Source organism: Bacillus nakamurai, assembly GCF_001584325.1.
GTDB classification, from domain to species: Bacteria; Bacillota; Bacilli; order Bacillales; family Bacillaceae; genus Bacillus; species Bacillus nakamurai.
On sequence record NZ_LSAZ01000003.1, the window covers coordinates 56,195 to 113,467 of the forward strand.

A 57,273-nucleotide genomic window follows, 5' to 3' on the forward strand; every position below is an offset into this window, starting at 1 on the left:
TTGAAAAAATGTTTGGAAAGATGATGCCTCGTGGTGCTGATAAGATGGGTTTATCTAAAATGAACTTTGCAGGTATGGGCCCTAAAATGATTAAAAATGTAATAAAAAAGCATAATGCACTTACATTGCCTCAGTTAATTGAGATGGCTCAAGATCAGGGTGTAAAGCTCGTAGCTTGTACGATGACAATGGATCTTCTTGGTTTACAGGAAAAAGAACTATTAGATGATATCGACTATGCTGGTGTAGCTGCTTATTTAGCAGATGCTGAAGAAGGCAATGTCAACTTATTTATCTAATATATCCATTGCAAATTGAATAAATGAAGGGAGGTTATTCAACAATTTGGATAGTGGCGTAATGATCAATACCTTACTCATTTTATTTATACTTTGGATTGTATTTCGAAGTTTTTTACCAATGCAAGGTGTTAAACAAATAACAACTGCTGATTTAAAGTCAGAGCTGAAAAATAAAGACAAACAGTTTATAGATGTACGAACACCTTATGAGTTTCGTTCAAGGCGTATTAAAGGGTTCAAAAATATTCCCTTGTCAAACTTGCCTCATCAAACTAATCAGCTTTCGAAAGACAAAGAAGTTTTTGTTATCTGTCAAAGTGGAATGAGAAGTTTAAAGGCAAGTAAAGTATTGAATAAAGGTGGCATGAATACATGGCATTAACACCTAGGGAGTAGCTTTTTGTATATTTATATACCCCCACCCCTATTTGGAAAAGGAGGAAAAAATGGTGAAAGCAAATATTGTATTAAACGCTAAAGGCCTGGCATGTCCAATGCCTATTGTAAAAACAAAGAAGAAAATGAAGGATTTAAAAGCTGGTGAGGTATTAGAAATTCAAGCAACAGATAAAGGTTCAACAGCGGATCTGCAAGCATGGGCAAAAAGCACAGGCCATGAATATCTAGGTACTGAAGCAGAGGGAGAAATACTTCATCATTTTCTTCGTAAAGGAGAAGAAAATTTCTCAGATAGCGTACCTGCAATTCTTGAGATTTCATTAGAAGCTTTCAAACAGAAAGTAGAAAGCGACGAGCCTCTTAACATTTTAGATGTCCGAGAGGTAGAGGAGTATGAAGAAGCTCATATTCCGGGTGTGGTCCACATCCCTCTTGGTGAAGTAGAAAAGCGCTCTAATGAGTTAAACAAAGATGATGAAATTTATATTATTTGCCATTCGGGAAGAAGAAGTGAAATGGCAGCCCAAACCATGAAAAAACAAGGTTTTAAAAGGTTAATTAATGTTGTCCCTGGTATGCGTGATTGGACAGGCAAAATAGAATAAATAAGGAAAGGATGATGAACAAATGAGTACAAGAGTAGCAATTATTGCGGCAAATGGTGGACTATTTGATGCCTATAAAGTTTTTAATATTGCAACTGCCGCAGCAGCAAGTGATCAAGAAGTATCTATCTTTTTTACATTCGAGGGATTAAATCTGATCCATAAGCAAGCACATCAACATTTAGAAATGCCGAAAGGAAAAGAACACTTTGCGGAAGGATTTAAGAAAGCAAATGTGCCCTCTATTCCTGAGTTAATTGAAATGGCACAAGAAATGGGCGTTAAATTTATTGGGTGTCAAATGACGATGGACGTTATGGGTTTAACAAAAGATGATTTTGTAGAAGGAATTGAAGTAGGCGGGGCTGTTACCTTTTTAGATTTTGCTAAAGATGCTGATGTATCCTTAACATTTTAGTCCTGCTTAAAAAGATTTTGATATAGGAGGCATTTAAACATGACCGTACAGGCACTTACCGCAAAAGAAGTGACACAAAAAATCTTTAACAAAGAACCTTTATTTATTCTGGATGTACGTAATGAAAATGATTTTAGCGATTGGAAGATTGAAGGGCATTATTTTGGCCATTTAAATGTTCCTTATTTCGATCTTTTAGATGGCGTAGAAGATATCTTGGGGGAAATTCCGTCTGATAAAGAGGTTCTAGTCGTATGCGCAAAAGAAGGTTCATCCGTAATGGTATCCGAGATGCTTTCAGAAGCAGGTCTTTCTGTATCCTATCTTAAAGGTGGGATGAAAGCATGGAGTGAACATTTAGAGCCGGTAAAAGTCGGGGATTTAAAAGATGGTGGTGAGATGTATCAGTTTGTTCGAATCGGGAAAGGTTGCCTATCATACATGATATTATCCAATGGGGAAGCAGCAATAATAGATGCTACACGTATGGCGGATGTCTTTATAGATTTTTCTAAGAAGAAGGGTGCAACGATTACTCACGTATTTGATACACATCTTCACGCAGACCATATTTCAGGCGGCAGAGTAATTGCCGAAAAAACAAACGCAACCTACTGGTTACCGCCGAAAGATGCTGAAGAAGTGGTATTCGATTATCAGCCGTTGGAAGAAGGAAATGATATTATCATTGGAAATACAACGATTAGAATTCAACCGCTTTATTCTCCTGGACATACCATTGGCTCTACTTCTTTCATTATCGATGATCAGTATCTCCTTTCAGGTGATATCTTATTTATCGACTCAATCGGCAGACCGGATTTAGCCGGTATGGCAGAAGATTGGGTAGGAGATTTACGAGAAACCCTTTATGACCGTTACAAAGCACTATCAAAGGATTTAATTGTATTACCGGCACACTTCATGATCATTGATGAGTTAAATGAGGATGGAAGTGTTGGTAAAAAACTAAATACATTATTTTCTGAGAATCATGGTTTGAACATTGAAGATGAAACAGAATTTAGACACCTAGTGACAGATAATTTACCGCCGCAACCCAATGCATATCAAGAGATTCGCGAAACAAATATGGGGAAAATCAACCTAGATGACGAAAAACAGCGTGAAATGGAGATTGGGCCAAACCGTTGTGCAATTCGGTAACACAAGATGATATTACCAAACAGAGGAGAGATGAAAATGAAGTCAGATAAAGTATTAGACGCAAAAGGACTAGCATGCCCAATGCCAATCATCAGAACAAAGAAAGCTATGAATGAACTAGAATCAGGTCAAATATTAGAAGTGCATGCAACAGATAAGGGAGCTAAAAATGATCTGGCTGCTTGGTCTCAATCAGGCGGGCATGACCTTTTAGAGCAAATTGAAGAAGGTGATGTACTGAAATTCTGGATTAAAAAAGGCTAATTAATGTGAAAGGGTATCGAATAAAAAGATACCCTTTTCCTTTGAAAAGGAGGAAACCCAAATGGATATTGCCTTTATTATAACTCTTTTCATCATAGGATTTATTGGTTCCTTTATTTCCGGAATGATTGGTATTGGTGGATCTGTTATTAATTACCCAATGTTATTGTACGTTCCTTCATTACTGGGAGTGATGTCTTTAACTGCCCATGAAGTTTCAGGGATAGGAGCTATTCAAGTTTTCTTTGCGACACTTGGCGGTGTTTGGGCTTATCGTAAGAGTGGTTTTTTAAATAAAGCATTAATCATTTACATGGGAAGCAGTATCCTTATAGGGAGTATATTGGGGAGTTACTTTTCTTATCTCATATCTGAAAAAGGAATTAACTTTATATACGGAATTCTGGCCATTATAGCTGTTATTTTAATGTTTATACCTAAAAAAGGACAAGAACATAGGGAAGGCGAAGAAGTGATATTTAATAAATGGTTAGCTTCGTCCTTAGCCTTTATCATTGGTGGAGTATCAGGTATTTTAGGAGCCGGCGGAGCCTTTATCCTAGTTCCCATTATGTTATCGATTTTAAATATTCCTGTAAGAATCACCGTCGCTTCATCTCTTGCGATTACATTTCTTTCATCTATTGGGGCAACAGTTGGAAAAGTAATCACAGGTCAAGTGCTTTTTGTACCAGCTCTGGTTCTTATTATCGCTAGTTTAATTGCTTCTCCTATTGGCGCAAAAGTTGGACAAAAGGTAAATACAAAATTCCTGCAATGGATATTAGCTCTATTAATATCAGCTACAGCTATTAAAATCTGGTTAGGATTCCTTTAAAATAATTTAGACATGGTTAAACAGAAAGACCGACAGGTTCCATCAACCGTTGGTTTTCTTTTTTATATTATGATACTTGATTTCTTTCAATAAACGTTTCAAGTGCTGGATGAAATTCTTTTTGATAATGATGATTAGGGCAAGCTTTGATTATAGTACCACGAAAAGCATTTGATTTAGTGGTGTCCAATGTTTTTTTTGCATTTAGGACAGCGTTCAGAAAATAAAAAGTTCCATAACTTCATTATTGATCACCTCTTTTTAAAACCTATTGGTTTAATAGGGATTATAGGTGATTAAAATTTGTGTGTCAATAAAAATTAGTTAGTTGGTTTTTAGATAAACAGTGCCCATTTTGTGCCCAAAATGAATATAAAATGGTGTAAATGAGTGTAATGAATAGCTTCAAATGCTTGAATGACGGGCTTTTGTATGAGGGCCTAGTGGGTGAATAACCCGTGGAGGTTCAAGTCCTCTCGGCCGCATCAATGATACCAAGGGTTGTAGACCCTTGGTATTTTTTTATGTCCTCTTTTCTGTTTGAAGCTTACTCCTTTTTACTCACTCGTTAAAATAATTCACCCAACTTATCAGCGTCTCTTTTCGAACTTTTAAAAAGGGGGGAATCCTTTTTTAAAATACCAAGATAATAATGAGAAAACTTAAAAGAGCCCGCAGGTCCCCTGAAAACATTAGTAAAATAATTCACTTAATAAAATCTGCGTCTTCTTCCATCGAATTCAAACCGTCTTCTTCTTTCGAATGCAAAAGGGAAAAATTCTCTTCTTCTAAAGCCGTCACGAAAAAATCGGTCTCTTCCACGGAATCCAAAAAAAGGCATTTGGTTTTCCTCCTTTCAAGGTTATAAGTTATTAGACGCGATTTGCTCCACAGGCGTTCAAAAACCTACAATGATTAGTAGAACAAATATTACAATGACTAAGGCAAACCTGAGTCCTTATCCATCATTCATATCATCATTTGTGAAAAGTTAATTAGATCTTGTTAACACTCTATTCATCATAACTCTTCAGATCACCGCACCAATAATAAATAGAATGAACAAGACAACGATTAATGCAAAGCTACTGCGACCACCATACTCATCGAATCCGTAGAGTCACCTCCTGTTTGGAGTAATTAATCACAGAATATTTTATGTGTAGATAAACAAAATAGATTGGGCGAACTCTTTAGTTATTATAAAATTCCACGTTATAGCAATATGGCTGAACGTGACACCAGTCACATGTGCATAGCTACACAATTATTACGAGGATTATTTATAAGCCCCAAACAGTGCCCATTTTGTGTCCAAAATAAATCAAAAATAATGAAAAAGAGTGTAAATGAAGAGTTATATGCTGTAAACATAGGGTTTTATAACAGATAATAAGCTTTCACTTTATTGAGGGCCTAGTGGGTGAATAACCCGTGGAGGTTCAAGTCTCTCGGCCGCATCAAGGATACCAAGGGTTGCAGACCCTTGGTATTTTTTTATGTGCTCAGATAACCGGAACAAAGAAATGTTAAATGGCAAACCAAAATGAAATCGAGGTATTTATGCAGTAGTTGAAATAACGGGAAAACCTATCTAATCAACTAATAGAGATAATAATTATTATGAAGAAATTGACCATTTCAACTACCAAGAACCAGTTAGATACAAAATTGTCTAATTGTGATGAATTTGATATTCTGTTAGATAAAGGTTACCATACCATAATTGGTGAAAAAGGAGGAAGTTGATTTCACTATCTAAAGCACTTGTGGTATATGGATTTAAAAATGTAAAAAAGGTATGTGTAATCTCAATGAAGAATGCCCTACATTATATTTAAGCTGAAAATCCACTATTTTTCGGTATTTAATGTGGTTATTTACTAATCTGTATATGTTATGTCTTAACGCACAAATTGGCGATAAATATTACTTATAACTATGATTTTCCTGCATATTCTTTCACTGATTAACATAAAATGGGTACAAAAATTGAAAAAAGGAAGGATACCCGTTTTTAGATACATTTATAAAAAAGGAGTCATAAACTTGTTGAAAAGATTCTTTCTGGTTTTACTTACACTGATTATGTCTATAGTTGTTATACTAGCGGCTGCTAAAGATTCCCCTGGAGATAATGTCATTTCATTTGATGAGCCTCGTATCTTAATGATATCAATTGGGATAGTTGTATTTTTATTCATCCCTCCATTAGCCATGTGCTTTTTTGGTAACTCAGTTGTAAGAATAATATCTGGAGTATACCAATGTTTTATAGTTTTAACTTTTCTGGGGCTAATTCCAATTGGATTTCTTATTCCCAATGGATTTTTGACAATTCTTGTTTCTATTGCAGGAACTTTAGTCAGTATAACTAGTGTTGTAGTAACCTTATTAATTGATAGGAATAAAGAAGTTAAATAATAACTTTTATTGAACTACCCCTGTCCAGTTGACAGAGAATTGATAAAACAAGGTTAGAAGGTTTTATCCCTATTTCGAGGAAAGAGGCCTTCCATTGATCAGTGACACCAACATGATCGCTGACAAAATGCTTTGCTGTTGTTTGTTCCTTTGCCAGAGTACTCACTGTCATCCAGATCAGCAACAGCCTTAAATTCTCGGCCGCATCAAGGATACCAAGGGTTCTTTAGAACCCTGGTATTTTTTCATTGGCACATATTGAAAAAGAAATAACCTTAAGGTTCCGTTTTAGAGGATTGGCAGGCAGCGTAATAATAAGGAATACACAGCAAAAAGAAGCACTTTTCTGGTTGAATACCGTTTAATTAACGTTGAGAATTTTTCTTCCAAAATAGGGGGGATATTTTCTTGATCGAGGGAATTTCAAATGATTATACCGTATGAGTCATTGTATCCCCAAAACCTCATGTAAAAGAAAATTTAGCTTCCGTTATCCACTCTCGTTAATCCCTTTACTTAATATGGTGTAACTTAAAGTTCATGCTCCGTTCATATTTTATTTCTATACTTTTAGACAGCGGTATTAATGGCTTTAACTAAGAGATACGGAAGAGACCGTTACTAACATTCGTAACTGGTCTCTTTTTTTGAAAAAATGGCGCTCCTTAATTTACCATTCATACATTTCAAAGCTTTGTTTTACTCATTGTCCTTTGGAGTATATGATGAAGTTATTATCGAAAACAAGTGCCGCGAAAGCTTTTCAGTTATAACTTTTTATTATATAAATAATTAGTGGAAAATTTCTCGCAAGATAGGAGTCTTCAAATGATTAATATTCTCATTGCGGATGATGATAAACATATCCTCGAATTACTCAGACATTACCTTCAAGTCGAAGGCTATGGCGTTTTTGGAGCTTTCGACGGTGAAGAAGCTTCTTCTATTCTTACAAAAAAGCAAGTTCATTTAGCTGTGGTCGACGTAATGATGCCTAATAAGGATGGACTTCAACTATGTGAAGAAATAAGAAAATATTACGATGTTCCTGTTATTCTGCTGACTGCAAAAGACCAGCTTATAGATAAGGAAAAAGGGTTTTCTGCCGGGACGGATGATTATTTGACTAAACCTTTTGAGCCGAAAGAATTAATGTTTCGCATAAAAGCATTATTGCGCCGATATCAAATGGTGAGTTCCGAAGTAATCCGTCTGAATGAGACTGTAATAGACCGGAAAAGTTATGAAGTGCATTGTAACAATAAATTGTTGATGCTGCCGATGAAAGAATTTGAACTATTGTCCCAGCTTGCAAGCTACCCAGACAGAATTTTTACACGGGAAGAATTAATTCAGTTGATTTGGGGAGCGGACTTTGATGGGGATGATCGAACAGTAGATGTTCATATTAAACGGCTGCGCAGCCGTTTTTCCATTACTGATGATTTTAATATTAGAACAATCCGTGGTATTGGCTACAAATTGGAGGTGGCAAAGAAGTGAGGACTCTCTATTTAAAAATCGTTATCACCACCATCATTGTAATAATTTCAAGTAGTGTAGTTGCTTTTTTAATATCAAATGCATATTATCAATACAATCTTAAATCTTACAATGACAAAAAATTAACCCGTATGACTGAAAATGTTAAGACATTTTATGAAAGTAACCAAAATGTTAACCTAAATTCTTATTTGAGGAATATCGGTGATTTAGGTTATCAGATCTATTTAGTTGATGATCAAGGACATGGCTCTTTTTTTGGCGGACCATTTAGAAAAAGAGATTTAGATTCTAAAGTGATTCAATCCGTTTTAGATGGCAATGTTTATCATGGTGTTTCGCAATTTTCTTCAAAAGCCTTTATTACAGGATTTTTTGATAACGTACTTGTCAATACCATTGGCGTTCCAATAAAAGATCACGGACATCATTACGCACTTTTTCTTCGGCCCAATACGGAGCTTCAATTTGGGGAATTACGGGTCTTTTTTGCGTTAATTCTTCTTCTCAGCATATTTATAACCATTCTTTTCGTTTTGGTCAGCACTCGTTACATTGTTAAACCGATTATTAAATTAACTGAAGCTACAAAACAAATAGCCAAAGGAAAATATAATATCCAATTAAATTTAAAACGTCGTGATGAAATCGGTAAATTGGCTAATCATTTTTCGCAAATGGCAAAAAGTTTAGAGCAGCTGGAAGCTATGCGCCAAGAATTTGTTTCAAATGTTTCACACGAAATTCAATCACCGCTTGCTTCCATAAAAGGTTTTTCACAAACATTGCAATCTGAGAGTTTATCTGAAGACCAACGCCAACATTATTTGTCCATTATCAAAGATGAAAGTCAGCGCGTTTCACAATTAAGTAAGCAATTACTAACCCTTGCTTCCTTAGACAAAGAGGAAGAAATATTAAATAAAAGCACCTTTGATGTTGGTGCTCAAATTAAACAAGTGTTATTTATGGTCGAATGGAGTTGGCGTAAGAAAGACCTAGCCATTGATATGGAGCTTCCTTCTGTTTTCATTTATGCAGATGAGCAATTACTCCATCAAGTTTGGACTAATCTTCTCACTAATAGTATTAAATTTACTGAAAATGGAGGTTCAATCTCCATAAAGCTTAAGAAAAAAGATAATGAATGTCATATCGAGATCAAGGATACAGGTATAGGTATTTCAAAAAATGATCTGCCTTATATATTTAATCGGTTTTATAAAGCAGATAAGGCAAGAATTCGCAGAGAAGCCAGCAGTGGTTTGGGACTTGCTATTGTTAAAAAAATTATTGAACTGCATAATGGGCGAATTCAGGTAGAAAGCCAATTAGGCAATGGAACAACTTTTTATATCCATTTACCTAAAATGTAATGTAATTTCCCGTTCACATTCCGTTCATATTCCCAATCTATATTTCAATTAAGGCAAAAATAAAAGCCGTTAAGTGTTAAATTTATAGAATGGGGGAATAAATGGTGTTTCTCGCTTTAAGAGAACTTAAACATGCTAAGTTGCGATATTTTCTAGTTGGGTTAATTATGGTGCTTATAGCTTGGCTTGTCCTTTTTGTTTCGGGACTTGCAAAAGGATTATCTTCTGATAATGCTTCTTCAATTCAGAAAATGAATGTAGACTACCTTGTAATTCAGAAAGAAGCAGATAATCGGTTGAACCGTTCAATATTGTCTCTGAATAAACTGAAGGACGTTCAAAAAAATACCAACAAACAATCGACTGCACCTTTAGGAATCCAGATGACCACAATTACTAAAAAAGGGTCTTCTAACAAGATTGATGCAACATTTTTCGCCTTGAATATGAAAGGATTTTTAGCTCCTGACGTTGTTGAAGGCCGTCCGATTGATAATACGGCAACAAATGAGGCTGTTGCAGATCGTTCGTTAAAAGAGGATGGATTAAAATTGGGGGATAATGTAAAAGATCAATTCTCTGGTGAAACATTCAAAATTACAGGTTTTACAAAAGGAGAATCCTTCAGCCATGCCCCTGTTATTCATATCAATTTTAAAGAGTGGGAACACATTCATAAACTGTCTTCGGATAAACAAATGGTTTTTAATACGATTGCTTTGAAAACAAGCCAAGAAAAAGCAGAGCAGATTGAAAAGAGTATAAAAGGGGTTAATGTAATTGATAAAAGCCAGGCTCTTAAAGGTATTCCTGGTTACTCGGAGGAGCAAGGTTCGCTTATCATGATGATTGTTTTTCTCTTTATAATTGCAGCTTTTGTGTTAGCTGTATTCTTTTATGTGATTACCATACAGAAAATAAATCAATTTGGTGTATTAAAGGCCATCGGGGCTTCGACTGGTTATTTAGCTCGCAATATTGTTTTTCAAGTATTATTGTTAACGTTTATAAGTCTCCTGATCAGTATTGCACTAACATATGGTATAGCATTTATTTTACCAAACAGCATGCCATTTGATCTTACACCGCAATTGGTTCTAGGATCTTCAGGTCTGTTCCTAGTTGTTTCAGTGATTGGATCATTACTATCTCTATACAGAGTTGCAAAAATTGATGCTATTGAAGCTATTGGGAGTGCTGCATAATGACTAATAAACTGATTCTTAATAATGTTGATAAAGTATTCGGCGATGGCGATTCATCTGTAAAAGTTCTTAATAAAGTGTCCTTAGAAGTGAAAGCCGGAGAATTTGTTGCTGTTGTTGGGCCATCTGGATCTGGTAAAAGTACGTTCCTCTCGATTGCGGGGGCATTGCTCTCTCCAACAAACGGTCGTATTATTATCGATGGAAAAGATATTAGTAAGTTATCTGAAAAAAAGATGAATCGTATCAGATTAGAAAAAATCGGGTTCGTATTTCAATCATCTAATTTAATACCTTATTTAACTGTTCATGACCAATTACTTCTCATTCCAAAATTAGCCAGAAATTTTAATAAAAAAGCAAAACAAAGAGCCGTTGATCTTCTTGAACGACTTGACTTGGGACATCGTAGTAATAGTTATCCGCAAAGTTTATCAGGAGGAGAACGTCAACGTGTTGCGATCGCCCGAGCCTGGATGAATGACCCAGAGATTATTCTTGCGGATGAACCAACAGCGAGTCTTGATTCAGAACGTGGTCGTTCAGTTGTAAAAATGTTAGCTGATGAAGTGAAATTGAGAGAAAAGTCGGCTATAATGGTTACCCATGATAAACGAATGTTGGATTTATGCGACCGTACTGTGTTTATCGAAGATGGCAAGCTTTCAGAACTAACATAAGACTATAGTAAAGATAACCAAATCTTTTTATCTTAAAAGGGTTTGGTTTTATTTTTAGGCCCCTTGGTATTATTTGTTTTTCATATTATGATTTGAACTGTCCGTTTACCTAAAGGAAAGTCAGCTATCTTCGCCGGTATCCCTTTTTTAGCCAAAAAGAATCCCCTTCAAGTGACAGTCTAAACACCACGAGCAACGTGGGCTTTTTAAACTGTCCGCTTAAAGGGGAAAATACTAAGTTTCGATGGAGTAAAAGCCACTGCAATGTTCTGCATGAATATTAAAGTTTTCTGAATTTCTTTAATGCCCGTGTGTTTAGTAGGTATAAAAGAAGTGCATACACGATTAACCCGAAAAGGTAAGGCCAGATTTGAAGGAAACCATCACCGTAAACCATGACACCCTTAATGGCAGCTACTCCATAATAAACCGGCATAATGTAACACAGGTTGCCAAGATGATATGGAATCAGGTCTAATGGAATCAATCCCGAAAAGAACACTTGCGGAATAAGGGTAAACGGTATCATCTGTACGACTTGCAGCTCTGAACTGGCAAATACAGAAATCATAGCACCAAATGAAACGGCTGTAACGGCTAATAAAACCATTGCGGCCAAAATCCAGCCCATATTTCCAACTGAACTTAATTTCAGCACATAAAAGGAATAGAGAACAATGAGAATGGCTTGAATAATCGCAAACACACCGTATCCTATCGTATAACCAAGAATGACCTCTCCACGTTTAATCGGTGTCATCAATAACCTTTCCAATGTGCCGCCGCTGCGTTCTCTTACAAGTGCCATCCCGGAAATGATAAACACGAGAAAGAATGAGAATAGACCAAGGAACACATATCCGAGGGAATCGAATGTTGACTCATCTTGCGTGCCATAAACATAGGACATTTTCATTTTGGCTGTAGGATTTAAAGAAGCCATCGCCTTTTGGATCTCAGATACAGCCTTTGAACCTTTAGACGAAGGCTCATACATTGTAATATTCATACCCGAGCTTTTTGAAATGGTAAAAATCGCATCCACATCTTGATGGTCCTTCAAATATTGTTTCGCATGCTGTGCGTCATTGCTTGAGATGTCTGCAATATCCAAATTTTGTGCTTTCAAAGCTGTTACAAGAGGTGCCGGGATTGTATTTTTATTCATTCCAACAGTCGGCACATAATTTGAATCACCGAGCAAGAAATAAACCAAGGTCAAAACCAATAACGGTGCCACTAAAATCATCATGACGCTTCGTTTGTCATTTATCGTTTGGCGGATGACGCGATTGGCTAAAGTCATCATCGTACAGCACCGCCTTCTAATTCTTTTGAAGCAATGAAGAATAGTTCTTCGACCCGGCCGCTTTCAGTTTTGTTAAGCAAATTTTTCACGGTATCATATTGAATCAAGGAACCGTTATAAATGAGTGCCGCTTTATCGCACTCCGTCACTTCATCCATAACATGTGTGGAAACAATAATTGTCGTCCCGGATTTTTTAATCGCCTGAAATTGCTCCCAAATTGTCCGACGTAACACAGGATCGATCCCTACTGTCGGTTCATCTAAGAATAATACTTCGGGATGATGTAAAATGGCAGCCGCAAGCGAAAGGCGCTTTTTCATCCCGCCTGAAAAGTTCTTCACCAATTTCTTTCGATGCTCTTTTAAATCAACTAAAGCAAGCACTTCATCAATACGTTTTCCGATTTACTTTTTTCTAAATGATAAAGTCCTGCAAAAAAACGCAAATTGGCTTCTGCAGATAGATCGTCATACAAAGCATCGTTTTGCGGCATAAATCCTATTTTTTTTAACATATTTAAATTGGGCATTTTCACGTCAGCAAAATGAATGGTTCCATTATCCGCAGCAATTGCTCCAATCATCAAACGAATCAACGTGGTTTTCCCCGAACCTGAAGGCCCAAGCAAACAACATATTTCACCAGACGGAATCGTGAACGTAATATCTTTAATGACTTGCTTCTTTTCAAAACTTTTACTGACATTTGAGACTTGAACATCCATGTTTATTTTCCCTCCGCTACATGATTATAATCATCACAAGTTTATTAGAACCCGTTTCCTTAGTGGGAAAACGGTTTTATTAGCTGTTCTTTATCAGGCTTGTGTTTTTTGTTACTTCCCGTTAAGCCTCTAATCTTTGGTTCTGTGTTTTCTCTTTTACTGAATGCAGTTTAAGAGCAGAACCAAGTATGATTATCATGCTTACAACTCCGATCCAAACAAGGACGGATACAGGGGTATTCCAGTTCAATCCTTTACCAAAGAAGAATAATTCCCGTAAACCTTCTACCATAAACCGCATCGGCAGCCATGGATAAACCCAATCGCGATAAAATGAAGACATCATTTCAGGTGCCATTGCAAGTAATGGAGCCCCGAAGAATAATAATAAGGCAAAAACAGCTATTCCTCTGATACCCAGCAAGGAAAGTACAGCTGATATCATTAGAAAGAAGCTAAATGAAGTAATGGTTAAAAATAAGGCTGTATCCATAAAATCCGGAATATTCAGTCCTACCATTCCCTCTGCTATCCAAGTAAAGCCAAATCCAATTACCAGTGCGACGATAGCACCCATGAAAATTTGTCCGATCTTTGTCAAAAGGTTTTCTTTTCGAGTGATGGTCTGGATTTTGCTGACGGCAATAAAGATGATTGCTGTACTCGCCAAAACTGCCATCCATAATGGTTGGAACAAGGAAATAGGGGCGTTGCCGTTTGCACTATTAGCACCAATTTCATTAACATTAGTGACTTTTTTAGTTATAGGAGCTGTCAGACTTGCAGCTTGTTTTGCTGTTAAAGTGGCTCCTTGCTTTTCAAACCCATCCAGCAGCTGGGTGCGAACGGTATGATTCAAGCTGTCAACTAATCCATTCAATATTTGCCCTGCTATGGTTGATGCCGGGGTATTCATTCCCTGATTGATAAATATTTGTAGTTCAGGCGAAACAGGTGTTGGGGTTCGTAAAGAGGCCTGCTTCGCACTAAAATCTTTCGGAATGACCAATGCTGCATAATATTTTTGATTATCTAATCCTTTTTGTACTTCATCTGCTGTTTTTACTTTAACCCATTTCACAGCAGGGTCTTTATCTGCTGTGGTTTTTGACTTTTTTTGTATCATTTCAACAATTGTATGCCCCATATTCATCTTTGGCTGATTAGGAATTTGCACTCCTTGGTCTTCGTTAATAATCGCAATGGGCAAATTTTTCGGTTGCGATTGTACGGATGGAAAAAGTGTTAGTGAAAAAATAAAAATGACTGCCAATGCAATTAGGGGAGATAACACCGCCAGTTTGTTTTTAAAAAGTTTCACTTCATTTCCTCCTTATGTTTAGTAGCAATATTCAACAACGTGTTGTTTTAATTGCGCTTTAAATTATAATTATAAATAACGGTCTTATCAATAATCAGAAACAATGAATGTGTCGTATATCCGACATAATTTCTGAATGTGTTGAAAAAAATTGGGAGGAAAATGGAATGCGGGATATAAACATGGATTTACGGGTCATTCGTACAAAAGAATCTATCCGGGATGCATTGATAGAATTGATAGAAGAAAAAGGTTTTGAGGCAATTACCGTGAAAGACATAACAACCAGGGCAAAAATCAATCGGGGAACCTTTTATACCCACTATCAGGATAAGTATGATTTAATGACCAAATGTGAGGAAGAAATTATGCAAGATATGGCTGACATGATCATAAAGAACGTTCCTAACATTATCGCAGACCTAGGAGCAGATCCTCCTGCTGCCACACCCTTTACCATTCTTGTTTCACTTTTTGAATATTTGGATCGAAATAGAGGGTTTATGAAAGCTGTTTTGGGTCCAAAGGGAGATTTATCGTTCCAAACAAAATTGAAAAAATTCGTATGGAAAACACTATTTGAAAGTAACAAAAATCCGCTTGTGAAGCAGGAAAATTTCCTAGTCCCAGCTGAATACTTAGTTTCCTATATTGCTTCGGCACACATAGGAGTTATTCAGCAATGGCTGAATAGTGATAGAGAGGAATCTCCAGAAGAGATGTCTCGTATTTTATCCACAATCACTATAAATGGCCCTTTCTTTGCGGCTGGCTTGAAAAAGTAAATGGAGAAAAGGGACGGTACTCAGCTAGGAGGTGCTGTCCCGTTTTTACATCCTTTCTTTTATAGGGAGGAGTGGTAAAACAGTGTCCATTTTTGCCCAAAATCATTATAAAATGATGCAGATGAGTGTAAGGTGAACTTTAGTGATTCACTAGATGGGGATGGACAACATATGCTTTTTTGCCCCAGCTGGCTGAATTTGCAAAAGAGGGTTATACTGTCGCAAGCGTCCAATATAGGGGAAGTAAAGAAGCGGTTTTCCCTGCACAGCTGCATGACGTAAAAACAGCAGTTAGATTTTTGAAAGCCAATGCCCCGGCATACAATATTGACCCAGAAAAAATCGGGGTATGGGGAGATTCTTCCGGCGGTCATTTGGCTCTCATGCTTGGGCTGACTGAAGGTCTTAAAGAATACGAACCAAGCGGGGAACATCTGCATGAAACCAGCCGCGTACATGCAATTGTAGACTGGTTCGGCCCAACTGATTTACTTGCAATGAGCCAATATCCATCTGTTATAGACCATGATGCTCCTGACTCACCCGAATCAATGCTTATTGGAGGAGCCATTCAGGAGAATAAGGAAAAAGCATTGAAAGCTAGTCCACTTCAATACGTTCACCGCGAAGCGCCCCCGATTCTTATTATGCATGGTGATCAAGATGGTATAGTTCCATAGGAACAAAGCGCTGCATTTTTCAAAGCACTTAAAACAGCAGGTCATAATGCTGAAATGTACAAAGTAAAAGGTGTAGGGCATATCAGTTTCACCCAAAAACATATTCTTAACATCGTCAAAACACTTTTCAACTCCCGCTTAAAAATCTAAAGTCAGATAGCTTGATTTAGAGCCGATTCAGCTGCGAAAAGGTTAAGATATCCAATTAAATGATACCAAAGGTTCTAAGCCCCTTGGTGTTTTTTATTTTCTTTGTCAAGAAGCGAAATCCGGCGTAAACAACAGGGTTCCTGCAGCCGGGTAATCATTTGATATGTCTTCGGGTATGCATTTTTCATACACATCAGCAAGGTATTTATATTTTTCCTGACTCATGTCTCTTTTCTCAATGTTTTTACAATCCGTCCCTGGAATAGGCCAAAGTCTATCAACATATGCTGAATGATACTTGTGATCAGTTTAGAAAGGGGAAATCAGCTTTGACAACATATCGGATCATGTCCTTTGACGGAGGCGGTACCTTAGGTGCTTTAAGTTTACAACTTATAAACAGATTGTCTCGACAAATACCAGAATTAATGAGACAAACCGATGTTTTCTCGGGGAGTTCAATTGGTTCATTTATTGCCCTTGCGTTAGCAAGCGGAAGATCGCCGAAGGAGACCCTCCAGTATTTTAAGGATAAAATCCTGCCGGCATACAGCATTTCCCGGCCAGGAGGACCTGTATTTAATCAACAATTGCCATATTCCGGTTTTATCGAAGCGGTACAATCATTTTTTCCATCAGGTCTTCGTCTTAAAAACTTTAGAAAACGAATTGTTGTCCCTGCATTTCATTTATACTCATCGGAGCTGAATCGCTGGACTCCTGTGTTATTCCACAATTATCCCGGCTCTCCCTATTTAAATGAGAAAGCGAGTGATGTCATACTGCGCAGCAGTGGTGCTCCCGCGACGCAGCGGGCCTATCAAAACTACGTGGATGGGTACGTAGTGGCAACTAACCCTAGTACAGCCAGTATCGCGTTTGCTGTGGGTAAAGCCAACCAGCCGCTGGATCAAATCGCGGTATTATCCATTGGAACGGGTGAAACCCCGACTCAGTTAAGAAGAGATACGAAGGGATGGGGAATGGTGAGTTCAGATAACATACGCCCCGAAAATCTGAAGGACCTTCCCCCGAATTGGGGAGTCCTTTTCGACCGATCGCCTAATGAACCGTTACTGCCATTTCTTTCGATTGTCGCTGGCGGAAATGGTTACTATGAATCCATGGTCAGTTCTCAACTTCTAGGAGATCGTTTTTTTCGTTTAGATCCACGGATCCCTAACTTCTCGAAAACGGACCCTTCTGTGGTTCCCGCTGTCATAGCAATTGCTGACAAAACCGATTTACAACCTGCAATTCAATTTATAGAGAAAAACTGGAGCTGATAAAATGATCCATAAATATTGGTTATGTTTCATTTGCAATATTTCAACAAACGGTTTTTCTGTATTTAAAAAAGAAGAGGGCAGGAGTAGATATTCCTTTCCTCTTCTTCATTTGCCAGCTTAAAAGAGGGGGTCAAATATTCCCTCTATTTTTATTAAGCGGTGTTTGCAGATTGTACGGGAGCTTTCTAAATCGAATGATGAGTTCTGCGATCACAAGGTTAAGAACAATGGCTCCATAAACACCAATCGTGTAACTAATATCATGGACCAATCCGAATCCCTTCGTGCAGGCTGAAGTAATCAAATGAATAAACAGATTCGTAAAGCAGAATAAATAACTTCTGATGATCCATTCTTGATGCTTGCTGTATTGCTTTCGTCTGGCTTTGGCTATTGCAATAACCGTCATCGCAGGCCAAATGATATTCACGATATTAAAGGCTATGCTTACGATTCTCCCTCCGGTTGAGTAGGGAGCCATATATCCTGATGTAAGTGTCACGATAAGTACTGAAATGAAATAGAAATATCCATTCAATTTGTGTACCTTGGGTATACCTGTCAGCATTCTTTTTGAGAAATTAACAGCACCGGTTAGCATAGCCAAACACGCAAACATGACATGCACATACATGATATTTAACCAAAGCGGCAGGTCAAACGATTCACGCAGCACCGTTTTATGACTTAGAAAAGACGTTGATTTTGGATCTTTTATCAAGTTCATATATAGAGTGTAAAAAATATATACTAAGATAAAAATGAGGATGGCTGCGTACAAGTACTTCGTTTTAGAAGCAAGAAACTTACTCTGTTTCAGGTTACTTTCCTCCTTGCGTGCTGTCCCATGTGTCATTGCTGCAAATGCAATCACGGTTTGAACAGATAACATTCGAGACCGAACCACATCCGGTCTCTTTTTTAATTATACATTAGATTGTCATCGTTTATTGTTTAATCAACATCCATTATAATCAGATAGAAAAAAGATTTTATGATTTCCGTAAAAATTAATGTTGAAAATTAACGAATCTTTATTTAGGAGGAAAGGATGGATAATAAAGATAAAGCCTTAATTTTAGTAGATATTCAAAAAGCATTCGATGATAAAAAATGGGGAGAGCGAAATAACCTTAACGCTGAGGAAAACACGTCTAAGATCCTTCAATTGTGGAGGAAGAAAGGATTTACGGTCATCATAATAAAGCACAAGTCAGATAACCCCGTTCGGTATTCCATTCGGACAATGAGGGGAATGCTATAAAAGATATAGTAAAGCCTATTGATGGAGAAGTAATGATAACAAAGTAAGTGAATAGCAGCTTTATTGGTACTAATCTGGAAGACTATTTAAAAGAGAATAAAATCGAAACCGTTATAATAACAGGCTTGACTACACCTCATTGTGTATCAACAACTGCAAGAATGAGTGCGAATTTAGGTTTCAACACATATCTGGTTTCAGATGCTACGGCAGCTTTTGGGATGAAGGACCAAAACGGTCAGTTTTATGACGCAGAAACGATACACAATAATCTTTAGCAACATTACACGAGGAATTTGCAACTATCCTTACAACAGAGCAGCTAATGAATGATTTTCATTAAAAACTGAACCAAGTTCGTTTATTAAGTCTGTACAAGAATTACAATTGACTCAGTTTCAGAAAATGAGAATAGAAGGCTTTTTTGTATAAACTCATTCTTAATGGAGGGGTTAAATGAATATTGAGCTGCAAGAAATAGATATTTTACATTCTGATTCCGGTCCTTATGGAATAGCTGTCTCACAAGAAGGAAAGGTATGGTTTACTCAACATAAAGCAAACAAAATCAGCTGTCTTACTCAAGATGGAACAATCAAAGAATATATTGTCCCGACTCCTGATGCAAGAGGATGTGCTTGATCATATCTTCAATAGGTGATATTTGGTTTACTGAAAATGAATCTAATAAAATTGGAAAGCTTACAACAGCGGGTATCTTTACAGAGTACTCTTTACCGCACCCGAATTCAGCACCATATGGAATTGCTGAAGGTCTAAACGGTGATATTTGGTTTACAGAAATGAACGGAAACCGGATAGGGAGACTGACAGCAGAAGGAGAGATTCATGAATATGAACTGCCGAATAAAGCATCATATCCTTCGTTTATTACGCTGGGCTCCGATAACGCACTTTGGTTCACTGAAAACCAAAACAATACCATCGGTAAGATAACTGAATCGGGAGAAATAACGGAATATCCGATTCCAACTCCGGGAGCAGGACCAGTGGGTCTTACAAGAGGAAATGATGATTCACTGTGGTTTGTAGAAATAATGGGGAACAAAATAGGCAAGATTACAATTTCAGGCGAAATAACTGAATATGATATTCCTACACCAAATGCACGACCTCATGCTATTACTGCGGGAGCAGAAACCGATTTATGGTTCACCGAATGGGGAGCAAATAAAATAGGAAGATTGACAAGAGAGCAATCTTTTGAAGAATATCCGATTAAAACATCAAATGGTGAACCTCACGGAATTGGATGCGACAAAGATGGCAACGTATGGTTCGCATTAGAATGTAATAAAATCGGAAAATTAAGCTTGCTGAAATGAGAGAGGAATTTATTTATTGCAGTAAAAATTCAAAGGGGCCCAGCCATGAATCTTCAGCTTTAATAGGTACGATCATTTCGTGGCTTCATAACGACGTACCGTACACTCCGTCATTTTTAGCCGAGCAGTTTTCTTTACTTCATCACAGGAAGCATATGGGGAAAGTTGAATTTTAAAAAACTAAGATTGTTATTACGAGCTGATCATTAATACTATCGATAGGATGGCACAAAATATACGAGGGTAATAGTTGATATGACTTGATTAAAATTTCATATCCATTCAAATGGAATTACTATGTGGGCGGCCTGGCGGGTGAATAACTCGTGGAGATTCAAGTCCTCTGCCGCATCCAATGATACCAAGGATCAGAGACCTTTGGTATTTTTTTATGCGTTCATTTCTTGAGCTTTTTTTATGACATTAGCTCATGACAGCACATCTGAATGGTTTGTCCGGAACAATCATTTTACACGCGGCTGTCATGGGCTGTCTTTGTTTAGGTGTTGTACTTTGACAATTCACAGCTAATCAGAAATAGCTGTACGGTTATTTTTAGATTTCAAGCACTTTCATAATTTGCGTTACTGCGAGATCAATTTTTGAATGACTTACCCGATCTTTAGCTTGTGTTGAAATCCCATACATAAATGCTTCATACATGGCACACAGCGCTGCTGCATCTGCTGAGTCAGAAATGTTTCCTTCTTCTTGTCCCCGTCGAATACACGCCTCCAATCTACTTCGGATTAAAGAACGTTCATAAGAAAGTAAATCTCTTACGTGATTATTTTTATCTGAACAGACACTTGCTGATAAGACCAGCAAACATCCGGAAGGGTGATCAGAATCTGTCTGCATTTTTGCAGATTGCCTTAATGCTTTCTCAATCGCTTCTTTTGCAGTTATCGAGGTATCGGTCAAACAATCCGTTACTTGTCCATATGACCTTTTGTAGCGATCGATGACTTCCTTAAAAAGCGCCTCTTTGGAGCCGAATGCGGCGTAAAAGCTTGCTGATGAAATACCCATTACTTCTTTCAGCTGAGCGAGGGACGTCGATTCAAATCCTTGTTCCCAGTACAGCACCATGGCTTTAGAAATCGCTTCTTCCTTGTCAAATGCACGCGGACGGCCAGTACGGGCCATAAGGCCACCTCCCTTGAATTATTAATTATATACTAATCGATCCAAAAATAATTGACAAGATTTTACGTATGGCATAACATATGGAATGATCGATCCAAAATTAATTGAAGGGAGAGCAGAAGTCAGCGTACTTAAACAAAATGAAGGAGTTGTAAAGATGTCTATGTCAGCCAGTACTCAAGAACAAGCAGCAAAAAAAATTCCTTGGCTTGAATTATTAGCCCTTTCAATGGCCGGCTTTATTTGTATTATGACCGAGACTGTTCCTGCGGGTCTGCTTCCGCAAATTGGTGATGGACTGCATGTATCAACCGCATTTGCCGGGCAGCTGGTTACGTTGTATGCGCTTGGTTCGTTAGCTGCGGCTATTCCCGTCACGTTTGCAACACAGAGCTGGAGGCGCAAACCTTTGCTCCTATTCGCGATCGTTTTGTTTTTCGTTTTTAACAGCGTCACGGCTTTTTCTTCTGTGTATACGGTCACTTTAATTGCCCGCTTCTTCGCAGGGGTTGGTGCGGGAATTGTCTGGAGTATGTTAACGGGTTATGCAAGACGGATGGTTTCTCAAGAGCTTAAAGGCCGGGCCACAGCCATCGCTATGGCCGGCACCCCGATTGCGCTTAGTCTGGGCGTGCCTATCGGAACTTTTTTAGGGGGACTGATGGGGTGGCGTGCTGTTTTTATGATCATGTCTTTGCTGTCTCTCGTTCTAATCATATGGATTGTCCTTAAGGTTCCCGATTTCTCCGGAAATTCAAAAACTCTGCGTGTGAATGTATTTAACGTATTAACGATTCCCGGGGTCCGGCCTATTCTAACGGTGGTCATTCTTTGGATGGTTTCTCATAATATTTTGTATACCTATATTGCCGCATTTCTTACCCCGGCAGGCCTAAGCTCACAAACGGGCACAGCGTTATTAGTGTTTGGGGTCTTGTCTCTCATTGGAATTTGGGTTACCGGATTATTCATTGATAAGCGGCTTCGTCTGCTTGTTCTGCTGAGCCTGCTCGGTTTCTCCATCACAGCATTGCTATTTCAATTTTCGGGATACAATTCAATTGTTATCTTTGTCGGTATTGCACTCTGGGGGGTGACCTTTGGAGGGGCAGCTACCTTATTACAAACAGCGTTAGCTCAAGCCGTTGGGGAAGCTAACGTTGACGCCGCTATGTCTATGAATACAACCGTCTGGAATATGGCTATTGCCGGCGGCGGGATTTTTGGGGGAATTCTTCTTGACCATGCTGGCAGCCAATCCTTTCCTATGACAATGTTTTTATTAATCCTTGCCGCTTTAATTATTTCATTTCTCAATAAGAAACATGCATTTCCATCATCTGAAACATTGTGAACAAGGGGCTGTCTCAAATGCCGCTTATCGGTTTTCACTGAAGAAACATACCAAATAATGTTGGTATGTTTTTTTTATCTTATTATTTTCTCTTCCATCGCTGTTTGCAAATAGATAGCAGCTCAGTTACAACGCTCAATAAACAGAGAAAAAAGTTTCTTCATATCATCATGTTTCTTTGTAAGCATTTCCGGATGCCATTGTACACCGACGACAAATAAATCACCTTGTCGTTCTATTCCCTCGATGACACCGTCTTTTGCATAAGCTGTTGCTTTAAATGACGGAGCGACATCTTTTATGATTTGATGATGGAACGAATTAACCATTGCTGAATCTCCAAACAAAGAGTGAAGGTGAGAACCTGCTTCAAAAGAGACGTGATGGGTTTTTAAAGACGGCTCTTTCTCCTGGTCATGCTTAATATATGAAAAAGAAGCATAAGTCAAATCCTGATATAAACTGCCGCCGAATGTGACATTTAATATTTGCACTCCGCGGCAAATAGCTAAGATTGGCTTATTTAAGGCAATAGCGGTTTTTATCAATAGCTGTTCGTACGCATCCCGATCCGGAAACGTTTCGCCTAATGCCTGTAAAGGTTCTTCCCCATATAATTGCGGAATCACATCTTGGCCGCCGGACAAGATCACACCATCAAGCCGTGAAATCTGCTGCTCCAGCAGGTCCGGCTGCTTAATAACCGGTAATATAAACGGCACACCGCCGGCTTCTGCCACAGACTGGACATAGTCATTATTTACATAAGCCCGATCATAACCCGGAAAAGGACCGGATTGATCAATCTTGATACTTCCTGTTATTCCAATGAATTGGGGCATCCTTCGTGCACCTGAGCCTTTCTTTGGTGTGTATTTTTTTCATACTATTTGAAATTCATGCAGTTCTCATGAATATAGATTTTACATATGTCTTTCAAATTATTCTTGATTCATCCTGCCGCATCACTCCTGCATGAAACTGCTTCGCAGACTTAGGGTCCAGCACAATACGATCTCCATCATCCCCTTTAAAAAGTCCTCAATCCTATTTGGAATCTGGGAGACGAAAAGCGTATGGATAGAACTCAAGATGAAATCGGATAAACGTTTCCGCGGGCCATCATACGTTTGAAAATAGTGAATGCCGCTGTCACTTAATTCTGAACGGAAAGACATAAATTTCACTCCTGCTCATTTCAATCAAAATCTAATATTTGGAAATGGAGTTGCCATTATAACAAAATTACAAAAGAACAGATTATGAACATCCGTAATTGTATACGTTTGTATACAATTGAATGCAAGATGATGCGTGAAGGGAGCTTTATGATGAGAAATAAGGAATTTAAAAAAGAGGGACATCATCGCGGTGAGCGTTCCAAAGGAAAAGGCAGTTCACAACAGCATGGACCAAAAACCTTTCGCCGCGGAAGGGCAATTGCTTTTTTAGAGATGCTGCATCTTAAGCGATCAACCATTAAGCAGCAGTTAGATCAGCCGGAGTTTCAAACGATTCATCAAATGCTGGTCGGTGAATTAAAAGCCATTGATATGGTCATCAACGAATTTAGTCAAGTATTCGAAATACATGAAAGTGAAGCAATCGAAATATCCGATCAGAAAAATGAAGAAACGGGAACATCTTTAGAAAATGGTGAGAAAGGAATGAGCTGAATGAAACAAATGAACAGTTATATTGATTCTGTGTTTTTGAATCATGATCCTCTTTTGGAGGAAGTCATTTTATCAATAAAAGAAAACGACATGCCTTCCATATCGGTTTCTCCTTCCGCCGGTAAACTTCTCACTATGCTTGTTTCCATTTCCGGCGCCAAAAATGTTCTGGAAATTGGGGCTCTTGGAGGCTATAGCGGAATTTGTCTTGCAAGGGGATTTGGCAAAGAAGGAAACTTAACTTCTCTTGAATTAAAGGAAGAGTACGCAAAGTGTGCACAAAGCAATCTAACCAAAGCCGGCTTTGGCGATCAAGTAACATATATGACCGGAGCAGCTTTGCAAAGCCTTGAAAAGCTGGCAGACGAAGATAAGCGGTTTGATTTTTTCTTTATCGATGCTGACAAAGATAATTATGAAAATTATTTGCGGTATTGCATCAGGCTTGCAGAGCCGGGTGCTTTAATTGTGGCGGATAATGTGCTTGCAGGCGGGAGTGTAGCGGATCAGGATGCTGAACCTAGACGTTATACTGAAATCATGAAGAAATTCAATGCAACGGCAGCTGATCATCCCCAATTGGAATCCCTGCTTATTCCAATCTGTGACGGGATGACCGTTTCAAAAGTAAAGAAACCATGAAACAAAAGGTAGAGGGGTCTCAGTGCCGCTCTTATTTTTTTATTTCCGCCTCGTAATCGTCAAAGCTGACCCAAATTATAGGCTTTGTAAGGTGAATCTGTTATATAGGATAGAGAATCAACCAAGGAAAGGCCATATAAATGTTTGCGAGAAATTGAGGAGACGTTGCCCAAACTGTTTTTGGGCAGATTTTTTTATCTTTAAATGGAAAGGTCATTTTCAGCCGTCAGAAAAATACCAGCCTTTGATCAGCAGTCTAAACTTCGCATATGGCGCAAAGCCACACAGCACAGCCCGAACCAATTGCTGCAATCTGCAGTTAAATCATCACGCATTTTGCCGTCCATGACTGAACAATATTCATTGGCCCTTTATGCCTTGTAGAACCTGTACATAAGTGCTACACTCATCGGAAATGGCGAAACTCATCCATAAGAATCAGTTTATTCTTTAGGGGGTATGAAAAAGGGATTCACATCTTTTTTGCAGCTAGGCTCGTATCTGCTTATGTTTGATGAAAAATGAGGGCTTCAGCGCAAAAAGGTTTGATACAGATCATGACAGGGAAGTGACGATATGATTGAATTTAACGATGTATCAAAACAGTACAAAGATGGCACGTATGCTGTAAAATCATTCAATGCCGTGATAAATAAAGGCGAATTCTTTGTCATTATCGGGCCCAGCGGCAGCGGTAAAACGACAACGCTGAAAATGATAAATCGCTTAATTGAATTATCCGGCGGTACGATATCTATAAATGGTCAGAAAATAAGTGAATATGATATTCATGAGCTGCGCTGGAATATAGGATATGTTCTTCAGCAAATCGCTCTGTTTCCAAATATGAATATTGAAGAAAACATAGCTGTCGTGCCCGAATTGAAAAAATGGAATCGGGAAACAATCAAACAGCGTGTCAATGAGCTTTTAGAAATGGTTGGTTTAGATCCTGAAATATACCGTGAGAGAAAACCTCATGAGCTTTCAGGAGGACAGCAGCAGAGAATCGGCGTCGTACGCGCCTTAGCCGCAGATCCTGAAATGATCTTAATGGATGAACCGTTCAGTGCTCTTGATCCGATGACAAAGGTGAAATTACAGGATGATATGCTGGATTTACAGCGAAGAATACAAAAAACGATTGTCTTTGTCACCCATGATATACAGGAAGCATTAAAGCTTGGAGACCGGATATGCATCATGAATAACGGTGAAATTGTTCAAATCGGCACTCCTGATGACATTCTGTATCACCCTGCTAATGATTTTGTAAGAGACTTTGTCGGAGTGCAAGAAGGTATTACAAATGAAAAAATGAATCTTGAAGACATCGTACAGCAAACAGAGGTTGCGCCATCGAATCCTTTTGAAACAGTTTCTGTAACAACTTCTTTACAGGAGATTCTGGATAAATTAACCCACCATGATCAAGTATTTGCTGAGCGTAATGGTGAGATGATAGGTGTCATCAACAGACAGGCGTTTATACAGTATCTGGCTGAACATGTTCAAAAGAGAGGTCACATGAATGAATAATTTTTTACATGAAGTATCAGACAGGAAAGGACAGCTGATAAACGCGCTGCTGGAGCACATTCAAATTTCTCTGATCGCTCTCTTTTTTGCAGTTCTCATATCTATCCCCCTCGGTATTTATCTGACGAGAAAACAAAAGCTGGCAGAAGTCATCATAGGTATAACGGCCGTATTGCAAACCATTCCATCTCTGGCTCTGCTCGGTCTCCTCATTCCTATAGCCGGAATAGGGAAAATACCTGCAGTTATCGCACTTATTGTTTATGCGCTGCTGCCTATTTTAAGAAATACATATACAGGGATTAAGGAGATTGATCCTTCCTTAATCGAAGCTGCAAGGGCTATGGGAATGAACAGCAGAAAGAGGTTAGTAAAGGTAGAGCTTCCTTTGGCGATGCCGGTTATAATGGCGGGAATACGAACTGCCATGGTTTTAATTGTGGGTACTGCAACATTAGCAGCGCTTATTGGAGCCGGAGGTTTAGGTGATTTAATTCTTCTTGGAATTGATAGAAATAACACTGAACTCATCCTTATTGGAGCTATACCGGCTGCCATTCTGGCTATATTGTTTGATTTTCTGCTTCGGAAGCTTGAAAACATTTCTTTTAAGAAATCACTGGCTGGTATTGGAATACTGGCAGCCGCAGTCTTAATCGTTCTGACCATATCAGCCTCTTTTGGACAGGGGAACAAAAATATTGTTATCGCGGGAAAACTGGGTTCTGAACCTGAAATTTTAATTAATATGTATAAGCTTCTTATTGAGCAAGAGACCGATTTACACGTGCAATTAAAACCTGGCTTCGGCAAGACTTCATTTGTATTCAATGCATTAAAATCAGGGGACATTGACATTTACCCGGAATTTACCGGCACGGCCATTTCTGAGTTTTTAAAGGAAACACCCGTCAGCACAGATGAAAAACAGGTGTATGAACAAGCGAAAAAAGGAATGCTTAAAACATTTGATATGGAACTGCTTAAGCCGATGAAGTATAACAATACTTATGCATTAGCGGTACCGAGGCAATTAGCTGATGCATACAATCTTAAAACAATATCAGACTTAAAAAGTCATCAGAAAAACTTGAAGGCCGGTTTTACTTTAGAATTTGCCGATCGGGAAGACGGATATCGCGGCATTCAGAAAACGTATGGAATGACATTTTCAAATCTGGTGACGATGGAGCCGAAGCTTCGTTACAATGCAATCAAAACAGGTGATATTCATGTAGTAGATGCTTACTCAACGGACAGTGAATTAGAACAATATAAATTGTCTGTACTGAAAGATGACAAGCATGTATTTCCGCCATACCAAGGTGCTCCGTTGGTAAGAAAAGACACATTGAAAAAATACCCTCAGTTAGAGGGCGCATTAAATAAACTTGACGGAAAAATAACGGATCAACAGATGCGGGAAATGAATTATGACGTGAACGTAAAAGGGAAAAGTGCAGAAGAAACCGCTGAAAAATTTTTAAAAGAAGAAGGGCTTCTGAAATAGGGTTAATAGCACCCCTAGTGAAAGGCCCCGCGGGTGAATCACCCGCGGAGGCCGGTTTCTCTCGGGCCGCCTCAATGATGCCAAGGGTTTGCGGGCCTTTGGTATTTTTTGTTTGCTGTTTTGATCAGAAAACATTCAAAACGGTCCGCTTCACAACTGCTTTAGTTCTTTTATTTGTTCTGTCAGCTCTTTAAATTTCTTGTCGAGTTCTGTGTACGCTTTATCATTCGGGGTCATGAAACTAAGCTTTCCCAGCACTTCCTGTCTTTCTGTTTCCAGCTTTAAACGCAATTCATCCTGATGATCTCTTTTTGAAGAGGTTTCTTTCCATTGCTTTTGAACGCTGCTGTTCGAAATGACGAGCTGATTGTCCGTCGTTTTTTCGAGAAAATATCGGTCGTGCGAAACGATGAGCAGCGTTCCGTTGTACTGTGCCAACGTGTCTTCGAGCTGCTCGCGTGAAGGCAGGTCAAGGTGGTTTGTCGGTTCATCTAATATAAGCACATCTTTTTCCTCAAGGATATATGCCATCAGCTTGCACTTTACACGCTCGCCCATGCTCATCTTTCCGATGGGTTCTGTCCACTGGGATGCCGTGAATCCCAGATGCTTCATGATCGTTTGAACTTTTCCTCTCGCCTCGAATGTTTCTTTATAAAATAGCTGCTCCGGCGTCTGTTCGAGCGGTAAGTCGAATACTTCCTGCGTTAAATAGCCGATGTTGGCAGAGGGTGACATCCAGATATCGCCCTCTGCTGTTTCCTGACCGAGGATGACTTTCAATAATGTCGTCTTACCGCTGCCATTCGGACCTGTGATGGAAATCTTCTCACCGTGCTGGATGGTGAAATTGACATTTTTAAATAGCGTTCGTCCGCCAAACGATTTTGTTAGATTTTTCACTTCTAAAAACCGTTTTCCCGCCTTATGATTCGCCTCAATGGAAAAACGCACATTATATTCCGCCTCAACCGGTTCAGCTTTTGCTTTTTCAAGCTCTTTTTCAAGGCGTTTCTGTTTTGACTTGATTTGGGCATCCGTACGTTTTGCTTTTACGCGATGGTATTCTTTAAAGCCTTCCTGTTTCGTCGATTGTGCGTGGGCTTTTTGCGACCAGGCAGTGAGCTCACCCATTTGGGCTTCGATCCGTTTGATCATGTTCTGCTGATTTTCATATTCCCGCTGCTGAGTCAGCCTTTTCTGTTTGCGAACCTCCATATAACCGGAGTAATTGCCTTTATGTTCAATCAGCTTTTTTCCTTCAATCGACCATATTTTCGTCGTCACGGCATCTAAAAAAGCGCGGTCATGCGAAACGAAAATAATGGTGCCTTTATAATTCTGCATTTGGTTTTTCAGGATGTCTAAACTTTGTTTATCAAGATGGTTTGTCGGCTCATCTAATAACAAAAGGTCAGCAGCTGTTGAGAAACCTTTTGCAAGCCGTGCTTTCAGCTTTTCTCCGCCGCTTAATTGTGTAAAGTCATGAGCCGGCACATTCCATTTTTCTAATAGTTTCACTTCTGAAGGCTGCATATCGCCGGAAGAGTGCGACTCCGTTTCTTGTTCCACCATAAAAACGTTCAAGTCTTGCTGCATCCATTGAATATGTCCTTTTGTCGGAACTGCATCCTGGCTGATCAATTGCAGCAATGTAGATTTACCGGCACCGTTTTTGCCGATGACACCGATGATGTCCCCTTGCTGAACACTGGCATTGATATCTTCAAACATGCAAAAGTCTGCTTCATAACTGATGCCCGTTAGTTTTAATAATTCTTTCATAAGATCATTCCCTCGCTTTAAGGGAGAATTAAAAAAATCCTCCCAATTGATTTGGAAGGATTAGCCGTACCTGTACATCATCAAATAAGCTATTTTTCAATAGCTATGTCATTTATAGAAAATGGGCAGACTAATCCTATTTTTTCTGATTTGAAATATCCGATTTCAAACGTTAAAAATAAGATTAGTTAATCATCGTCCACCCATCATCCCTTCTCATATTAATAAAATCAGTGTAGCACACACATAGCTGTAAAAGCAAAAGGCATAAGCCTTTTTATTCCAAATCGGGCGTTTTCCACTCTTCTTCTAAAACGGCATAATAATATTCATCCCACCAATCATGATCATGGGGGATGCATTTTTTGAAAAAGCCCTCCCGTCTCATTCCGATCTTCTCCATCACCCGATGGGAAGCAATGTTTTCCGGCTGGCATGTCGCAATGATCCGGTGTAATTTCATCTTAGTAAAACCGAATGCGAGCACGGCGCGTGCAGCCTCTGAAGCATATCCTTTTCCCTGATATTCCGGGTGAAACACCCAGCCGATTTCATATGTATGGTCACCAAAATATTTGAAAAAAGGAATGTGGCCAATAACCGTTTTTTCATCCTTCAATATAACAGGAAACTTCTCGGCATGTTCACCGCTGTTTTCAGCAACGAATTTCTTGGCATCTTCTTGGGTAAAGACACCCTCTGGTATGTACTTCATGACATTCCGATTTGACGTGTACGCATAGACATCTTGCCAATCTTCCGGTTCAAATGTCCGGATCACGAGCCTGTCGGTTTTGATATTCATGTTCTGTTCTCCCATCAAAAAAGTTTTCATCTATCATTTACTTCGATTGAAAAGGAGTAAAAACCTTTAAGCGGGGCGGGGCCGAATATAAAAAAGCTTGCAGAAACACTCTGCAAGCTGTTATTTTTCATTCGCAGCCGACGGCAGCTTCGTAAAGCCGAACTTTCCTCCGACTGCTTCTTTTACCTCATGAATGACGATAAATGATTTAGGATCTATCTTTTGGATATGATTTTTGATTTTTAACAGTTCATTCTTTTTAATGACAACATAGATAATGCGCTTGTCTTTACTGTCATAATATCCGTAGCCATAAAAAATGGTGGCGGCGTTTCCGTATTCACTGGTGATAGCCTTGGCAATTTCCTCGTATTTATCGGACATGATGGTCAGGGCTTTTTTATTGTGGAAGCCCTCAATAACGATATCAACGATTTTTGCGCACAGATAAACGAATATAAACGTATACAGCGTGTTATTGATGCCAATGGCGAAAACCGAAGCGAATATAATGACACAGTCCATATAAAACATGCTTTTTGAGATGTTATAGCCTTTCGTATAATTTAATAAATACGCTAAAAGAGTGGTCCCGCCGGTAGAACCGTCAGCAATGAAAATCAAAGCCAGTCCCGTCCCCATTAATAAAGCCCCAAACACAATACCGAGCACCATGTCGTGAACGCCAAACGGAATGAAGCTTACGAGGCTGAGAAAAACAGAAGTCATGCCTGTGCCGAGTATCGTGTATAAAATTGTTTTTTTCGCTAAAAATTTATAAGCCAATCCGATAAAAACAAGATTAACGACCAGAGTGGTGATGCTTGCAGGAATATGAAATAAATAATATAAAACGAGAGCGATCCCCACGGTGCTGCCGTCCCCTAATTGATTTGGGATTACAAAACATTCAACAGATGCAGCAATAAGAAAGGCTCCGATCATAATCAGCAGGATATCTTTACAAATTGTCTTCATGTGCAAACCTCCTCTGCAGTCAGAATGTATATAGCAAAATAAAAACGCCTCAAAAATTATCTAGTGAAAACTAAATAATTTCTAAGACGAACGCATGTTAAAGCTTGTCAGTTTACTCTGTAAAGAATGTTCAATATCGAAGATTATATAGACACCTGCACTTCTTGTCAATGCTGAAAAAATCGTTTTTCTGCTTAAGTGAAATGCAGATGTGATGCAATATTTTTTTATTTTAATAAAATAATTTAAGTTTTTTAAGCGGATTCTTTGTGTGTCAATGAAAAGGTGTGTTATATGATGACCAAGGGCCGTTACGGCCCTTGGCTTTTTAATGTGAAACTGCAATGACCCGATTTTACTCCGAAAACAAGTTCCTCGTCTGCCATTTATATTTTTGCTGGTAAACCAGCTTGAAAACATTAAAATAATAAAGAAAAAATTATGATACAATATACAAATGTTTTGCTGCTTTATGAGATTGTAAAGGAAAGGTGGGAACGATATGCTGCACAATCCGACTGGTAAAGAGCGGCTGGCGCTGGCTTTTCTTCTCGGCATGCTGGCTATACTGGGGCCGCTTAATATAGATATGTACTTGCCGAGTTTCCCTGAGATTGCCGAGGATTTAAGCGCCCGCGCTTCGCTTGTCCAGCTCAGTTTAACAGCCTGTCTGATCGGACTTACGATCGGCCAGATTATTGTCGGGCCTGTCAGTGACGCGCAGGGGAGAAGAAAGCCATTATTAATATGTATTTTTGCATTTGCCCTGTTTTCACTGTTTTGTGCTCTTGCTCCGAACATTACGACATTAGTCATTGCGCGTTTTCTTCAGGGGTTCACTGCGTCGGCAGGGCTTGTCCTGTCCCGTGCCATCGTCAGGGATGTATTTACGGGGAGAGAGCTTTCCAAATTCTTCTCGCTGTTAATGGTCATCACTGCCGTTGCGCCGATGGTGGCGCCGATGACGGGCGGCGCCATTTTACTGCTGCCGTTTGCATCATGGCATACGATTTTTCTCTTTTTAACCTTCATCGGATTTTTGCTTGTTCTGATCATTGCGCTCAAGCTGAAGGAAACATTGCCGCCGGAAAAGCGGATTCCAAGCTCAATCGGGAATTCCGTACGCACAATGGGCGGCTTGCTGAAGGACCGGTCATTTATCGGCTATGCGCTGACGGTCGGCTTTATTCACGGGGGCAGCTTTGCTTATGTATCCGGAACGCCTTTTGTATATCAGGATATTTACGGCGTCTCGCCTCAGGTGTTTAGTATTTTATTCGGCATAAACGGTTTGGCCATTATTACCGGCAGCTTCATTATAGGACGTTTCGGAGGGATCATTCACGAGAAAAGCCTGCTTCGGATCGGGGTCATCACAGCTATGCTTGCAACGGCCGTCCTGCTTGTCATGACGATGATTCACGGCCCGCTGGCAGCGCTGGTGATTTCAATTTTTATTTACATGATTACGATTGGTATGACGCTGACAAGCACGTTTACGCTGGCAATGGAAAAGCAGGGGCACCGCGCGGGAAGCGCGAGCGCCTTGTTGGGCATGCTGCCGCTGCTTCTCGGTTCCATCGTTTCGCCGCTTGTCGGCATGAATGAATCGACAGCGGTCCCGATGGGGGCTATCATGTTTTCGACGGCCGTTCTCGGTTCTATCGCCTTTTTTACATTAACAAAACAAACGGAAAAAGCGAAAAAGGAGTGAAATCATTTCACTCCTTTTTCATATGCAGTTATTCATATTTCTTTAATAATATGGCTGAATTATGCCCTCCAAAGCCGAATGAGTTGGAGAGGCCGATCGTTAATGCTTTATTCCGCGGGCCGTCCGTTACATAATCCAAATCACATACTGAGTCAGGATTCTCCACATTAATCGTCGGAGGGATGACCCCGTGTCTCAGACTTTCAGCCAGAGCAATGGCTTCAACCCCGCCGGCTGCACCCAGCATGTGGCCGAGCATTGATTTATTAGCTGTGACCGGGATGTCATAGGCAAGCTCTCCGAATAATTTTTTGATCGCCAGTGTTTCAGAAAGATCTCCGGCTTTTGTGCTTGTTGCATGGGCGCTGATGACATCAACTTCATCCGCTGACACATTTGCTTTCTTCAAAGCGTTTCTCATTGCTGCATATGCACCCGTTCCTTCCGGATGGGACGCCACCATATGATAAGCGTCCGAGCTTGCTCCGTAGCCGAGTACCTCACACAAAATAGGAGCATTCCTGCCGATTGCGCTCTCCAGTGATTCTAGTACTAAGATGCCGGCGCCCTCACTCATGACAAAGCCATCACGATCCGCATCAAACGGGCGGCTTGCTGAAGCGGGATCTTCATTTCTCGCTGATAACGCTTGGGCATTGCCGAAGCTTGCTAATGATAAATTCGTGATTGCCGCTTCCGCACCGCCGGCAAACATAATATCTGCGTCGTCGTTTCGAATCACGTTGAATGCTTCTCCGATAGATGTGTTTCCGATAGAGCATGCAGTGACGGGAGAGAGTGAAGGGCCGAGCGCGCCTAATCTGATGCTGATCTGGGCGGCGGCCGCATTCGAGATCATCATGGGCACCAGGCTGGGGCTGACTTTTCGGGGACCCCGTTCATTTAATACATGAACATTATCAATCAGTGTGGTGATTCCTCCGATTCCGGAGCCGACATAGACTCCGAGGCGTTCACGGTCAATCTTATCGAGCTGAATGTGTGAGCTTTCCAAAGCCTGTTCGGCCGCTGCTAAGGCAAACTGACTGAAACGGTCCAGCCGTCTAGCTTCTTTTTTACCCCATCTTTCTTCTGCGTCAAAATCACGGACAACTCCTGCTATTTTTGTTTTGGAGCTGGTCACGTCAAACGAATCTATTAAAGATATTCCGGATTTCCCTTGTATAAGATGATTCCAAAGTGTATTTACATCATTCCCCAGAGGTGAAATAACGCCCATTCCGGTTATGACAACTCTTTTCATGGTCATTCCTCCTTCAGTATGTTTCTATTTTAACCTGTCAGTATCCTATTACAAGTTGTTGTTTATCATAGTATAATCAATACTATGGTAAGAAAGGAGAGGTAACATGATACCTGAAGCGAGGCTTCAAGCCCTTTCAGAGTTTTTGAAAACGCAGCGGTCTAAAATTTCTCCTCAGATGGCCGGATTGCCGATGGGCACCCGGAGAAGAACACCTGGGCTTCGGAGAGAAGAAGTCGCCCAGTTAGCCGGAGTGAGCACGACATGGTATACGTGGCTGGAGCAGGGAAGAGACATTAAAGTGTCTGCAGCAGTGTTAGATGCGGTCTCAGATGCGTTACAGTTAAATAAAGATGAAAGAAATTATTTATACGCGCTTGCTTTAGATGAAGGCGTAAAACAGACTTTCTCCGCTGAAGAAGAAACCATTATCAGCCCGTCACTTTCGAAAATGGTGCAGGAACTCCGTTATTGTCCGACCATCATTTCGGACAGACGATGTCACATTGTGGGGTGGAATCAGGCAGCGGCCCATGTATTTTTAGATTTTGAACAAATCCCGCCTGAAAAACGGAATCTTATTGAGCTGCTGTTTTCCAGAAAAGAACTGCGAAGTTTAGCCGTGAACTGGGAGCACTTTGTGAAAGGATTCATTGCCATTTTCAGAACCTATTACGGTCAATATGTAGCGGACAAATGGTATTCTCAGTTTATTGAAAAAATGGAGCAAAACTATTCGGAATTTCATACATTGTGGAATGAGAGCGAGGTCAGCTCAGCCCCGGAAGTCTTAATTGAGTTTCGCCACGCAAAAGCCGGAAAAATGGTATTTAACCTGACTTCATTACAGGTGCAGGGCAACAGCGATTTACGATGCAGTGTTTATACGCCGGTAGAAAATACCGAAACAGAATCAAAGCTTAAACGGCTGATTGAAAACAAATAAAAATACGAGGGGCGCCGGCCCCCCCGTATTTAAAATAAAAGCATCAGCCCGGCGATGGCCGGAGTCAGAAAGATGGCTGACTTCAATATGAATTTCGGCACCAGGTTGGTGAATTTTGCACCGACATATGCGCCGCACATCGTCCCGATCAAAACTTTTACCAGCAACAGATAATCTACAAATCCTTCAGAAATATAACCAAGCCCTCCGCCGATTGCGAGAGGAATAATGACAAGCATGGTGGTCCCGACCGATTGGCGGATGGATAAATTCAAAAGAATCATCAAACCGATTTGAATGAAAGGAGCAGAACCGATACCGAACGTTCCCGACAGGATACCTGCGATGATTCCCAGTATTACGGCTTTCACCCACATGTGCAGATTGCTTTGCCGCTCGGAATTCACGGCTTTTTCTTTTAATACAAATAACCGGACTAAAATGAGCAAAGCTGATAAAAACAGCATTCCCGCAGTCATGTAATGCAGTAAATCGGCGGGAATAAGGGAAGTCAGTTTCGCCCCGAAAAATGAACCGAACGCCGCGAAGAAGCCGACGATGATGCCGATTTTCATCTGAATATTGCCTTCCCGATAGTGGCTGAATGCTCCCGATAAACTCGTAAATGCCATGCCGGCAAGGGAAGTCCCCAAAGCCGTATGAATCGGAATATGAAAAAGCATTGTTAAGAGGGCAATAACAAAACCTGCTCCCCCGGCTCCGATAAAACCGAGGATAATCCCAAGAAGAAACATAACGAGTATAATAAGCACAATTTTCTCCTCCATTTAGCTGTCTGAAAGATCTGTTCCATAAGAAAACACCGATTATAGGATTCGACCGTCGACCGTCGTTCAATATGTTTATGGTATCTCAAATTTGAGGTATTGACAAGAACAGTTTATCCCTTTCATAGAGAAACAGTCGGCCTACAGCTCTTTTACCATCACCTTTTCCCCGTTGCAATCCAGTTCTCCATTGTATTCAAAACCGAATTTTTGATAAAGGCGCAAAGCATGCTGATTATCCTCAAAAAGGCTTAAATAAATCCGTTTGCTCTTATATGACTCAGCAAGGTGCCGGATGAGGGCTTTGAGCATGATGCTGCCCAGCCCTTGTCCTTGATACCGTTCATCGATGAAATAACGGTCAAGCCACACTCTGCCATATTCATTCTCTTCATCATACTCAGGAAACCAGCCGTACATGGCAAAACCGACCAAATCTCCATCACGATAAAGGCCGGCTGGATGATAGTATCGGCATTCCTTTGCCTCCTTTAAACATTGCTCAGTTGTCTCTATATATGATGTTTGGCTCTCGCTCACATGCAGAGCCAGTATATCGGCACGATTCTCTTCCGTGACCGCTTTTATCTCAATATTCATACCGGATTCTCCTCTTTCGCTTTTTCTGTGACGGGTGAAAAACCCTTCCATTTGTAACGCCCGAACATAATAAACAGAGCCGTCAAGCCTTCAGATAACGGAAAGGCCAGCCAGATGGACATGCTTCCGAATAACATGGGCAGCGTAAAGAGCAAGGGGATAAACAGAATAAGGCTTCTGGCTAAAATAATGATAGATGAAAGCTTGATTTTTTTTATCGCCTGATAATACTCAGCATAAACCATATTCATCCCCAAAAATACATAGCCGATGAAGTAAAGGGCCATCCCTTTTCGCGTGTAGTCTGAGACGTCACGGGGCATATCGCCGAAGAAACGAATCAGAGCATCACCGAAAAAGAGGCTCATGATCCAAAAAAACACGCCGAATACAAGACCTGTCCCAATCCCTAAACGCAAAAACCGCCGTAAGCGGCCGTTCATATGCAATCCATAGTGGAAGCTGACGATCGGCTGAAGCGCAGAACCGATTGCAATGAATATGACAAGAATCACGGTATGCAGATTGTTAATGATGGCAAATGCCGTAATGCCGGAAGCGCCTGCAAAATGCAAAAATGATAAATTACAGCAGAGTGTCATAATCGCGGTCGAGCCTTCGATGATAAAGCTCGGCAGGCCTGTTTTCAGAATGCCGTACATCGTTTTCCGATCCGGTTTGAACCGGATGATCCGTAAGACGCTGTTTTTCCGCAAAAAATGTGTCAGCAGGACGAGTAAACCGATGATTGTGGCAAAAGCAGTGGCGTAGGCCGCCCCCTTGATGCCCATATCCATTTTAAAAATGAAAATATAGTTTAATATCATATTAAAAACGGATGTGATCACAAGCCCGGCCATCGCTAAATTGGGATTGCCGTCATTGCGGATAAATATGCTCAGTATATTTTCAATGACATAAAACAGCGCGAATCCCAAGAGGATCGTCAAATAATCCGCAGCAAGCGGTAAAATTCCGCCTGATGCGCCAAGCGCCTTTGCAATCCATTCAGCATGGAAAAAAGAAACCGAAGCAAGCGTGCCGATAATTACAAGAGCCAGCACAAGAGAGTGTGTGAAGATATGCCGGGCTTTTTGCGTTTTTCCTTCTCCAAGGGCGATAGAATAAAGAGCTGCTCCGCCAATGCCGATTCCGAGTGAAATGGAAAATATCACGGAATAGGCGGGAACGCTGATGTTAACAGCCGCTAAAGCCTCAGGGCCCACCCCGTGGCTGACAAACAGCCCATCCGCTAAAATATTGACCGCCATGAGAAACATCCCGATACAAGAGGGAATTAAATAAGAAAGAAATAATCGGAATGGCTGAGTATTTGTCATCTTAACAGATGCTGTATTCATGTTTTCACCTATCCTTTTCATGTAAGGTTATTTGTGAATCAACCTTCTCTCAGATACAATGAACATCATAAAGTATATGGTTGCCGTATAGTCAAGGAGGTATTATGAGCGAAGACATCAGAAAATATTTCACAACGGGTGAATTTGCGAAACTGTGCCATGTGAAAAAACAGACATTGTTTCACTATGATGAGATCGGCCTGCTGTCTCCTGAAATAAAAAAAGACAATGGGTACAGATATTATTCCTATAATCAATTTGAACTTTTTCAAGTGATCGGCTTGTTTAAGGAGGTCGGTGTCCCGTTAAAGAACATAAAACCGCTCTTAAAAGGCAAAACCCCGGGTGAAATCGTATCGCTTTTAAAAGAGAAGTCTTTAGAAATCGAGAACAAAATCAAGAAGCTCGAGCACTTGCAAACGATGATTCAGACAAAAGTGAAGCTGACGGAACAAGCCTTGGAAACAGATTTTTCCTCTGTCTCTTTTCAGCATTTAGATGAAGAAAAAGTCATGATCGGCCGCCCTGTATTAAACTTGCCGGAACGAAAATACATTGCTGCCATTTCGGAGCTTATCCGCTATGTACAATTACATGAATTGGACGAGGGATACCCGGTCGGCGGAATAATTGCGCGGGAGCAGATTCTCAAAAAAGAATTCTACAATTACACCCATTTTTATATGAAAATCAGAGAAGGAATAGAGAATATAAACTACCATGTAAGGCCAAAAGGGCTGTATGCCGTCGGATATCAGAAAGGAGACGAAGCAGAAGCGGCCTACGCCAGAATGATTCAATTCATTGAAGAAAATGGATTGCAAATGGGTGACTATGCATATGAGGAATATATGCTGGATGAAGTGGTGGTGGATGGAATTGAAAATCAAATCACAAGAATCCAGCTTCAGGTCAAAAGCAGGCAGGATTGACGGGGGCGGTAATTTACGGCAGGTAACAAACCATGTATGATAAAAAATCAGCTTGAAATTGAGGTGAGACAAAATGTTTTTAGCACCCTTATTTGAACATGATTGATTAAACGGGTTCCTGACCGTTACTTACCGCTTGTCATTACAACGTATTCCATTTAGTTGCAACTGTCATCCTGACCCCGTTTGTCACGGGACCGATGCAGGAAATCCGCATATCTCAGCTCGCCCGCCCTGAAATTTGGGGAGGACTTTTATATTTGGGGGTTATCTCAACCGCCTGCGCATTTATTCTCTGGTGAATCGGGGATTACAATTGTTAAATGCAGCAAGCGGAGGTGTGTTTTTCTTCTTTCAGCCGTTAGCGGGAACCTTGCTCGGCTGGCTTCTGCTGGAAGAAAAGGTCGGCGGAACATTCTGGATCGGAGCATTCCTTATTCTCGCCGGGGTACTGCTGGTGATGAAAGAAAAAAACTGAATTGTATTGAAATAAGCCATTCATTGATGAATGGCTTTTTCTGATTCACATTTTGATAGAGGAATTGCTCAAGGTATACAGAAGGAATAAGTTAGAAAACTATTTCCTAAGGATTGTTTCCATTCTCACGGATTCGGCTTTTCCGTTTTCTATCAAGACAAACCCGTGAGTGAGTGTACTTCTATCTTTACAGGAGGTAAGCGCGCGGAAATGGATATCGCGACTCAAGCGGGTTTCAGGGGGGAGGGGGTTGGCCCAAATGACCGCTAAGACATTTATCAATCATTGTCTCACATGTGAGGCCCCAGGTGGGATTGTGATGTCAACAACATGGCCCCAGTCTCATTGGCGGAAAAACTGGGATTTAATGAACCGGCAGCATATTCTGTATTCGTGAAAATATAAAGATCGGCGGGTGATGTAAATGGAGCCTAAATGGCTTGAATGGGCGAAGCAGCTTCAATCCATGGCGCAAGCGGGACTGGCCTATTCAAAGGATATTTATGATATAGAAAGATTTGAAGAAATAAGAAAGATAAGCATTGATATCATGGCACATCATACCGAAATCGATAAAACGATAATCAAAGATGTATTTGCCGGTGATACGGGCTATGCCACTCCGAAGGTTGATATAAGAGCCGCGATTTTTAAAGATCAAACCATATTAATGGTCAAAGAAAAAAGCGACGGCAGGTGGGCATTGCCGGGCGGATGGGCCGATATCGGATTATCTCCGGGCGAGGTTGCTGCCAAGGAAGTAAAAGAAGAATCAGGGCTTGATGTGAAGCCGGTCAGATTGTTAGCTGTGATGGATAAGAAATGCCATGCCCATCCGCCGTCTGCCGCCCACGTTTATAAAATGTTTATCCAATGCGAGATCATCGGCGGACGGCTTCAGCAGGGAACTGAGACAAGTGCGGCCGCCTTTTTTGCGGAAACGGAACTGCCGCCATTATCGGCGCCCCGAAATACGAAAGATCAGATTGAAAGGATGTTTACATATCTCAAACATCCTCAAGAACCCGTTTATTTTGATTAGTGTGAAGAAAGATATCAAGGGGGCCGGTTCAAAACCATTTCATTTGTGAATGATCCGGCCTGTGATGAGAAAACGGAATGATGAGAGAAGAATAAATCAATCAGGCCGGATTTAAGAGTCTGCCTGTTTCGGTGCGGTGCGCCCCTTAAAAAACCGTTTTTGAAAAATCTAAAATCCTGCGGGCAGTCTCTTCCGGTTTTTCCTCGGGGACATAATGGCCGCAGCCTTTTACCTCATATCCGCTGACCTCACGAATCGATTCTCTCCATGTGTCAAACACAGGAAGGCCGGCTAAGTTCCCTTTCTCTCCCCACAGCAAAAGTGTTGGGACATCAAGTTTTTTCTGCAATTTCTTTTCCGAACGATATCTCGGCAAATCAATTTGATAAGTCGCTCTGTAGTCATTGAGTGCCGCTTGGACAGCGCCGGGCTGCTTCCAGGCGGCTAAGTACTGATCCCAGGCGCCGTCTGATGTCAGCAGATCAAAAAGCCCGTCGCCTCTGCTTAATAAAAATCTCAAATATTCCTCTTCTTTCCCTTGAATTAATTCTTCCGGCAGATGAGGAACGACCTGAAACGTCCAGTGCCAGTATTTTTGTGCCGCTTCAGCTGCCGTTAGAGAATCATAGACATATTCAGTCGGCATAATGTCAATGAGCACAAGGCCGGCCGCCAGTTCTGGGGAATCTAAACAGAGCCGTCTCGCCACCCTTGCGCCTCTGTCATGCCCGGCAATTAATGCTTTTTGAATATGCAGTCGGCGCATCAGGCCTTGTATATCGCTTGCCATCGTTTTGTTATCATAGCCGTTTATGCCGCTTGGCTTTTCAGAATCGCCGTAGCCCCTCAGATCAACGGCGATGACTCTATGAGAAGCGGCAAGCGCCGGAATTACATAACGCCACGTCACCCAGCTCTGCGGAAAGCCATGCAGGAGAATGACAGGGGGAGCATCCTCTTCTCCCGCAAAGACGTAATGAAGGCGGATGCCATTTACCTCAATTGAATCATGGGCCACATGTTTCTCAAAATGCTCACGAAAAGAATCCATTTTCTCTCTCCTCATAAAATTATTTTTTTATTTGAGAAATAATAGCGGAAGTGACGTCCTCTGTTGAATGATGTCCTCCGACATCAGGGGTTAAGAAACCATTGTTTGTGACTGTTTCAATCGATTGTAAAAGATGGCTGCCCAGTTCTTCTTCCCCGAAAGAGTCGAGCATCAATTTCGCAGTCCATATTTGGCCTATCGGGTTAGCGATGCCTTTACCGACAATATCCGGAGCCGACCCGTGAACAGGCTCAAACATTGACGGGTATTTACCGTTGACATTTATGTTCGCTGCCGGAGCGATACCGACACTCCCCATAATCGCTGCTCCGATATCAGTTAACACATCTCCGAACAAATTCGATGCCACAATGACATCAAAGCGTTCCGGGTGAGTGACAAAAAAGGCGGCTAACGCATCAATATGCTGTGAATCGGTCTGAATATCGGAGTAATCTCGGCTGACTTCTTTAAAAATGTCATCCCAGAAAGGCATAGAGTGAAATATTCCGTTCGATTTGGTCGCGCTAGTGACATGTTTTCTTCGATTTGATGCCAAATCAAATGCATACCGCATCGCTCTTTCCGTTCCTTTTCGTGAAAAGATTGCGTTTTGAATGGCAATTTCGTCTTCGCCCTGAAACATTCTGCCGCCGACAGAGCTGTACTCGCCTTCACTGTTTTCACGAACGACTAATAGATCAAAATCCTTCGGGTTTACGAGGGGTGATGTGATTCCCGGCAGCAATTTTGCCGGACGCACATTAATCACCTGCTCAAATTCCCGGCGGATCTTAATGAGCAATCCCCATAGCGAAATATGGTCAGGGACGAGTTTTTGATTTCCCACCGCTCCTAAAAACAATGCATCAAAATGTTTTAATGTTTCTAATCCATTTTCAGGCATCATTGTTCCATGTTCTAAATAATACTCGCAGCTCCAAGGGAAAGAAGTGAAATCGAATTCAATGCCTCCATGTATTGCGGCGATGGCGTTCAATACACGCTCCGCTTGCGGCACAACTTCTTTGCCGACACCGTCTCCGGGGATGCTGGCAATGCTGTATTTTTTCATGATCAACTCACCTCTGGAATCATTTGTTTCCGGTTTACTGTAGTCCGTCGACCGTCGTTTGGTACAAATCCATCTTACTTCACATCCGATATGTTGACAAGCTCCGGAATGTTGCTTCCGCAGATAAACTGTTATATGATTTTGATAATAAAAAGGCCCAATTTGTTGAAGAGGTATGAAACATGGATAATTTTAAATTAGATAAGCCAACTCCGTATTATCTGCAATTTTATTCCCAATTGAAAAAAATGATTTTCAACGGGACGTTCAAACCGGGAGAGCGGCTGAATGAAACACAGCTGGCGAAAGATTTCGGAGTGAGCCGGTCACCGATCAGAGAAGCCATGCGGCTGCTTGAGAAGGACGGCTTGCTGACGGCAGACGATAGAAACGGCTTTGTGATATATTCTTTGTCCGTTAAAGATGTTGAGGAGATTTATAAAATCAGGATGTCGCTTGAATCCCTGGCGGTTGAACTCGTCATCGATGAAGCGGCAGACAGCGAACTCCAATTGATTGAAAAACAGCTTCAGGACACAGAAGAAGCAATCAATACCGGCGTAAAAGAGGCTGAGATCATCGCCTTAAACGAAACATTTCATCATCTGCTTGTAGATTTCAGCCACAACAGCCATCTGGCCAAGCTGCTTGAGCATGTCAATGTGCTGATTCATTTTTGCAGAGTCCTTAATTTTAAAGGGGATAACCGTGCGGCCGTTATTTTGAATGAGCACCGGAAAGTCTTCGAAGAAATGAAAAAAGGCAATAAAACAAAAGCCGTGCAATATATGACCGACCATCTGCAGCATGATTTGGAGCATCTAAAAGGCGTGCTGAAAGAGAAAGAAGCAGATAGATGATGACAAAAGACAAGGAGCGAAGAAGCCTTGTCTTTTTGTGACGCAAAAAAAGCAGTGTGTCACTGAATCGCCATAAAGTACAGGCGCCCAGGCCTTCTTGCAAAGGATGTTCCTTGCATGAACTTTTCCGCTTATTTTATGATGGCTGTGGAAGCAGCGTAAAAAGGGCAAAGGAGCTTGAGAAATGGCAAAACATATTTTAATGATAAATTTTCCGGCAGAAGGCCATGTGAATCCTACGTTAGGTGTGACAAAGGCTTTTGCCGAACAAGGCGATCACGTTCATTATATTTCCACAGAAAAATTTAAAAGCAGACTGGAAGGCGTAGGCGCGACCGTCCATCTTCACCGTGATCTGCTCAGAACGGCGCATATTGAACCGGGCACCCCAGCAGGCATTCTTTCTTTTTTAAAGATCCATATGAAAACATCACTGGACATTTTAGGCATCGTACAGCGATTATCAAAAGACATTCAATTCGACGCCGTGTATTATGATAAATTCGGTGCGGGAGAGCTGGTCAGAGATTATCTCAAAATTCCCGGAATTTCTTCTTCGGCATCGTTCTTATTTAGCGAAGACCGCCTGAAAATATTGCCTCTTCACCCGGAATCCGGCGTGCCGTTCAAATTGGACCGGGAATGTGAAGAGCTGTTGGCGGAGATGAAAGAAAAATACGGGGCAGCGCCTGACAATATGGTTCAATTTATGAATAATACAGGCGAGTTAAACATCGTCTATACAAGCCGATACTTCCAGCCTGAGAGCGAGAGGTTCGGTGAAGACTATTATTTTATCGGTCCCAGCTTTCCGAAGAGAAAAGGAAACATCGACTTCCCGATCGAAGCATTAAAAGATGAGAAAGTGATTTATATATCAATGGGGACGGTGTTAGGGAATACGGAAGAGTTTTTCAGCCTGTGTATAGACGCTTTTGCTGATTTCGAAGGCAAGGTCGTCATTGCGGCCGGAGAAAAAGCCGATCTGTCCAAAATAAAACAAGCGCCAGCGAACTTTATCATCGCTCCGTATGTCCCGCAGCTCGAGGTATTAGAACAAGCGGATGTGTTCATTACTCACGGGGGAATGAACAGTGTAAATGAAGGCATTCATTTTAATGTGCCGTTAGTGGTGATCCCGCACGATAAAGATCAGCCGATGGTCGCGCACCGGCTGACCGAGCTGCAGGCAGGCTATACAGTCCCGAAAGATAAAGTAAGCGCAAAGGCGTTAAAACAAGCGGCGGAAGAAGTACTGCACAATGAGAAATACAAAAATGGAATTCAAGCGATCAATGAAAGCTTTGAAGATTGCTTAGCTATGAAGGACGTCATGGCGCGGATTGGTGAGTTTATAGAGAAAAAAACTAAATAATCTCCGCCCAAATCAGCCTGTTTCCGCGGTTAAAGGGGAAACAGGCTTTTAAAAAGGATTTTCTGGCGGTAAGCTCCGCATCACAAGAGCCAGAATAGACTCCGATCTGCCGGCTGCCATCGGCGGTAAACACTGACTGACGCCTGAGACGCAGTGTGCCAGTTTTTTCGGCGGATAAAGAGCACCAAAGGCCGATACAAGAGCCTGAGACGGCATTTCATCTTTTGTTCATATTTTATTAAAAGTTTATCCACTCCTGTCCTTTACAGTGATAAGTAACAATGACGCGCTTGAAAGGGGATAAGATGATGAATATTAATATGATGAACAGAGAACAGTTTGAGAGCGGTTTAGAGGAGGTCGGCTGCCGGCATCAAGCGGAAGATATCATCGAAAAAATGAAAGACCGTGACGGAATACGCAACTTCGTCCGAACGCTTCCTTATTGAAATCCAAACCAAGATGAATCAATACAAAGCGGTTGTCTATGCGATGGAAATGGCCGGTGCACAGGAAGGCGAGAAGCATGTTGAGTTTGAGGCTTGCACCTTACTGTGTGAATAAAAGGACCCTTTAGCAGGGTCCTTTTATATAATGTAAACAACGTGTGAAAATGTGTCTGGGCTTCCCGCCGCTTTACATCTATCGTGATCGTACGGCCTTGAAGCTCGGTTTCGGGCAGCCGGGATAAAAAAGACAAAGACCTTCACGAACCGCCCGAATAATCCTCCATAGGTATTTCTTCTTGCAAGATAAGAATGTCCTTCTTGTCCTGGCTGATATGATCTTTTTTGCCTTTGCAATAATGCTGTACGGCCATCCTCTTCTTTTATAATCTCCTCTTCCCATTGCCCTGTCATTTCGGAAATTCTAAACGGCAGTGATGAATCAATAGAGCGGCTAAGGAAAAGAAATAATAGTGAGAAAGTGAACATAAGCGGGTAGCGATATTCTTTTTTCATTTGAACTCTCCAGTTACAGCTATTTTTATATCGGACCTTAAAATGAATTATTAAAGGTAAAATATTGAAACTTATCATAACAGCCTTCCGTATAACAAAAGAGACTAAGGGCAGAAACAGTGTCTTGCAGAGGGGGATGAGTGTGAACAATAAGAAAAAACAAGCTTTTGAAGACCTTTTTAGCGCTTTAGGAGAGAAACATGAAATAAACGGGGCGGTGTTGGCAGCGGAAAACGGCCGAATCTTATATCAGGGTTCGTTCGGCGATGCAGAGCTGAAAACAAACAGGCCGCTAAATGACCAATCGATTTTTGAATTGGCATCAGTATCGAAGCCATTCACGGCTCTGGGGATGATCATTTTAGAGCAGCAAGGGAAGTTAAGGTATGATGATATGATAGAGCGCTGGCTTCCCGATTTTCCGTATCCGGGTATTACCATTCGCCATTTGCTGCAGCATACATCAGGTTTGCCGGATTATATAGAGTTGTTCCTTGAACATTGGGACCGGGACAACATTGCCGTTAATCAGGATGTTATAAATATGCTCTAAAACATAGGCCGGCTGCTTATTTCCCGCCGAATGAAGGCTGGCTTTACAGCAATACGGGATATGTTGTTTTAGCGGTTATCATTGAAAAAGCATCGGGTATGAGTTTTGCTGAATTTATGAAACATGCCGTATTTCTTCCCCTTGGTATGAGCGGTACGCGGGTTTATAACAGAAGATTGAACAACGAAAACATTCCGAACTATGCGTATGGCTATGTGTACGATGTGCATTCCGGTGAATATATACTGCCTGATGAACTCGAGGAAACCAATTATGTCGTCTATCTTGATGGGATTCAAGGTGACGGAACCGTCAACTCCAGCATAAGAGATTTATATTTGTTTGATCAAGCTCTGTATACGGAAGAAATCATCAGCAAAGACTCAAAAGATCAAGCCTTTTCACCCGGCTATTGGAATGAAGAGGAGGACTTCGGATATGGGTTTGGCTGGGTGATTCAAAACAGCCCCGACAAAGGGAAGATCATGAGCCACAGCGGAGGCTGGCCGGGCTATTCCACTCTGATGCTCCGGTATACGGATCAAAATAAAACACTGATTTACCTCAGTAATATGGAACAAGAAGATCAATTTGAACAAGCGGTGATTGCCGCGGCAGAAAATATCTTATTTGATCAGCCGTATGTGATACCGAAACGTCCGGCGGATCAGAAAAAAGCAGACATCAATCCGGCGATTTACAGCAGGTATATCGGCACTTACTTATTTCAGGATGATACACATGCATCTGTGACGGTAACAGAAGACCGGCTTATATGAAAATAGACGGACAAACGCCCTTCGAATTATTCCCGCTTACAGAAACGCGTTATTTCGTCCGGGCGCTGCCGGTTGAAATTGAATTTGCGGCGGATAAAGAACAAACCGCAGCACATTTTGTCTTGTTTCAGGACGGCAGGGAAGAAACAGCGGTGCGCTTAAACTAAATGTATGCAAACTAAAATCGCCGTCTTCAACAGACGGCGATTTTTAATAAAAGGTCAGGACCCTTTCACTACGTGAAATTTTCTTTTCGGCTTTGCCATAAAAATAGAAGAGAAAATCATAGCCCCAAGCATCGTTATGTATTCCATATAAAGTGAAACGTCTGCCAATACAATCCCCGTAACCATCAAAATAACGCCCAATACCACCGTAAAAACCTTCGTTTTCAAGATGAGATCCCCCCATTTGCTAATAATTGAATTATACAGCATTTCCATTAATGTGTACATTTTGTGAACAAATTCACCTGTTCAATGACGCAATTTTATATTTCCAAGGATCATATAGAGGTTTTTCGGGACTCCATAGAGTATAGAAGCTTTAGGGTTGTCTTCATTGGTGATAAAAACAAAGAAAAATTTGGTTTTACGAAAGAGTCATAAGGGTAAAGTAAAAAAATCATAAGGTAAAGGAGCTTGAAAATGAAAGCGAAATCATTCTTATTCGGCATTTTTCTGCTTATTCCCGTCTTGGCGCTTGCAGGGTGCAACAGCCAATCGTCGGGCAGCAGCCAAAAAGGACAAGACAAAGATATGCACTCTCATGAAGACATGAACCACTCAGGCACATCCGAAGTGCCGAAGGGATTAAAGGAAGCCGAAAATCCGACTTATAAAGCAGGCAGCGAGGTCATGATTCTGGCTTCTCATATGAAAGGCATGAAAAATGCACAAGGAACTGTAACCGGAGCTTATGATACGACTGTCTACAGCGTGTCATATACACCGACAACGGGAGGAAAACGTGTTGAAAACCACAAGTGGGTCATTCAGGAGGAATTGAAGGGCGCCGGCGATAAAACGTTAAAACCGGGTGATAAAGCCACATTGGAGGCTTCCCATATGAAAGGCATGAAGGGAGCGGAAGCCGTCATTGACTCAGCCAAAAAGACAACCGTTTACATGGTCGACTATACACCGACAACTGGCGGGAAAAAAGTAACCAATCATAAATGGGTGACAGAAGACGAGCTTACATCCGCAAAATAAAGAAACCGCAAAAGAGCCAAAGGACTGCCTTTGGTTTTTTTGCGGTCTTTTCTTCATGCAGATTTATTTTTCAAAGCGGGCCTTGTTAAAGAAAATACGGCTAACCCGACAGCGATGATGACAATCAAACCTCCGCACCATGCCGTTGATACGACGGAGCCTGTTTGTCCGATCACACCGCCCCCAATGGCTGACCCGAGCGCAATGCCGATCTGTAAAGCAGAAGTGTTAAAGCTCTGCTGAATATCGGAAGATTCAGGGGCAATACGGATTAAATAGCTTTGCTGCGCAGGCGCGAGGCTCCAGCTGAGCAATCCCCAAATGACCATCGCAGGCAAGAAAATAACCAGAGACACCGTCGTTAACGGAAGAATGAACAGAATAACGGCAAATGATACGGTCACAAGCAAAATGCTTTTAAACGATCCTAAACGGTCAGAGAGCCAGCCTCCAAACGGTCCTCCGCATACCGCTGATATCCCGAAGAGGAAGTAACATACACTGACCCATACAGAATTCAAATGAAGCGTCGCTTCTAAAAAGGGCGCAAAGTAGGCATAAAGCGTGTAGTGCCCGGCCAATGTAAACAAGGTGACAAGATGTGCGCTCGCAATTTTGGCGCTGCCGATCGTCTTGATTTGCTCACGAAACGGAATCATCTTTTCTGCCGGTATTTTCTCAAAAAAGATGCTGATAATGAGCATGGAGAGAAGAGATAATAATCCGATCCCTAAAAATAACACACGCCAGCCGAAGGAATTGCTGATGATAATTCCGAGCGGTACCCCTAAAGCGATTGCGGAGCTGAAGCCCATGAAAATAATGCCGATCGCCCGTGCTCTGTATTCAGGGGCGACGATTTTAGGCGCAATGGTTAAAGACAGAACCACAATCAGCCCAGTGCTCATGGAAGCGAGCACCCGCGACACCATAAGCATGGTGAAATTCGGGCTGAAGTAAGCGACAAGATTACTTAAAAAGAAGATAAACAGTGCAATTAAATAAAGCCGCTTTCGTTCAGCCTTTGCCGTCGCTGCTAGGAGCAGCGGACCGGAGATGGCATAGCCAAGAGCAAACACGCTGATCAGCTGTCCCGCGCTCACAATGGATATGTGCAAATCGGAAGCGATTTGTGGGAGGATGCCGCCCACAATTAATTCAACCAATCCGACTGAAATTGTAGATGCTGCAAGCAGAAAAACTTTGAAATTCATATACAGTTACTCCTTTTTTATTTTTTAGAAAATAAAAAATCCTGATTACAAAAAATGTACGGGACAAATTTTTGTAATCAGGATTTTACGGTTCCTGGTAGACACCCTCAAACCATATCATTGAGGTTATACAATAATTCAGTATTCATTTTCTTCGTTTCTGCAAAAAATTCTACCATAATAGTGAGACAGATTCCATAGCAAAATGGAGGAAATCCTTTCAAATTCAATCACAGTCACATGTAACGGTCATTGATGAAGCGGTGAAAAAAATTTATGATAGCCGTCTATAGAGATCAACATTATACAGCCGGAGGAAACCGATGAATAAGTACGAAAGAATCGCCAATGAAATGAGAACGAGGATTAAAAGCAATATATATGCCATAGATCAGCCGATCCCTGATGAACTGACGCTTGCAGAAGAATTCGGATGCAGCCGGATGACGATGAAACGCGCTCTGGATACGCTTGCGGCCGAGAGCCTGCTTTTCAGAAAAAGAGGGCATGGCACTTTTATCATTCAATCAGCCATGCAGGACGAGCATGTGCATGTGGTCAGCAATGAAATTCTCGGCTTGAGCAATCTGTTAAAAGGCAAAGACGTAAAAAGCAGGATGATCCGGTTTGAAGTGCAATTTCCGTCACAAGAGGTTGCCGCGCATTTAGCAATTGATGAAAAAACCCCCGTTTATTACGTAGTGAGGCTGAGAATTGTAGAAGGTGAGCCGTATGTTTTGGAAAAAACGTACATGCCGGCAAGTCTGATCCCCGGCATTAATGACGAGGTGCTGAACCATTCCATTTATGATCATATTACGAACGGTCTTCATCTGAAAATCGCCGGAACGCACAGAAAAATCAGGGCGTGTAAATCAGATCAGATGGACCAGCAATATCTCGGCTGCCAATCGGATGACCCGATCCTCGAAGTAGAGCATGTCGGCTTCTTAGATAACGGCACGCCCTTCGAATATTCCTTTTCCCGCCACCGCCATGATAAGTTTGTCGTGACATCAGTGAATATAAAGCGTTAATAGCTGCCGAAGAGTGAGTGAAATAAGCTCGCTCTTTTTTGCGTAGAATCATCCGCTCACCGATTTACACTACTCTTTTTCTATGTTATATTATCCAATGATATAATCATCCTACAAATTTTAGAGGTGTTTTTATGGATATATCAAAAACAAGCAGACTGTCACTCGTAGAACAGGTTGTGTCCCAAATTGAATCACTAATTCAGTCGGATAAATGGCCGGTCGGGACGCGCATTCCGCCTGAGCTTGACTTAATGAAGCAGTTTGATGTCAGCCGAAATACGCTTAGGGAGGCCATTCGGGCGCTCGTTCACGCCGGCCTGCTTCAGACAAAGCAGGGGAGCGGTACATATGTCAGTTCATCAAGTGTCCTTGGAGCGGCATTTTACCGTCATATTAAAAAATCAAATTTGCTTGAAACGTTAGAGGTCAGATATGCGCTCGAACGTGAAGCCGCGCGATTGGCGGCGCTGAGACGCAATGATGAAGATCTCAAACTGCTCACCGCATGCCTTGATGAATGTGAAGCGGCCATAAAAACCGACGACCGAAAAGCGTATGCAAAGGCGGATATTAAACTGCATAAAGCCGTCGTGCAGGCGGCCCATAACAATATGCTGTCAGATCTGTATGAGCATATGACAGATGCGCTCTGCATGTCAGTTCATGATCTTTTGGAAATTACCCCTGATATCCGGGTCCACAGTCAGCTTGTTGCTGCAATTATCGGACAAAAAGCGGATCAGGCCATGGAGGCCGTCAATCAATACATCACAGGATTTAAAGATACAATACACATGGAGGATTAATATGAATGCTGAACAAGTCGAACATCAAGAGATAAAAGCAAATCAACGTAAGAAAATGATATTGCTGATCATCGGAGTCATTTTTATAGGAGCGAACCTCAGAGCGCCTCTTACATCAGTCGGACCGCTGGTTGCGTCCATTAGGGACAGTTTAGGCATGTCTAATGCGGCTGCCGGAACCATTACGACCGTGCCGCTGCTTGCCTTTGCATGCCTGTCGCCTTTTGTTCCTTTATTGTCCCGGCGGTTCGGAACGGAACTTGTCTTGCTGTCATCATTAATTGTACTGACGGCCGGTATCCTTCTGCGGTCATTAGCCGGGATCGGCACTCTGTTTTTCGGAACGGTTTTATTGGGATTAGCGATCGCCGTATGCAATGTGCTGCTGCCAAGTCTGATTAAACACAGATTTTCCGGGAATTTAGGCGTCATGACCGGCATTTACTCTGTTTCTATGAATCTATGCGGTGCCATTGCGTCAGGTATCAGTGTTCCGATTGCCTCATTAGCAGGCTTTGGCTGGAAGGGCGCGCTCGGCTGCTGGGGAATTCTTTCTTTGATTGCGCTTATCATTTGGATTCCGCAAATGAGAGGCCGGGAAATACCTGCCGGCGCGTTGGGTGCGGAAGGCCGGGGGAAAAACAGTCTTTTGCGGTCACCGTTAGCTTGGAAAGTGACCTTGTTTATGGGGCTGCAATCCCTTATTTTTTACACAGTGATTGCGTGGCTTCCGGAGATTCTTCAGCAGAAAGGGCTCAGCTCAAGCACAGCCGGCTGGATGCTGTCATTAATGCAGTTCTCGGTTCTTCCGATTACCTTTATTGTGCCGATCATCGCGGCTAAGATGAAAAATCAGCGCGTACTTGCCGGACTGACGGCTTTATGTTTCCTCATCGGAATAGCCGGAGTCCTCATCGGAAGTGCGGCTCTCACTCCATTATGGGTCATCATGATCGGAATAGCCGGAGGGTGTGCATTCAGTTTGGCGATGATGTTCTTCAGCCTGCGGACACAGCATGTTCATGAAGCCGCCGCGCTTTCCGGAATGGCTCAGTCATTCGGATACCTGCTTGCCGCGTTCGGCCCCCTCGTGTTCGGGCTGCTGCATGACGTCACGCACGGCTGGACGATTCCGTTATTCATGCTGATTGCAGTATCCGTCCTCATTCTCATTTTCGGTCTGGGAGCGGGTAAAGCCGAACAGATTACAACAAACTAAACACGCGAAAAAACCAAGGACTCCGCAGCGTCCTTGGTTTTTTATTTTCAATATTTATCAAAAAAATTTCTCATGTCGTCAGCTTTAAGCCGATGACGCCTATGAGAATAAGGCCGAGCGACACTAGTTGTGACAGATTAAACCGTTCCTTAAACCAAAAAATGCCGACGGCTGTCACACCGATGCTCCCCATACCGGTCCAAGCCGCATACGCGACACCTGTCGGCAGGACTTGCATCGCTTTAGAAAGACAAAAGAATGAAAGCATAAAACCAGAAACCATGACAATCAGCGGCCACTTTTTCTTCATGCCGTCAATATGCTTCATGGCAACGGCCGCCACAACTTCTTCTGCTCCGGCAATAAATAACAACAGCCAAGCCATTAGTGTTCACCCCTTGTTTTATTTTCTTTCGTAAATAATTTCATTCCTAAAATTCCGGACAGAAGCAGGGTCAAAAAGAAGATTTGCCCGATGGAAAAGGATTCGCCTAAAAAGATGCCCGTTACGTAAGTGCCGACAGTGCCTATACCGACAAAAACAGTATACGCCGCAGCCATCGGAATTTTTTTGTAAGAGCGAATCAGCAGCAGAAAACTGACGGCTATCAACAGAAAGATGATAATCCAATCAAAAAGCGAATCCGCATATTTAAGGGCAGATGCCCAAACTACTTCTAACAGTCCGGCTATCAATACAAACAGCCAATACATGATTTATACACCTCAATTATGAATGAATGTCAGTCATTATTATGGCGGGCAAAAATGATCGGTGCACACCAATCATTTTTGCAAGCTTCTTTTGAGAAAACTGAAGATCTCTTCTTTATATACATCGAGACCGGCGTCCTGTTCACAGCCGATATAAAAGCGTTCCGCCGTATTTTCGACAACGTTGATAATCGTTCTGGCCGTCCATCTCACATTAATACCGCTGATCACTTCATTATTTTCAATCGCCGTACTAATGATGCCCTCAAGCCAAGAATAATACGGCTGATAAATGGCTTCCCATTTTTCCATCGAATGGTCGATGGCGAGGCCTGAATAACATAAGACGATGATATCTTTATGAAGATGGGTGATGTGAAATGTCTCATCAACCAAAATGTCCAAAACAGTCCAAAAATCCTCAGTCCCGTCTATTTTTCCTTTAATTTTATCCAGCGTCATATGAAGCAGATTTTCTGCAATGGCTGAAATCAATGCGTTTTTAGAAGAAAAATATAAGTAAAAAGTGCCCTGGGCTGTTCCGGCTCTTTTCACGATTTCTGAAATGGACGCTTTGTCTAAACCCTTTTCAGAAATCACTTCAATTGCCGCTTGCAGGATTTTTTCATATTTTCCCGAGGTTTGTTTTGCCATAGAGAGGCGGCCCTCCTTTTATGAATGACTGTCATTCATTTTATCGTATTTTCTCTTTTTTGTCACCCATAAAACAAAAAAATACCGGAAAGAAGCAGATCTTCTTTCCGGCATCCTTCATTTATCATTGTCGATCATAGCCTTAGGCAGACCCGTATATTTCGCCCAGTAATAAATACAAAGCGAACCGATCGCGATCAAAATAAGGTCGAGCGGATTACTGATCATACCCAATCCGTGGCCGAAGGACCCGATATAAGAAAAAATCAGCATCATAACGTAAAAACCGACAATCCACCAAGCCGACTTCAGCTGCTGCTGTAAGCTGACGTCTTCCTTAGGAGCGTACTTGCTGAAGCAAAGGTAGACCAAAAACATGACAATTTGAGAACCGAGCAGCCAAGAAACGGTGCTCCAACCGGACCAATACACAATATAAGATGTAAATATAAATGACAGCGGCCCGATGATGCTCATGCCTTTCAAATAAAACGGCCGATCAATATTCTTCGCATTTACCCGCAGTGCGGCTGAAGAAATCGGCGCAATGGCATAGGAAAGGATTAACGCAACGGAGCACACGTTAACGAGCGCATTCCATGAAGGGAAGGGCAGCGTCCAAAAAACAGCCAGCCCGAACGAGAGCCACAGAGAGGCCCGCGGAGTTCCCGTTTCTTTATTGACCTTGGAAAAAATACTGAATAACGTTCCGTTTCTCGCCCAGGCATAAACGAGGCGTGATGTCGTATTCATAAAGATATTCCCGTTTCCGCCCGGAGATAAAATCGCATCTAAAATGACCAACGTCGCCAGCCATCCTAAACCGAGGATAACCGCAATATCTTTGAACGGAAGAGAAAATTCCCTGCCGATCGCCGGCCAGCCATGCTTTAGCGTTTCTGCCGGAATGGCACCGATAAAGGTGATCTGCAGAACCGTGTAAATAATGGTGGAAACGATAATACAAACAATTAATGCGATCGGGATGTTGCGCTTCGGGTTCTGTACTTCACTTGCGACAGCCACAATGGGGTGAAGACCGAGGTAAGCAAACATGACGCCGCCTGTAGAAATCGCGGCCTGAATGCCGGTAAAACCAAAAGGAGCAAATCCGTGAACGGTCATATTGCCAGGGTGAAAATGAAAAATCAATACAACAATAACAGTAATCGGAACGACATATTTAAAAATAGAAATAATGAAGTTTGCTTTGGCAAAGGTTTTGACACTCCAATAATTCAGGAGAAAGAACAGGCAGAGCAAAGCAAATTGTAAGATCCAGCCCGCAATTGTCGGCGAATCGGATCCTTTTACCGTTAAACCGGGAAACCAATATGCCACGTATTGGCGGACTGCCGTCACTTCAATGGAAATGAGGCTTGTGTAAGCCACAATGGTAATGAATGATATTAAATACCCGACGAGATGTCCGTGTGAATAGACGGGGTACCGGATAATCCCTCCGGTTCGCGGCAGCGCGGCCCCCAGCTCCGCATACACCAAGCCGATTAACAAAATAATCCCGCCGCCGATCAGCCAGGAAAATGCGCCTGAAGGCCCTGCTTTGGATGCAACATTACTGACGGCAAACAGCCAGGCTGAGCCAAATATAGCTCCCATGCCGATTAAGATGAGATCAAAAAGTGAAATGGATTTCTGAAAGTTTCCTTGCTTAGACATTCGATGCCTCCTTAAAAAGACATTGTTTCTTTTTACATAATTCCCAATATCATTTGAACATACCCAGCCGGCATGCTGGAAAATTAGGTAAACATTCTCCGTCAAGCGGATCGGAGATAAAGGTATGTATAGAAATGTGTTTCAAACGATGGAGAAACTTGAACACGGCCGCAGGTCAAGATCTCCACGCTTATATTCCCCCTTTTTGTCACAATCAAACATCATTCCGTTTCCAACTCAATAAAAAAGAGCCCAAGCTTATCACTTGGGCGCCTCTTTACGCGTTCATATCTTTCAGTCCGGGACTGTGCTCATTCGGCAGTTCAGGCAGCTCGGGAACAGGGAATTCCTAAGGCGGCTCTGACACGCTTAACTCTCCGCCGTTTCGGCTTGGCGTTGTTCCTTGCAGAATTTCTCCGATCCGGGTGGAGTCCAATCTGAAATTAAATTGTGTATTATGATACCCCAACTCAACAAATTTGCGGCATTCCGGGTATTTCTCAATATCATAATTCGGAATGGGGAATAATTTGCCCCATTTAACGCCCAGCGTTTCAAGCGCTTTTGAGAACGCATTTTGATGGGCATTGTCACGAACAATCAGGAAACCGAGTGTTTCTCTGAACGTCTGGTTAGAACTCATTTCATAGATTCTTGTTTTTTGCAGCACCCCGGTTGATTCGAGCACTACATTGTCCAGTAGGTCTGCGATTAAATTTCCGTGGTTGTATACCCATGAGCCGTTCCAAGGATTTCCGCCGGCGTCAACGGGCAAAGAGCTTTGCGCTCCGATAATATAATGGTGCGGATTAGCGTGTTTCACCGCTTCATCAATCGGCGCCTGATCTGATGCCTGATTTCCGGCTCCCTCTGCGCCGCTCTCATCAAGCAAGGCGTTAATCGTATGCTGGACAAGCTCGACATGAGCGATTTCTTCTAAAAATACACCGCGGAGCAAGTCGCGGAATTGTTTTTCTTTTCCTCTGAAATTAGAGCTTTGGAAAAAGTATTGCATCATCGTGTGCATTTCACCGTAATGGCCCGCCTAAAATTTCCTGCAGCACTTTGGCGGCTGCCGGGTCCGGCTTGTCCGGCTTAATAATGTTAATCAGCCCTTCTTTGTAATAGTACATAAACAGCGCTCCTCATCATGTATATTCGATTTCTGCTGTCAGTGTCTAAACAAATTCGGTTTTTATGTATAGTTCTAATAAAAAGGGGCGGAAGCAAAGTACATTCCGCCCATGTCTAGAATTAAGCCTCTACCGCTGCCCGAAGCTTTTCATTGACAAGCCCTTTCCATCCGTTATTCATCGTACTGTGAATGTCGGAGCTTTTCTGATTCACTTTATTAATGACTTCGTCTGCCTTTTTCCAGCCGCCGTGAATAAGAGTAAATTCCGTATCTCCGTTCTCCATTTCTTTTAAAACAAATGAAACGATCCAACCTTCCGTATCCCAT

At 41.5% G+C, this 57,273-nt stretch carries 53 protein-coding genes, 11 pseudogenes and 1 riboswitch (2 of these 65 only partly in view); of the genes and pseudogenes, 36 read left to right on the forward strand and 28 right to left on the reverse strand.

Annotation, left to right across the window (positions count from 1 at the left end; genetic code table 11):
- From AXI59_RS01995 to AXI59_RS02025, 7 genes and pseudogenes are all read left to right on the forward strand, one after another.
- On the forward strand, positions 1-299 hold the 3' portion of the coding sequence (locus tag AXI59_RS01995) for a DsrE/DsrF/DrsH-like family protein (RefSeq protein WP_061527238.1). The gene continues 184 nt to the left of window position 1, outside the view; the window shows 299 of its 483 coding nt (coding positions 185-483); its start codon lies off the left edge, out of view; its stop codon occupies positions 297-299.
- Between the two features lie 46 nt (positions 300-345).
- The gene (locus AXI59_RS02000) at positions 346-684 is read left to right on the forward strand and encodes a rhodanese-like domain-containing protein (RefSeq protein WP_082791701.1); all 339 of its coding nucleotides are present in this window, start codon (positions 346-348) and stop codon (positions 682-684) included.
- A 64-nt stretch (positions 685-748) separates the two neighbouring features.
- Positions 749-1,306, forward strand: a complete 558-nt coding sequence (locus AXI59_RS02005) for a sulfurtransferase TusA family protein (RefSeq protein ID WP_061521512.1) — start codon at positions 749-751, stop codon at positions 1,304-1,306.
- A 22-nt stretch (positions 1,307-1,328) separates the two neighbouring features.
- On the forward strand, positions 1,329-1,724 hold the full coding sequence (locus AXI59_RS02010) for a DsrE/DsrF/DrsH-like family protein (protein ID WP_061527239.1): 396 nt from the start codon (positions 1,329-1,331) through the stop codon (positions 1,722-1,724).
- Between the two features lie 35 nt (positions 1,725-1,759).
- Positions 1,760-2,891, forward strand: a pseudogene (locus tag AXI59_RS02015) (MBL fold metallo-hydrolase); the annotation flags it as partial.
- A gap of 36 nt (positions 2,892-2,927) precedes the next feature.
- Complete coding sequence (locus AXI59_RS02020) at positions 2,928-3,155, forward strand: sulfurtransferase TusA family protein (RefSeq protein ID WP_061527241.1); 228 nt, start codon at positions 2,928-2,930, stop codon at positions 3,153-3,155.
- 61 nt (positions 3,156-3,216) lie between these two features.
- Entirely contained in the window at positions 3,217-3,993 is a 777-nt protein-coding gene (locus tag AXI59_RS02025) for a sulfite exporter TauE/SafE family protein (RefSeq protein WP_061521509.1), read from the forward strand.
- An 898-nt stretch (positions 3,994-4,891) separates the two neighbouring features.
- Here AXI59_RS02025 and AXI59_RS20780 read toward each other — a convergent pair.
- Positions 4,892-4,942 (reverse strand): annotated as a pseudogene (locus AXI59_RS20780) (hypothetical protein); the annotation flags it as partial.
- A gap of 81 nt (positions 4,943-5,023) precedes the next feature.
- Positions 5,024-5,092: pseudogene (locus tag AXI59_RS19640) on the reverse strand (YjcZ family sporulation protein); the annotation flags it as partial.
- Between the two features lie 950 nt (positions 5,093-6,042).
- Here AXI59_RS19640 and AXI59_RS02030 point away from each other — a divergent pair.
- Positions 6,043-6,417: a hypothetical protein gene (locus AXI59_RS02030; protein WP_061527242.1), complete on the forward strand. Its 375-nt coding sequence runs from the start codon at positions 6,043-6,045 to the stop codon at positions 6,415-6,417.
- 91 nt (positions 6,418-6,508) lie between these two features.
- On the opposite strand, the pseudogene AXI59_RS20785 reads toward AXI59_RS02030, so the two are convergent.
- Positions 6,509-6,617 (reverse strand): annotated as a pseudogene (locus AXI59_RS20785) (hypothetical protein); the annotation flags it as partial.
- 628 nt (positions 6,618-7,245) lie between these two features.
- Here AXI59_RS20785 and AXI59_RS02035 point away from each other — a divergent pair.
- From AXI59_RS02035 to AXI59_RS02050, 4 genes are all read left to right on the forward strand, one after another.
- Positions 7,246-7,920: a response regulator transcription factor gene (locus AXI59_RS02035; RefSeq protein WP_061521507.1), complete on the forward strand. Its 675-nt coding sequence runs from the start codon at positions 7,246-7,248 to the stop codon at positions 7,918-7,920.
- Positions 7,917-9,296, forward strand: coding sequence for a sensor histidine kinase (locus tag AXI59_RS02040; RefSeq protein WP_061521506.1), 1,380 nt, complete (start codon positions 7,917-7,919; stop codon positions 9,294-9,296). Before AXI59_RS02035 ends, AXI59_RS02040 begins: the two co-directional genes overlap by 4 nt.
- A gap of 104 nt (positions 9,297-9,400) precedes the next feature.
- On the forward strand, positions 9,401-10,501 hold the full coding sequence (locus AXI59_RS02045; protein WP_061521528.1) for an ABC transporter permease: 1,101 nt from the start codon (positions 9,401-9,403) through the stop codon (positions 10,499-10,501).
- Entirely contained in the window at positions 10,501-11,181 is a 681-nt protein-coding gene (locus AXI59_RS02050) for an ABC transporter ATP-binding protein (protein WP_061521505.1), read from the forward strand. Before AXI59_RS02045 ends, AXI59_RS02050 begins: the two co-directional genes overlap by 1 nt.
- A gap of 280 nt (positions 11,182-11,461) precedes the next feature.
- Here AXI59_RS02050 and AXI59_RS02055 read toward each other — a convergent pair whose 3' ends face one another.
- From AXI59_RS02055 to AXI59_RS02065, 3 genes and pseudogenes are all read right to left on the reverse strand, one after another.
- Positions 11,462-12,490, reverse strand: a complete 1,029-nt coding sequence (locus AXI59_RS02055; RefSeq protein ID WP_061521504.1) for an ABC transporter permease — start codon at positions 12,488-12,490, stop codon at positions 11,462-11,464.
- Positions 12,487-13,217: pseudogene (locus AXI59_RS02060) on the reverse strand (ABC transporter ATP-binding protein). The gene AXI59_RS02055 and the pseudogene AXI59_RS02060 overlap by 4 nt, the downstream one beginning before the upstream one ends.
- 121 nt (positions 13,218-13,338) lie before the next feature.
- The gene (locus tag AXI59_RS02065) at positions 13,339-14,538 is read right to left on the reverse strand and encodes a YhgE/Pip domain-containing protein (protein WP_061521502.1); all 1,200 of its coding nucleotides are present in this window, start codon (positions 14,536-14,538) and stop codon (positions 13,339-13,341) included.
- Positions 14,539-14,705: 167 nt separating this feature from the next.
- On the opposite strand from AXI59_RS02065, the gene AXI59_RS02070 reads away from it, so the two are divergent.
- From AXI59_RS02070 to AXI59_RS02080, 3 genes are all read left to right on the forward strand, one after another.
- Complete coding sequence (locus AXI59_RS02070) at positions 14,706-15,323, forward strand: TetR/AcrR family transcriptional regulator (RefSeq protein WP_061521501.1); 618 nt, start codon at positions 14,706-14,708, stop codon at positions 15,321-15,323.
- Between the two features lie 179 nt (positions 15,324-15,502).
- A complete protein-coding gene (locus AXI59_RS02075) occupies positions 15,503-16,003 on the forward strand; it encodes an alpha/beta hydrolase (protein ID WP_231878424.1) in 501 nt (166 codons plus the stop codon).
- Positions 16,004-16,482: 479 nt separating this feature from the next.
- Entirely contained in the window at positions 16,483-17,439 is a 957-nt protein-coding gene (locus tag AXI59_RS02080; RefSeq protein ID WP_156476208.1) for a patatin-like phospholipase family protein, read from the forward strand.
- A gap of 133 nt (positions 17,440-17,572) precedes the next feature.
- Here AXI59_RS02080 and AXI59_RS02085 read toward each other — a convergent pair whose 3' ends face one another.
- A complete protein-coding gene (locus AXI59_RS02085) occupies positions 17,573-18,211 on the reverse strand; it encodes a DUF2306 domain-containing protein (RefSeq protein WP_061527266.1) in 639 nt (212 codons plus the stop codon).
- 282 nt (positions 18,212-18,493) lie between these two features.
- On the opposite strand from AXI59_RS02085, the pseudogene AXI59_RS02090 reads away from it, so the two are divergent.
- Positions 18,494-19,049: pseudogene (locus AXI59_RS02090) on the forward strand (cysteine hydrolase family protein).
- A 113-nt stretch (positions 19,050-19,162) separates the two neighbouring features.
- Positions 19,163-20,052, forward strand: a pseudogene (locus AXI59_RS02095) (Vgb family protein).
- Between the two features lie 555 nt (positions 20,053-20,607).
- On the opposite strand, the gene AXI59_RS02100 reads toward AXI59_RS02095, so the two are convergent.
- The gene (locus tag AXI59_RS02100; protein ID WP_061521499.1) at positions 20,608-21,201 is read right to left on the reverse strand and encodes a TetR/AcrR family transcriptional regulator; all 594 of its coding nucleotides are present in this window, start codon (positions 21,199-21,201) and stop codon (positions 20,608-20,610) included.
- An 85-nt stretch (positions 21,202-21,286) separates the two neighbouring features.
- Between AXI59_RS02100 and AXI59_RS02105 the strand changes: the two genes are divergently transcribed.
- Positions 21,287-22,555 (forward strand): MFS transporter, encoded by a 1,269-nt coding sequence (locus AXI59_RS02105; protein WP_338022771.1) that lies wholly within the window; start codon positions 21,287-21,289, stop codon positions 22,553-22,555.
- 122 nt (positions 22,556-22,677) lie between these two features.
- Here AXI59_RS02105 and AXI59_RS02110 read toward each other — a convergent pair whose 3' ends face one another.
- Complete coding sequence (locus AXI59_RS02110; RefSeq protein ID WP_061527243.1) at positions 22,678-23,397, reverse strand: gamma-glutamyl-gamma-aminobutyrate hydrolase family protein; 720 nt, start codon at positions 23,395-23,397, stop codon at positions 22,678-22,680.
- A 489-nt stretch (positions 23,398-23,886) separates the two neighbouring features.
- On the opposite strand from AXI59_RS02110, the gene AXI59_RS02120 reads away from it, so the two are divergent.
- The 4 genes from AXI59_RS02120 to opuFB all read left to right on the forward strand — a co-directional run bounded on the left by AXI59_RS02120 (position 23,887) and on the right by opuFB (position 27,922).
- The gene (locus AXI59_RS02120) at positions 23,887-24,231 is read left to right on the forward strand and encodes a hypothetical protein (RefSeq protein ID WP_061521495.1); all 345 of its coding nucleotides are present in this window, start codon (positions 23,887-23,889) and stop codon (positions 24,229-24,231) included.
- Complete coding sequence (locus AXI59_RS02125) at positions 24,232-24,873, forward strand: O-methyltransferase (RefSeq protein ID WP_061527245.1); 642 nt, start codon at positions 24,232-24,234, stop codon at positions 24,871-24,873.
- 576 nt (positions 24,874-25,449) lie between these two features.
- Positions 25,450-26,412 carry an ABC transporter ATP-binding protein gene (locus AXI59_RS02130; RefSeq protein WP_061521493.1) on the forward strand — a complete coding sequence of 321 codons (963 nt, stop codon included), beginning with the start codon at positions 25,450-25,452 and terminating at the stop codon, positions 26,410-26,412.
- Positions 26,405-27,922 carry an osmoprotectant update ABC transporter permease/substrate-binding subunit OpuFB gene (gene opuFB / locus AXI59_RS02135; RefSeq protein WP_061527246.1) on the forward strand — a complete coding sequence of 506 codons (1,518 nt, stop codon included), beginning with the start codon at positions 26,405-26,407 and terminating at the stop codon, positions 27,920-27,922. Before AXI59_RS02130 ends, opuFB begins: the two co-directional genes overlap by 8 nt.
- A 150-nt stretch (positions 27,923-28,072) precedes the next feature.
- Here the strand turns inward: opuFB and abc-f are convergent, their stop codons facing one another.
- The 3 genes from abc-f to AXI59_RS02150 form a co-directional block, all read right to left on the reverse strand.
- Positions 28,073-29,707 (reverse strand): ribosomal protection-like ABC-F family protein, encoded by a 1,635-nt coding sequence (gene abc-f / locus AXI59_RS02140; protein WP_061527247.1) that lies wholly within the window; start codon positions 29,705-29,707, stop codon positions 28,073-28,075.
- A gap of 277 nt (positions 29,708-29,984) precedes the next feature.
- Positions 29,985-30,512 (reverse strand): GNAT family N-acetyltransferase, encoded by a 528-nt coding sequence (locus tag AXI59_RS02145; protein WP_061527248.1) that lies wholly within the window; start codon positions 30,510-30,512, stop codon positions 29,985-29,987.
- Between the two features lie 120 nt (positions 30,513-30,632).
- Positions 30,633-31,490: a YitT family protein gene (locus AXI59_RS02150; RefSeq protein ID WP_061521489.1), complete on the reverse strand. Its 858-nt coding sequence runs from the start codon at positions 31,488-31,490 to the stop codon at positions 30,633-30,635.
- Positions 31,491-31,992: 502 nt separating this feature from the next.
- Here AXI59_RS02150 and AXI59_RS02160 point away from each other — a divergent pair.
- On the forward strand, positions 31,993-33,204 hold the full coding sequence (locus tag AXI59_RS02160; protein WP_061527250.1) for a Bcr/CflA family efflux MFS transporter: 1,212 nt from the start codon (positions 31,993-31,995) through the stop codon (positions 33,202-33,204).
- Positions 33,205-33,232: 28 nt separating this feature from the next.
- Here the strand turns inward: AXI59_RS02160 and fabF are convergent, their stop codons facing one another.
- Complete coding sequence (fabF, locus tag AXI59_RS02165) at positions 33,233-34,468, reverse strand: beta-ketoacyl-ACP synthase II (protein WP_061527251.1); 1,236 nt, start codon at positions 34,466-34,468, stop codon at positions 33,233-33,235.
- A gap of 106 nt (positions 34,469-34,574) precedes the next feature.
- On the opposite strand from fabF, the gene AXI59_RS02170 reads away from it, so the two are divergent.
- Positions 34,575-35,414: a helix-turn-helix transcriptional regulator gene (locus AXI59_RS02170; RefSeq protein WP_061522384.1), complete on the forward strand. Its 840-nt coding sequence runs from the start codon at positions 34,575-34,577 to the stop codon at positions 35,412-35,414.
- Positions 35,415-35,443: 29 nt separating this feature from the next.
- Here AXI59_RS02170 and AXI59_RS02175 read toward each other — a convergent pair whose 3' ends face one another.
- The 3 genes from AXI59_RS02175 to AXI59_RS02185 all read right to left on the reverse strand — a co-directional run bounded on the left by AXI59_RS02175 (position 35,444) and on the right by AXI59_RS02185 (position 38,184).
- The gene (locus AXI59_RS02175; protein ID WP_061527252.1) at positions 35,444-36,187 is read right to left on the reverse strand and encodes a sulfite exporter TauE/SafE family protein; all 744 of its coding nucleotides are present in this window, start codon (positions 36,185-36,187) and stop codon (positions 35,444-35,446) included.
- 156 nt (positions 36,188-36,343) lie between these two features.
- On the reverse strand, positions 36,344-36,802 hold the full coding sequence (locus tag AXI59_RS02180) for a GNAT family N-acetyltransferase (protein WP_061527253.1): 459 nt from the start codon (positions 36,800-36,802) through the stop codon (positions 36,344-36,346).
- The gene (locus tag AXI59_RS02185) at positions 36,799-38,184 is read right to left on the reverse strand and encodes an MATE family efflux transporter (RefSeq protein ID WP_338022773.1); all 1,386 of its coding nucleotides are present in this window, start codon (positions 38,182-38,184) and stop codon (positions 36,799-36,801) included. Before AXI59_RS02185 ends, AXI59_RS02180 begins: the two co-directional genes overlap by 4 nt.
- 83 nt (positions 38,185-38,267) lie before the next feature.
- Here AXI59_RS02185 and AXI59_RS02190 point away from each other — a divergent pair, with 83 nt between their 5' ends.
- The 4 genes and pseudogenes from AXI59_RS02190 (at position 38,268) to AXI59_RS02200 (ending at position 40,615) form a co-directional block, all read left to right on the forward strand.
- Entirely contained in the window at positions 38,268-39,095 is an 828-nt protein-coding gene (locus AXI59_RS02190) for a MerR family transcriptional regulator (RefSeq protein ID WP_061527255.1), read from the forward strand.
- Between the two features lie 102 nt (positions 39,096-39,197).
- Positions 39,198-39,573: pseudogene (locus AXI59_RS02195) on the forward strand (DMT family transporter); the annotation flags it as partial.
- Positions 39,574-39,699: 126 nt separating this feature from the next.
- Positions 39,700-39,843 (forward strand): annotated as a pseudogene (locus AXI59_RS20985) (GNAT family N-acetyltransferase); the annotation flags it as partial.
- 154 nt (positions 39,844-39,997) lie between these two features.
- Positions 39,998-40,615 (forward strand): NUDIX hydrolase, encoded by a 618-nt coding sequence (locus tag AXI59_RS02200; RefSeq protein ID WP_061527256.1) that lies wholly within the window; start codon positions 39,998-40,000, stop codon positions 40,613-40,615.
- 145 nt (positions 40,616-40,760) lie between these two features.
- Here AXI59_RS02200 and AXI59_RS02205 read toward each other — a convergent pair whose 3' ends face one another.
- Positions 40,761-41,666, reverse strand: a complete 906-nt coding sequence (locus AXI59_RS02205; protein ID WP_061527257.1) for an alpha/beta fold hydrolase — start codon at positions 41,664-41,666, stop codon at positions 40,761-40,763.
- 19 nt (positions 41,667-41,685) lie between these two features.
- A complete protein-coding gene (locus AXI59_RS02210) occupies positions 41,686-42,741 on the reverse strand; it encodes a tartrate dehydrogenase (RefSeq protein ID WP_061527258.1) in 1,056 nt (351 codons plus the stop codon).
- A gap of 182 nt (positions 42,742-42,923) precedes the next feature.
- On the opposite strand from AXI59_RS02210, the gene AXI59_RS02215 reads away from it, so the two are divergent.
- The 3 genes from AXI59_RS02215 (at position 42,924) to AXI59_RS20250 (ending at position 45,425) form a co-directional block, all read left to right on the forward strand.
- Positions 42,924-43,601 carry a GntR family transcriptional regulator gene (locus AXI59_RS02215; RefSeq protein ID WP_061522393.1) on the forward strand — a complete coding sequence of 226 codons (678 nt, stop codon included), beginning with the start codon at positions 42,924-42,926 and terminating at the stop codon, positions 43,599-43,601.
- 184 nt (positions 43,602-43,785) lie between these two features.
- A complete protein-coding gene (locus AXI59_RS02220; RefSeq protein WP_061527259.1) occupies positions 43,786-44,976 on the forward strand; it encodes a macrolide family glycosyltransferase in 1,191 nt (396 codons plus the stop codon).
- A 305-nt stretch (positions 44,977-45,281) separates the two neighbouring features.
- Complete coding sequence (locus tag AXI59_RS20250) at positions 45,282-45,425, forward strand: hypothetical protein (protein ID WP_240491476.1); 144 nt, start codon at positions 45,282-45,284, stop codon at positions 45,423-45,425.
- Here the strand turns inward: AXI59_RS20250 and AXI59_RS20795 are convergent.
- Positions 45,419-45,676 (reverse strand): DUF4944 domain-containing protein, encoded by a 258-nt coding sequence (locus tag AXI59_RS20795; RefSeq protein WP_156476209.1) that lies wholly within the window; start codon positions 45,674-45,676, stop codon positions 45,419-45,421. The genes AXI59_RS20250 and AXI59_RS20795 overlap by 7 nt on opposite strands.
- Entirely contained in the window at positions 45,564-45,938 is a 375-nt protein-coding gene (locus AXI59_RS19920) for a hypothetical protein (protein ID WP_061527260.1), read from the reverse strand. Before AXI59_RS19920 ends, AXI59_RS20795 begins: the two co-directional genes overlap by 113 nt.
- Positions 45,939-46,080: 142 nt before the next feature.
- On the opposite strand from AXI59_RS19920, the pseudogene AXI59_RS02235 reads away from it, so the two are divergent.
- A pseudogene (locus tag AXI59_RS02235) lies at positions 46,081-47,437 on the forward strand (serine hydrolase).
- A 54-nt stretch (positions 47,438-47,491) separates the two neighbouring features.
- Here AXI59_RS02235 and AXI59_RS19925 read toward each other — a convergent pair.
- A complete protein-coding gene (locus AXI59_RS19925) occupies positions 47,492-47,665 on the reverse strand; it encodes a hypothetical protein (protein ID WP_167348353.1) in 174 nt (57 codons plus the stop codon).
- 252 nt (positions 47,666-47,917) lie between these two features.
- Between AXI59_RS19925 and AXI59_RS02240 the strand changes: the two genes are divergently transcribed.
- Positions 47,918-48,484 (forward strand): YdhK family protein, encoded by a 567-nt coding sequence (locus AXI59_RS02240; protein WP_061522399.1) that lies wholly within the window; start codon positions 47,918-47,920, stop codon positions 48,482-48,484.
- A 53-nt stretch (positions 48,485-48,537) separates the two neighbouring features.
- Here AXI59_RS02240 and AXI59_RS02245 read toward each other — a convergent pair whose 3' ends face one another.
- A complete protein-coding gene (locus tag AXI59_RS02245) occupies positions 48,538-49,698 on the reverse strand; it encodes an MFS transporter (RefSeq protein ID WP_061527261.1) in 1,161 nt (386 codons plus the stop codon).
- A gap of 54 nt (positions 49,699-49,752) precedes the next feature.
- Positions 49,753-49,852, reverse strand: a riboswitch (purine riboswitch).
- Positions 49,853-50,021: 169 nt separating this feature from the next.
- On the opposite strand from AXI59_RS02245, the gene AXI59_RS02250 reads away from it, so the two are divergent.
- The 3 genes from AXI59_RS02250 (at position 50,022) to AXI59_RS02260 (ending at position 52,763) form a co-directional block, all read left to right on the forward strand.
- Complete coding sequence (locus AXI59_RS02250) at positions 50,022-50,735, forward strand: GntR family transcriptional regulator (RefSeq protein WP_061527262.1); 714 nt, start codon at positions 50,022-50,024, stop codon at positions 50,733-50,735.
- Positions 50,736-50,869: 134 nt separating this feature from the next.
- Positions 50,870-51,544 carry a FadR/GntR family transcriptional regulator gene (locus AXI59_RS02255; protein ID WP_061522402.1) on the forward strand — a complete coding sequence of 225 codons (675 nt, stop codon included), beginning with the start codon at positions 50,870-50,872 and terminating at the stop codon, positions 51,542-51,544.
- A 1-nt stretch (position 51,545) separates the two neighbouring features.
- Positions 51,546-52,763 (forward strand): CynX/NimT family MFS transporter, encoded by a 1,218-nt coding sequence (locus AXI59_RS02260; protein ID WP_061527263.1) that lies wholly within the window; start codon positions 51,546-51,548, stop codon positions 52,761-52,763.
- A 70-nt stretch (positions 52,764-52,833) separates the two neighbouring features.
- Here the strand turns inward: AXI59_RS02260 and AXI59_RS02265 are convergent, their stop codons facing one another.
- The 6 genes and pseudogenes from AXI59_RS02265 to AXI59_RS02290 all read right to left on the reverse strand — a co-directional run.
- Positions 52,834-53,148 carry a DMT family transporter gene (locus AXI59_RS02265; RefSeq protein WP_061522404.1) on the reverse strand — a complete coding sequence of 105 codons (315 nt, stop codon included), beginning with the start codon at positions 53,146-53,148 and terminating at the stop codon, positions 52,834-52,836.
- Complete coding sequence (locus AXI59_RS02270) at positions 53,148-53,477, reverse strand: DMT family transporter (RefSeq protein WP_061522405.1); 330 nt, start codon at positions 53,475-53,477, stop codon at positions 53,148-53,150. Before AXI59_RS02270 ends, AXI59_RS02265 begins: the two co-directional genes overlap by 1 nt.
- Positions 53,478-53,549: 72 nt before the next feature.
- Positions 53,550-54,131, reverse strand: coding sequence for a TetR/AcrR family transcriptional regulator (locus tag AXI59_RS02275; protein ID WP_061522406.1), 582 nt, complete (start codon positions 54,129-54,131; stop codon positions 53,550-53,552).
- 117 nt (positions 54,132-54,248) lie between these two features.
- The gene (locus tag AXI59_RS02280; protein WP_061522407.1) at positions 54,249-55,811 is read right to left on the reverse strand and encodes an APC family permease; all 1,563 of its coding nucleotides are present in this window, start codon (positions 55,809-55,811) and stop codon (positions 54,249-54,251) included.
- A gap of 277 nt (positions 55,812-56,088) precedes the next feature.
- Positions 56,089-56,944, reverse strand: a pseudogene (locus AXI59_RS02285) (manganese catalase family protein).
- A gap of 121 nt (positions 56,945-57,065) precedes the next feature.
- Positions 57,066-57,273, reverse strand: partial view of an SRPBCC family protein gene (locus AXI59_RS02290; protein ID WP_061522408.1) — the final stretch only. 236 nt of this gene lie beyond the right edge of the window; 208 of the gene's 444 nt are visible here — the last part of the coding sequence; its start codon lies off the right edge, out of view — the gene reads right to left on this strand; it ends in the stop codon at positions 57,066-57,068.

Excerpts from the sequence above, each read along its gene's own strand:
- AXI59_RS02005 (WP_061521512.1), top strand. The coding sequence starts at position 749 with ATGGTGAAAGCAAATATTGTATTAAACGCTAAAGGCCTGGCATGTCCA.
- AXI59_RS02010 (WP_061527239.1), top strand. The coding sequence starts at position 1,329 with ATGAGTACAAGAGTAGCAATTATTGCGGCAAATGGTGGACTATTTGAT.
- AXI59_RS02020 (WP_061527241.1), top strand. The coding sequence starts at position 2,928 with ATGAAGTCAGATAAAGTATTAGACGCAAAAGGACTAGCATGCCCAATG.
- AXI59_RS02025 (WP_061521509.1), top strand. The coding sequence starts at position 3,217 with ATGGATATTGCCTTTATTATAACTCTTTTCATCATAGGATTTATTGGT.
- AXI59_RS02035 (WP_061521507.1), top strand. The coding sequence starts at position 7,246 with ATGATTAATATTCTCATTGCGGATGATGATAAACATATCCTCGAATTA.
- AXI59_RS02050 (WP_061521505.1), top strand. The coding sequence starts at position 10,501 with ATGACTAATAAACTGATTCTTAATAATGTTGATAAAGTATTCGGCGAT.
- AXI59_RS02055 (WP_061521504.1), bottom strand. The coding sequence starts at position 12,490 with ATGATGACTTTAGCCAATCGCGTCATCCGCCAAACGATAAATGACAAA.
- AXI59_RS02070 (WP_061521501.1), top strand. The coding sequence starts at position 14,706 with ATGCGGGATATAAACATGGATTTACGGGTCATTCGTACAAAAGAATCT.
- AXI59_RS02100 (WP_061521499.1), bottom strand. The coding sequence starts at position 21,201 with ATGGCCCGTACTGGCCGTCCGCGTGCATTTGACAAGGAAGAAGCGATT.
- AXI59_RS02105 (WP_338022771.1), top strand. The coding sequence starts at position 21,287 with ATGATCGATCCAAAATTAATTGAAGGGAGAGCAGAAGTCAGCGTACTT.
- AXI59_RS02110 (WP_061527243.1), bottom strand. The coding sequence starts at position 23,397 with ATGCCCCAATTCATTGGAATAACAGGAAGTATCAAGATTGATCAATCC.
- AXI59_RS02120 (WP_061521495.1), top strand. The coding sequence starts at position 23,887 with ATGAGAAATAAGGAATTTAAAAAAGAGGGACATCATCGCGGTGAGCGT.
- AXI59_RS02125 (WP_061527245.1), top strand. The coding sequence starts at position 24,232 with ATGAAACAAATGAACAGTTATATTGATTCTGTGTTTTTGAATCATGAT.
- AXI59_RS02130 (WP_061521493.1), top strand. The coding sequence starts at position 25,450 with ATGATTGAATTTAACGATGTATCAAAACAGTACAAAGATGGCACGTAT.
- opuFB (WP_061527246.1), top strand. The coding sequence starts at position 26,405 with ATGAATAATTTTTTACATGAAGTATCAGACAGGAAAGGACAGCTGATA.
- abc-f (WP_061527247.1), bottom strand. The coding sequence starts at position 29,707 with ATGAAAGAATTATTAAAACTAACGGGCATCAGTTATGAAGCAGACTTT.
- AXI59_RS02145 (WP_061527248.1), bottom strand. The coding sequence starts at position 30,512 with ATGAATATCAAAACCGACAGGCTCGTGATCCGGACATTTGAACCGGAA.
- AXI59_RS02150 (WP_061521489.1), bottom strand. The coding sequence starts at position 31,490 with ATGAAGACAATTTGTAAAGATATCCTGCTGATTATGATCGGAGCCTTT.
- AXI59_RS02160 (WP_061527250.1), top strand. The coding sequence starts at position 31,993 with ATGCTGCACAATCCGACTGGTAAAGAGCGGCTGGCGCTGGCTTTTCTT.
- fabF (WP_061527251.1), bottom strand. The coding sequence starts at position 34,468 with ATGAAAAGAGTTGTCATAACCGGAATGGGCGTTATTTCACCTCTGGGG.
- AXI59_RS02170 (WP_061522384.1), top strand. The coding sequence starts at position 34,575 with ATGATACCTGAAGCGAGGCTTCAAGCCCTTTCAGAGTTTTTGAAAACG.
- AXI59_RS02180 (WP_061527253.1), bottom strand. The coding sequence starts at position 36,802 with ATGAATATTGAGATAAAAGCGGTCACGGAAGAGAATCGTGCCGATATA.
- AXI59_RS02185 (WP_338022773.1), bottom strand. The coding sequence starts at position 38,184 with ATGAAAAGGATAGGTGAAAACATGAATACAGCATCTGTTAAGATGACA.
- AXI59_RS02190 (WP_061527255.1), top strand. The coding sequence starts at position 38,268 with ATGAGCGAAGACATCAGAAAATATTTCACAACGGGTGAATTTGCGAAA.
- AXI59_RS02200 (WP_061527256.1), top strand. The coding sequence starts at position 39,998 with ATGGAGCCTAAATGGCTTGAATGGGCGAAGCAGCTTCAATCCATGGCG.
- AXI59_RS02205 (WP_061527257.1), bottom strand. The coding sequence starts at position 41,666 with ATGGATTCTTTTCGTGAGCATTTTGAGAAACATGTGGCCCATGATTCA.
- AXI59_RS02210 (WP_061527258.1), bottom strand. The coding sequence starts at position 42,741 with ATGAAAAAATACAGCATTGCCAGCATCCCCGGAGACGGTGTCGGCAAA.
- AXI59_RS02215 (WP_061522393.1), top strand. The coding sequence starts at position 42,924 with ATGGATAATTTTAAATTAGATAAGCCAACTCCGTATTATCTGCAATTT.
- AXI59_RS02220 (WP_061527259.1), top strand. The coding sequence starts at position 43,786 with ATGGCAAAACATATTTTAATGATAAATTTTCCGGCAGAAGGCCATGTG.
- AXI59_RS20250 (WP_240491476.1), top strand. The coding sequence starts at position 45,282 with ATGATGAATATTAATATGATGAACAGAGAACAGTTTGAGAGCGGTTTA.
- AXI59_RS19920 (WP_061527260.1), bottom strand. The coding sequence starts at position 45,938 with ATGAAAAAAGAATATCGCTACCCGCTTATGTTCACTTTCTCACTATTA.
- AXI59_RS02240 (WP_061522399.1), top strand. The coding sequence starts at position 47,918 with ATGAAAGCGAAATCATTCTTATTCGGCATTTTTCTGCTTATTCCCGTC.
- AXI59_RS02245 (WP_061527261.1), bottom strand. The coding sequence starts at position 49,698 with ATGAATTTCAAAGTTTTTCTGCTTGCAGCATCTACAATTTCAGTCGGA.
- AXI59_RS02250 (WP_061527262.1), top strand. The coding sequence starts at position 50,022 with ATGAATAAGTACGAAAGAATCGCCAATGAAATGAGAACGAGGATTAAA.
- AXI59_RS02255 (WP_061522402.1), top strand. The coding sequence starts at position 50,870 with ATGGATATATCAAAAACAAGCAGACTGTCACTCGTAGAACAGGTTGTG.
- AXI59_RS02260 (WP_061527263.1), top strand. The coding sequence starts at position 51,546 with ATGAATGCTGAACAAGTCGAACATCAAGAGATAAAAGCAAATCAACGT.
- AXI59_RS02265 (WP_061522404.1), bottom strand. The coding sequence starts at position 53,148 with ATGGCTTGGCTGTTGTTATTTATTGCCGGAGCAGAAGAAGTTGTGGCG.
- AXI59_RS02270 (WP_061522405.1), bottom strand. The coding sequence starts at position 53,477 with ATGTATTGGCTGTTTGTATTGATAGCCGGACTGTTAGAAGTAGTTTGG.
- AXI59_RS02275 (WP_061522406.1), bottom strand. The coding sequence starts at position 54,131 with ATGGCAAAACAAACCTCGGGAAAATATGAAAAAATCCTGCAAGCGGCA.
- AXI59_RS02280 (WP_061522407.1), bottom strand. The coding sequence starts at position 55,811 with ATGTCTAAGCAAGGAAACTTTCAGAAATCCATTTCACTTTTTGATCTC.